Raw genomic sequence first — 42,353 nt, forward strand, 5'->3', positions numbered from 1 at the left:
TTTTCTCCCCGGGTGCGCCCCCCCCGGGGGGGGGCGTGTTGGGGGGGGCCCGGGGGGCGGGGCGTGTGGCCGCGGGGGGCCGCCCGCCCGGGTCCGGGCGCAACCCCCACCACGTGGCTGGCCGACATCGCGGTGTGGGCTCCGCACCTGCGGGTCTACTCCGTCGACCTGATCGGCGAACCCGGTCTGAGCGCGCCGACCCGGCCCGAGTTGGGGTCCGACGAGCACGAGCGGTGGCTGGACGACGTGTTCGACGGCTTGGGCCTGGAGCGGGCCGCGGTGCTGGGTATGTCGCTGGGCGGATGGCTGGCCATCGACTGCGCGACCAGGCGACCCGACCGGGTCGTGAAGCTGGCGTTGCTCGCGCCGGGCGGGATCGGACGGCGGACGTCCGGGTGGATGGTCAAGGCGTTGCCGCTGTTCGCGCTGGGCGCGTGGGGTCGGCGGCGGGTCGTCGGCATCGTGACCGGTGCCGACCTCGGGCCTATGCGGGACGCCATCGCCGCGACCTTCCGGCACTTCCGGCCGCGGGTCGAGATCCCGGTGTTCGACGACGCCACCCTGACGCGGTTGACGATGCCGACGCTGGTCGTGGTGGGCGATCGGGACGTGATGATCTCCTCCGCGGAGACGGTGCGGCGCTTGGCGTCGACCGTGCCGCACGCCGACGTCCGGGTGCTGCCCGGTGTCGGGCACCTGGTCCAGGGTCAGGCGCGCGCGGTGCTGGAGTTCCTGCGATGAGCGGGGTGCTGGTGCTGCCCGCCGACGGGCCGCGGTTGCGCACGGAGCAGGACGCCGTGGACGTGATCGGCGAGGCCTGGTCGACCGACGCGCAGACCGTCGTGGTGCCCGTGCGGCGGCTCGACGAGGCGTTCTGGACGTTGGGCACGCGGGTGGCGGGCGGGATCCTCGGCAAGTTCACCCAGTACCGGATGAGGCTGGTCGTGGTGGGCGACATCGCCGAGCGCCTCGCCGGGAGCGAGACGCTGCGGGCGTTCGTGCACGAGGCCAACCGCGGCGGCGAGGTGTCGTTCGTCGAGGAGTTCACGGGATGAGGCTCAGCGCCGCGAGCCGGGCCGGGTCGGCCAGGATCGCGATGGCGGTGATCCGCCCGTCGGCGACCGTGAACGACGCGAGCGAGATCGGTGTCCCGTCCGCGCGCCAGGCCAGGTAGCCGGGACGCCCGTCGACGAGCACCGCCTGGTAGCGGGCGACGGTCGCGCCGCCGAACGACCGCGCCCCGGTGGCGACGGCGGTCGCCCCGAGCGTGACGACGACCCCTCCCGGTGTGTCGACGGTCAGCTCCACGTCGGGGTGCAGCACCCGCAGCAGCGCCTCGAAGTCGCCGTCGACCACCGCCGCGCGGAAGGCGTGGACCACCTCCCGGTGTCCTCGCACGGCGGTGGGCCGGTCGGTGGCCCGCACCTTCCGGCGAGCGCGGCTGGCGATCATCTTGGTGGCGTCGGCCGACTTGCCGAGGATCCGGCCGATCTCGGCGAACGGCACCGCGAACAGGTCGTGCAGGACGAACGCCAGCCGCTCGTCCGGTCCGAGCGAGTCCAGGACGACGAGCAGCGCGAGCCCGACCGAGTCGGCCAGTTCGACCTGCTCGTCCGGTGGGGCGGTGTCGTCGACGGTCACCACGAACTCCGACAGCCCGTCCGGCGTCTCGGGGTGCGCGCGGCGGGAGCGCAGGACGTCCAGGCTGATCCGGCCGACCACGGTGGTCAGCCAGCCCGCCAGGTTCCCGATGGTCGTCGAGTTCTGGCGGGCGAGCCGCAGCCACGCCTCCTGCACCGCGTCCTCGGCGTCCGCGTGCGATCCGAGGACGCGGTAGGCGACCGCGCGCAGCCGGTCCCGCTGCGCCTCGAACGCCTCTGCCACCGGGTCGGACATCCTCCTCACCCTCCTCGGGTCAGCGCCGCTGGCGCAGCGACAGCCGGTTGCCGTCCGGGTCCACCGCCTCGACCCGGACGCCGAACGGGTAGTCCACCGGTTCGTCCTGGTCGAACACCACACCGCGGTCGCGCAGGACCTCGAAGTCCTTCCTCAGGTCGTCGAACTCGAGGAACAGCGGTCCGGGCGTGGCCCCCGGCACCACCCGCGCGGGCTGCCCCGCGGCGGGCGCGTGCGGCCACAGGACGATCTCGACCTGCGTGCCGGGCGCGCCCACCGTGAGAAACCGGCCATCGGGGCTCCGGTGATCGATCCGCTTCTCCAGGCCCAGGCGCTCGGTGTAGAACTCCAGGGCCCGGTCCTGGTCGGTGACGTAGACCGTCACGTACATGATGTTCGTCAGCACTCTCGTTCTCCCGTTCAGCGACGTGGTCGTCGTCGGTATGACGGGAGTCGGAGCGGGAAGGTAACGCGCTCAGTCCGCGCGCGGCCGCCAGAACTGACGGGGCGAGAAGCCTTCCCGACGCAGCCAGTGCTCGGTGTAGACGACACGGTCCGCCGCGATCACCAGCAACGGCCCGGACGGCGGCTCGTCCAGCGGCAACGAGCGCTCCACGTGGTCGGACTGCCAGCGGAACGCCGTCCAGTGGTGCTCGTAGTCCTCGTCATCGGGGGTGAGGACCCGCGCCCGGCCGAAGACCTGCGCACCGCGACTGCTGGCCTGGCCGACCAGCGGCGCGAAGATCCCGACGGACACGCGGGGGTCGGCGGCGATGTTGCGCATCTTGGGCGAGCGGGGCGCGACGGTGATCATGAGGGTGAAGTCGAGGTGGTGGTAGCGCACAGGCGTCGCGAGCGGGCCGTTCGGGCCGGTGGTGGCCAGGACGCACATGTTCTGCGACGACAGCAGGTTGAGGATTCGTTCGGAGAGGCGGTCGTGGTCGAGGCGCTGGTCGGGTGCCTGGGCCTGCCAGCCAGGGGTTCGTCACGGGCATGGGTGATCTTATGGGGGTGCCGTGGAGCGCGGCGAGAACGAGTGGGCCGCAATGATGGCCGTCGTGGAAAAGGCATTGGAGCACGTGCGATGAGGGTGTTGTTCAGCTTCGTCGGGGGCAACGGGCACTTCCAGCCGATGGTGCCGGTCGCGCGGGCGGTGGCGGACGCGGGGCACGTCGTGGCGTGCACGGGGTCGCCCGCGATGGTGTCGACGATCGAGGCGGCCAGGTTCGAGGCGTTCCCGTCGGGGCCGGAGCCGTGGTCGTCCACGGAGCGGATGCCGCTGCTGCCGTTGGACCGCGAACGCGAGCAGTACGACGTGCGTGAGGGGTTCGCCCGGAAGACCGCGCCGGTGCGGGCGGCGGACCTGCTGGAGTTGATCGCGGCGTGGCGGCCGGACGTCGTGGTGTGCGACGAGATGGACTTCGGGGCGATGGTCGCGGCCGAGCGGGCGGGGGTTCCGCACGTGTCGGTGCTGGTCATCGCGTCCGGGTCGTTCCTGCGCCCGGAGGTGGTGGCCGAGCCGTTGAACGAGCTGCGGGCCGTGCACGGGCTGCCGCCGGACCCGGAACTCACGATGCTGAGCAGGCACTTGGTGCTGGTGCCGTTCCCGCCGTCGTTCCGCGATCCGGCCCACCCGCTGCCGTCGACGGCGTTCTCGTTCCGGGTCCGCGGCGAGCGGCCCGAGCCGATCGCGGTCCCCGACGACGTGCCGACCGTGTACTTCACCCTCGGGACGATCTTCAACACCGAGTCCGGCGACCTGTTCACGCGGGTGCTGGACGGGCTGCGCGACCTGCCCGCGCACCTGGTGGTGACGGTGGGCGGCCGGATCGACCCCGCCGAGTTCGGGCCGCAACCGCCGCACGTGCGGATCGAGCGGTACCTCCCGCAGGACACGGTGCTCCCCCGCTGCGCCGTCGTCGTCTCGCACGGCGGGTCCGGCACGGTCCTGGGGTCGCTGGCGCACGGCGTGCCGTCGGTGCTGATCCCGATGGGGGCCGACCAGCCGCACAACGCCGACCGCTGCGTGGCGCTGGGGGTCGGGGTGGCGCTGGACGCCGAGCACGCGACCCCGGCGGAGATCCGGGACGCGGTCGCGGGCGTGCTCGCGGACCCGGCCTACCGGGTGGCGGCCGAGCGGCTGCGCGACGAGATCGCCGCGCAGCCGGACCAGGCGCACGCGGTGGCGCTGCTGGAGGGACTGGTCAGCGGGGCGTGAACTCCAGCGCCGTCCGGCCGTCCGACACCGGGGTGGAGCCGCGGTGGTCCAGCCCGCAGGAGTCGGCGAGGTCGACCAGGTCGTCGACCGAGCGTTCCCGGCCGCCGAAGCACATGAGCAGGAACAGGTCCATGGCGGTGTCGGTGCCCTGTCCGCGCACCGCCTCGATCACGACCACCGTGCCGCCGGGCGCGGCGGCGTCGCGGCAGCCGGTGAGGATTCGGCGGGCGTGGTCGTCGTCCCAGTCGTGCACGATGTCGGACAGCAGGTAGGCGTCGGCCCCGGTGGGCAGGGGGTCGAAGAAGCTGCCCGGCACGGCCTCGGCCCGGTCGGCGAGCCCGGCCGCGGCGAACCGGTCGGCCGCGGCGGCGGCCGAGGGCGGCAGGTCCACGACCCGGCCGCGCACGGCGGGGTGGGCGCGCAGGATCTCGGTGAGGACGTTCCCGTCGCCGCCGCCGACGTCGACGATCTCGGGGAACCGGCTCCAGTCGAAGCGGTCGACGATCTGCGGGATGTGCGTGCGGTACCGCCACTCCATCTGGGCGTCGAACGAGCGCCGCAGGGCGGGTTCGGCGTCCACGTCGGCCCAGAAGTCGCGGCCGTACCGGTGCGGGTAGGCGGGGGCGCCGGTGGTGATCGTGCCGAGCAGGTCGACGAACGCGAGGTCGGCGCGTCCGCCCGCGCGGGTGATGTCCAGCACCGGTTTGGCGCTGTCCGGGGCGTCGTCGGCCATCTGCGCGCCAAGGTCGGTGGGCCGGTAGCGGTGGTCCTCGTCGCGGGTGAAGACGCCGACCGCCACGAGGTGGTCGAGCATGCAGCGCAGGGCGGGCGCTCCGGCGCCGGTCTCGGTCGCGAGGTGCTCCGCGGTCGCCCCGGTGTCGCCCGCGCGTTCCACCAGGCTGAGCGTGGCGGCCACCCGGATGGCCATCGGGGTCGCGAGGTCGGCCATGGCTCGGATCGATTTCTCCATCGCCCGAACGTAGCGACGACGGCATGATCGGCTCAGCGGATTTCCGGGGTAGGACAGGATCAGGGCATGACTCTCGCGATCGAGCCGGTGGAGCTGTCCTACGGCGGTCTCCTGCTGCGGCCGCCCGACGAGCGCGACGCCGTGGACTCGCTGGCGATGGTGCGCGACCCGGACACGGCGCTCTGGAACCCCGCGCCCGCGGTCGTCGACGTGGCGACCGCGCGGGACTGGTGCAAGCGGCTCGGCGACTGGTCCGACGGCGACCACGCGACGTTCTCGGTCCTCGACGCGGACACCGGCCGGGTGCTGGGCAACGTGTCGCTGCACAAGATCGACCTGGACCAGTCGATCGCGGAGATGGGCTACCGGGTCGGGCCGTGGGCGCGGGGACGCGGGGTCGCGACCGGGGCGGTGCGGGTGGTGACCGACTGGGCGTTCGCGCGGCTCGGCCTGCACCGCGTGCAGCTCTACCACGCCGTCGCCAACGAGGCGTCCTGCCGCGTGGCCCTCAAGTGCGGCTACCTCAACGAGGGCACGCTGCGGTCGGCGGCGAAGTACGGCGACGGGCTGCGCTACGACGAACACCTGCACGGCCGACTCGCGGAGGACGCGAGGTGAAGATCACGAAGTTCACCCACGCCTGCGTCCGCCTGGAGCACGAGGGGCAGCTCGACGACCGCGGGCTGGACGCCGTGGACAGCTGGTTCGACGAGATGACCGACCACGGCTACCGGCGGCCGCGGCCGTTCGAGCAGGCGTGAGTTCCACGGTCTGGAAAAACCCGACGTCGGACCGGGTGCTCGGACCATAATCGAGGTCATGGGCAAGATCTACGACCGGATCGACGGCAGGCTGCGGGAGTTCATCGACGCGCAGCCGGTCTTCTTCACCGGCACGGCGCCGCTGACCGGTGACGGTTTCGTCAACATCTCCCCCAAGGGCCGGTCGGGGTCGCTGCGGGTGCTCGACGAGCAGACCGTGGCCTACCTCGACTTCGGCGGCAGCCACGCCGAGACCATCGCCCACCTGCGGGAGAACGGTCGCATCACGCTCATGTGGTGCGCGTTCACCGGGCCGCCGAACATCGTGCGCGTGCACGGCACGGGGGTGCCGGTGTTCCGCGACGACCCGCGCTTCGAGGAGCTGATCGGCGGGTTCGGCGACGCGGACGCGCCGGGCGTGCGGGCGATCATCGTGGTGACCGCGCGGCAGATCAGCGACACCTGCGGGTTCGCCGTGCCGTTCATGGACTACCGCGAGGAGCGGACGCTGCACGCGGACTACTTCGGCCGCAAGTCCGACGAGGAGTTCCGCGCGTACTGCGAGGGCAAGGACTTCAACGGGGTCAGCATGGACGGGCTGCCGGGGCTGCCGCTGCCGGTGCCGCCGAGGACGTCGAGATGATCCGCGACCTGGACGACGCCAGGCGCGCCGAGCACCGCGGTGTGCCGATGGAGTTCGTGTTCTTCTGGGGCGCGGAGTCCAGGGGCGGCGTGGGCGCGGAGTGCCTGAGCCAGTGGTACCCGTCGCCGTTCACCGTGGAGGGCACGACCTACGCGACCGCCGAGCACTTCATGATGGCGGGCAAGGCGCGACTGTTCGGCGACGAGAAGGCCGCCGAGCGCGTGGTGGCCGCCGGCACGCCCGCCGAGGCGAAGAACCTCGGCAGGCAGGTGCGCGGGTTCGACAGCGCCGTGTGGGACGCCCACCGGGTCGGGATCGTGGTGGCGGGCAACGTGGCGAAGTTCGCCGCCGACCCGGCGCTGCTGGCGTACCTGCTGGGCACCGGCGACCGCGTGCTGGTGGAGGCGAGCCCGCTGGACCGGATCTGGGGCATCGGCCTGCGCCGCGACGACGAGCGCGCCCGGACCCCGTCGACGTGGCGTGGCCTGAACCTGCTGGGGTTCGCGTTGATGACGGCCCGCGACGAACTCGGGTCCGCGCGCGCGTAAGCAGGTCGTGTTTCCCCCGAACGGGTGACCGGTGGTTCCGGCGCCCGCAGGTCGTCGATCACCCGCGTGCCCGCGTCTCAGCAGGGGCGAAAACCGGAAATCTCCGGCCCGCAGGACTGGTGGACCGCCGCCGCCCAGTGGATCATCACGTTCGGGCCCCACGGTGACCAGGCGGTATCTACGCTTGTGGGACAGCCTGTGGTAGCGGACACACCGGCGGAAGGGGACCCGATGACGACCGTGGTCACCGCGCCGACCTCCCATCGGGTGACCGGACTGGTCAAGAGCACACCGGGTCGGCTGAGCCTGATCGCGCTGCTGCTCGTCGCGGTGAGCCTGCTGGTCGGGGCGTTGACCGGGTTGAGCGTGCAGACCCGCTCGGCGGCGTTGGAGGAGCTGGCGACCCGCAGCGAGCCGTTGAGCTTCGCCGCGCAGGAGGTGTACCGGTCCATGGCGGACGCGGACGCCACCGCGGCGGCCGCGTTCCTCTCCGGCGGGGTCGAGTCGCCGCAGCTGCGGTCCCGCTACGAGGCCGACATCGCGAAGGCCGCCGCGGCGCTGTCGACCGCGACCGGCGAGATCACCCGCTCCCCCGAGGTCGGCTCCGCGCTGACGACGCTGTCCGGGCAGCTCCCCGTCTACACCGGCCTGGTCGAGACCGCCCGCACGCACAACCGGCAGGGCAACCCCGTCGGCGCCGCGTACCTGCGCGAGGCGTCCGGCCTGATGCGCGCCCAGCTGCTGCCCGCCGCCCAGGACCTCTACCGCGCCGAGACCGCGAACGTGGTGCGCGACCAGGACAGCGCGGGCGGCGGACCGTGGTCGGAGCTGCTGCTCGGCCTGGTCGCGCTCGGCACCCTCGGCCTGGCGCAGCTCTACGTCACCCGCCGCACGAACCGGGTGTTCAACATCGGCCTCGTCGTGGCGACCGGCCTCACGCTCGTGTCGCTGCTGTGGGTGAGCATCGCGAGCATCGTGGTCGCGAGCACCGTGTCCGACAGCCGCGTGAACGGCTCCAGCCAGGTCGACGTCCTGGCGCGCGCCCGCATCGACACGCTCACCGCCCGCGGCGACGAGACGTTGACGCTGGTGGCGCGCGGCAGCGGCGCGGCCTACGAGAAGCGCTACGGCGACGTCGTGAAGGAGCTGGGCGACCTGATCGCCCGCGGCAAGTCCCTCGCGACCGAACCGGCCGTCCGCGACGCCGTGACCTCGGCGGAGCGCAACTTCCAGGCGTGGCAGGACGCGCACAAACGGATCCGCGCGGCCGACGACAGCGGCGACTACACCACGGCCCTCGCCCTGGCGATCAGCAACGACCAGGGCGGGGCGGCCGCGGCGTTCGACAACCTCGACCGCGACCTGGTCACCGCCATCACCCAGGCCCGCACGGCGTTCACCGGCTCGGTCGCGACCGCCCGCGGCGCGCTGACGGGCACGGTCGCCGTGGTGGCGCTGCTCGCGCTCGGCGCGGCGGTGGCGTCGGTGATGGGGCTGTGGCAGCGACTCAAGGAGTACCGATGAGACGCCTGCTGGTCCTGCTGCTGCTGGTGTTCACGGCCGCGTGCGCGCCGGTCCCGACCTCGGCCCCGGACTTCACCGTCGGCTCGGCCGGAGCGCCCAAGCCCGCGGACGCCGGGGAGGTGACCGCGCCGCCCAGCAGCGCTGCGGCGGCTCCGGCGTGCGACGCGACCGCGAGCCTGCGCCCGGAGAGCCCGCAGCCGCAGCCGGGCGCGATGCCGTCCGGGACGACGATGGCGACGATCGCGGCGCGCGGGCGGCTGATCGCGGGCGTGGACCAGAACACGTACCTGATGGGGTTCCGCAACCCCGAGTCCGGGGCGATCGAGGGGTTCGACGTCGACATGGCCCGCGAGGTCGCGAAGGCGATCTTCGGCGACCCCAACCGGATCCAGTTCAAGGTGCTGACCTCCGACGAGCGCATCCCGGCGTTGGAGAAGGGCGACGTCGACATCGTCGTGCGGACGATGACGATCAACTGCGAGCGGGCCCAGAAGGTCGCGTTCTCCACCGTCTACTACCAGGCCGGGCAGCGGGTGCTGGCCTCGCGCGGGTCCGGCGTCACCGGGCCGGACTCCCTCGGCGGCCGCAAGGTGTGCGCGACGAAGGGCTCCAGCTCGTTGGCCAACGTCGCGAACCTCGCCGCCAAACCGGTCGTGGTGTCGGTGGCGAACTGGACGGACTGCCTGGTCATGCTGCAACAGGGCCAGGTGGACGCGGTGTCGACCGACGACACGATCCTCGCCGGGCTGGCCGCGCAGGACCCGTACACCGAGATGGTCGGCCCGCAGTTCACCCAGGAGCCGTACGGGATGGCGATGCCGAAGGCGAACGAGGACTTCGTCCGGTTCGTCAACGGCGTCCTGGAGCGGCTGCGGACCGACGGCACGTGGACCGCGATCCACCAGCGGTGGCTGGGCGGGCTCGACCGCGACGCCACCCCACCCGTCGCGAAGTACCGGGACTGACCCCGTGGACCGCGACGAGGTGGACGAGGAGCTGGCGCGGCGGGCCGCGGAGAGCGACCGGATCGCGCAGTCGCTGCTGGCCATGGACGACCACCCCGGCCACCCGCTGCTCGACGCCGCCGACCGCGAGGCCGTGGCGGCGCTGTGGGCGCGGTTCGAGGCGTACCGGCGGCTGCTGGAGGACGCCCGCGAGGTGCGGGCCCGCCACGACAAGCCCACGGCCGCGGACCTCGCGGAGGTGACCGAGCTGCTGACCGGCCCGGTCGTGGAGCTGGACAGCCACTCCGTGCCCCTGTCCCGACGAGGCCTGACCGGACCGGCGGTCATCGCCGAACGGGTCGCGCTCGACGAGCTGGTCACGCGGATGCGGGCCGGGTACGCGCACGTCGTGGAGGTGCTGGCCGACGCCGTGGCCCGGCACACCGCGGCCGAGGCCCACCGGCGTGACCTGGCCGAAGCCCAGGCCGAGGCGCACCGGCTGCGGGCGCTGGTGGCGGAGAAGATCGCGGTCGGCGACCTGCCCGCCGTGCCGGACGGGCTGGCGGAGTGCCGGGCGCTGGTGGCGAACCTGGCCGGGCTGCTGGACCGGCGCACCGAGCTGCGCGGCCGGTTGGAGGCGTACCGGGCGAAGGCGACCCGGCTCGGGCACGCCGAGCACCCGACCCTGTCGGCGTTGCACCGCGCGGCCCGCGACGTCCTGTTCACCGCACCGTGCGACCTGCCGGAGGCGACCCGCGCGGTCGGCCGCTACCAGCAGGCCGTGCTCGACCTGGCGGAGGCCCGATGAGCGCGTGTCCACGGTCGGGCTGCGACGGGACGATCGACCCGGACGGGTTCTGCGACCACTGCGGCCTGGAGGCCCCCTCCGCGCCCCTGACCACGGTCAGCGGCGCGTTCACCACGACCCAGCCAGCCAAGGTCGACTCCGGCACGCAAGGAACGCGGGGCACGCAGGGGTCCGAGGGCACCGGCGCGTTCAGCGGGCCGTCGACCGGGCCGGGCACGGCGCCGTGGACGAGCACCGTGAGCCCGTCGGGTCGCAGCCGCCGCGCGTCCACCCGCTCCTCGGGGCGCGGCAGGCTCGGCGCGGGCCTGGTCGAGGTGCCGCGCGTGCCCTACCGCGACCCGAAGTCCGCGGTGCTCGCCAACCCCGAGGTGCCCGAGGCGAAGCGGTTCTGCAGCGCGTGCGGCAAGGAGGTCGGCCGCAGCCGCGAGGGCAGGCCGGGCCGGGTGGAGGGGTTCTGCCCGCAGTGCGGCCACCACTACTCCTACACGCCGAAGCTGGAGCCGGGCGAGGTGCTGCACGGCCAGTACGAGGTGCTCGGCTGCCTCGCGCACGGCGGCCTCGGCTGGATCTACCTGGCACTGGACCACGCCGTGAGCGACCGGTGGGTGGTGCTCAAGGGCCTGCTGGACTCCGGTGACGCGGACGCGATGGCCGCGGCGATGGCGGAGCGCCGGTTCCTCGCGGAGGTCGAGCACCCGAACATCGTCAAGATCCACAACTTCGTGCAGCACGCCGACCGCAAGACCGGCGACCTCGTGGACTACATCGTCATGGAGTACGTCGGCGGCCAGTCGGTCAAGGACATGATCAAGGACCTGCGCGGCCACGGCGGCGGCACCGAGTCGCTGCCCGTGGAGCAGGCCATCGCCTACGCGCTGGAGATCCTGCCCGCGCTGGGCTACCTGCACGGCGTGGGCCTGCTGTACTGCGACTTCAAGCCGGACAACGTGATCCAGACCGAGGAGCAGCTCAAGCTGATCGACCTGGGCGCGGTGCGGCGCATCGGCGACAACCGCAGCGCCATCTACGGCACGATCGGCTACCAGGCCCCGGAGATCGGCACGATCGGCCCGTCGGTGGCCTCCGACCTCTACACCGTGGGCCGCGCGCTGGCGGTCATGAGCTTCTCGTTCGACTTCCGCCGCAAGTTCAAGGGCAGCCTGCCGAGCCCGACCGTCGAGCCGCTGCTGGCCCGGTTCGAGTCCTACAAGCGGTTCCTGCACCGCGCGACCGACCCCAACCCGGAGCTGCGGTTCACCTCCGCGGAGGAGATGGCCGAGCAGCTCACCGGCGTGCTGCGGGAGGTGCTGGCGGCCGAGGACGGCAACCCCCGTCCGGGCCTGTCGCGGCAGTTCACGCCGGAACGGCGGTGCTTCGGCGCGGAGCGCGACCCGGACCTGCCGACCGCCGCGGCGGCGCTGCCCGTGCCGCAGGTCGACGCCACCGACCCCGCCGCCGGGTTCCTCGCGACCGCCACGACCGGCGAGGCCGCCGAACGCGTCGCCGCGCTGCGGGCCGCGCCCGTGACCACCGCGGAGGTCCGGTTGCAGCTCGTGCGAGCGCTGATCGACGCCGGACAGGCCGAGGAGGCGACCCGCGAGCTGTACGGGCTGACCGCGACCTCGATGTTCGACCCGGACGACCCGTCGCTGGTGGACTCCGACGACTGGCGGCCGGTCTGGTACCGGGGCCTCGCGGCGCTGGTCGAGGGCAGTCCGATCGACGCGCGGGCGGCGTTCGAGAGCGTGTACGACGTGCTGCCGGGCGAGGCCGCGCCGAAGCTGGCCATCGCGCTGTGCGCCGAGGCGACGGGCGACCTGGACGAGGCGGCGCACTACTACGAGCTGGTGTGGCGCACCGACCGCTCGTACGTCTCCGCCGCGTTCGGCCTGGCGCGCGTGCTGCTCAAGGCCGGTACCCGCGACCGGGCGGTGGCGGTGCTGCACACCGTGCCGGAGACCTCCAGCCACCACGTGGCCGCGCAGGTCTCGGCGATCAGGGCGCAGACGGACAAGGCCCACCACGGCGCTGGTGGGGAGCCCGCGATCACGTCGATCTCGGGCGCGGCGGACCGGTTGGCCGCACTGGAACTCGACGTGGCCCGCCGCGCGCGGCTCAGCGTCGAGGTGCTCCAGGCGGCGTTCGACTGGCTGGCGAGCGGTGGCGGGACGTCGGCCAACGGGCACGGGGAGTTGCTGGGGTGCGAACTGACGGACCGGGGCCTGAGGCTGGGCCTGGAGCGCCACTACCGGACCCTCGCGCGGCTCGCCGACTCGCCAGAGGAACGCTTCGCCCTCGTCGACCGAGCCAACGCCGTCCGCCCCCGGACCCTGGTGTGACCATGACGAACTGCCCCGAGTGCGACGCGCCCGTCGGCGCCCAGGACCGGTTCTGCGAGGAGTGCGGCCGCAACCTGCTGGTGCGCACGACCCCCGTCGGCGGTCCCGACGGCACGGCCGCCGCGCAGTGCGTGTGCGGGAGCACGGACATCGACGCGGACGGGTTCTGCGAGTCGTGCGGCCGGTCCCAGCCGACCGGGCGGGACCGGATGGAGTTCGTGCTGCCCGGCATCGCGGGGATCAGCGACCGCGGCCGCCGCCGTCCGCGCAACGAGGACTCCATGGCGCTCGGCCACGTCCACGCCCGCGGTGTCGCGGCGATCGTGTGCGACGGGGTCGCGTCCTCCGAGCGGGCGGACGAGGCGTCGCAGCTGGCCGTGGACGCGGCGAACGCCGTGCTGGTCGACGCGCTGGTGGAGGGCGGCGACCCGGAACGGGCGACGGTGCTGGCGGTGGCGGCGGCGAACCGGGCCGCGGGCGCGCTGGCCCGGCCGGAGGCGCCGGACGTGGCGCCGTCGTGCACGTACGTGTCGGCGATGCGCACCGGCGAGGGCGCGGTGATCGGCTGGGTGGGCGACAGCCGCGCGTACTGGCTGGCCGACGACGGCGCGAAGACCCCGTCGCGGCGGCTCACCAAGGACGACACGTGGGCCGCTCAGCTGGTCGCCGAGGGGGTGCTGACCGAGGCCGAGGCCGTGAACGACCGCCGCTCGCACGTGCTGTCGCGGTGGCTGGGCGGCGACTCCGGGCAGGTCAGCCCACACGTCGTGGCGTTGAACCCGGAGGAGAGCGGGATCGTGCTGCTGTGCAGCGACGGGCTGTGGAACTACTTCCCCGAGGTCGAGGACCTCGACGACGTCCGCCCCCGCGGCGTGAGCCCGCTGCGGGTCGCGCGGGAGCTGACCGAGGCCGCCCTGCGCGCGGGCGGGCACGACAACATCACCGTGGTCGTCATCGAAGTGGGGGGTTGACGTGACCGCAGAGTTCGCCGTCGAGGTCTTCCAGAACGAGTACCTGCCGGAGGGGGCGCGGGAGGTCGACGCGATCGTCACGGTGTCCGCGAGCGGGGTGGCGTCCGCGCCGGTGTCGTCTGCCGACATCGCCCAGGTGATCATCGTCGACTGCTCGGGCTCGATGCGCTACCCGCCCGCGAAGCTCAACGCGGCCAAGCACGCGACCGTCACGGCGATCGAGGCGTTGCGCGACGGGGTGTCGTTCGCGGTCATCGAGGGCACCGACACCGCCCGCATGGTCTACCCGTCCCACCAGGGCCTCGCCGTCGCCAGCAACCGCACGAAGCTGGAGGCCAAGCGGGTGGTGCGCGGGCTGACCGCCGACGGCGGCACCGCCATGGGCCGGTGGCTCACGCTCGCCGACCGGATCCTCACCGACCACCGGGGTGGGCTCAAGCACGCGATCCTGTTGACCGACGGCCAGAACCAGCACGAGACGCCCGCGCAGCTGTCCCGCACGCTCGCGTCGGTGAACGGCCGTTTCACCTGCGACTGCCGGGGTGTGGGCACGGACTGGCAGGTCGAGGAGCTGCGCAAGATCGCCGAGTCGATGCTCGGCACGGTGGACATCATCGCCGACCCGCAGGGCCTGGCCGACGACTTCCGGGCGATGACCGCGACCGCGATGGGCAAGGCTGTGGGCGGGGTGTCGCTGCGGTTGTGGACGCCGGAGGGGGCGACGGTGAAGTTCGTGAAGCAGGTGTCGCCCACGGTGCTGGACCTGACGGATCGGCGGGTCGAGTCCGGGGCCCGCACCGGCGACTACCCGACGGGCGCGTGGGGCGCGGAGAGCCGCGACTACCACGTGTGCGTGCTGGTCAAGCCCGCAGGAGTGGGCGACAAGATGCTCGCCGGCCGGGTCAGCCTGCTCACCCCCGGCGGTGACGTCCTGGGCCAGGGCCGGGTGCTGGCGGTGTGGACCGACGACGGCGCGCTGTCGACCCGGATCAACCGCGAGGTCGCCCACTACACCGGGCAGGCGGAGCTGGCGGAGGTCATCCAGGACGGCCTGGAGGCCCGCAAGGCCGGGGACGTGGAGACCGCGACCGCGAAACTCGGCCGTGCCGTGGCGCTGGCGACCTCGTCGGGCAACACCGACACGGCGAAACTGCTGGCCAAGGTCGTGGACGTGGTCGACCCCGTCACGGGAACGGTGAAGCTGCGGCCGAAGGTCGAGGACGCCGACGAGATGACCCTCGACACCCGGTCGACGGTCACCAAGCGGGTCGGGAAGGGCTAGAGCCGTGCCGACCTGTCCCGCGGGCCACGACACCACCACGGACGACTACTGCGACGTCTGCGGCGCTCCCCTCACGACGGATGAGCCGCCACCCGCCGCACCCCCGACGACGCTGTGCGCCTCGTGCGGCACCCCGCAGGTCGGCCGGTTCTGCGAGGAGTGCGGCCACGACTCCCTCGACACGGCCACCAGCGCTCCACCACCCGCGTCTCCGGCGACGTGGCACGCCGTCGTCACCGCCGACCGCGCCTACTTCGACCGCGTGGTCGCGGCGGGCGGCCCGGACGCCGACGCCATGGAGTTCCCGCTGTACTGCCCGGAACGCCGCTTCGTCCTGCACGACGACAGGATCACCATCGGCCGCCGCAGCCGCTCCCGCGGCATCTTCCCCGACATCGACCTCACCGGCCCCCCGGAAGACCCCGGCGTCTCCGCCAGCCACGCCCTCCTCCTACGCACCGCGGGCAGGTGGTCGGTGGTGGACCTGAACTCGACCAACGGCACCACCACGAACGACACGACCACCCCCGTCCCCCCGAACACCCCTCACCCGCTGTCCGACGGCGACCGCGTCCACCTCGGCGCGTGGACCACCCTGACCATCCGTCTAGCCTGACCACCGTGATCGAACCGCACCCGTCCGCACTCGCGGTCCTGTCCACCGTGCCACTGACCTGCCGAAACCTCTTCGCCGCCCTGCCAGAGGGCCCGGCGGCCGACCTGGCCGCGGAACTCGACCCCACCGACGTCCCGATCGACCGGGACGCGCTGCTCGACGCGGCACGCGAGGAGGCCGAGCGGCACGGTCACGCGTACGTGCTCCGGGAAGACGTCGTGCTGGGCTGGGTCCGCCTCACCGGTAGTCGCGTGGAGCATGCCCGTATCCGCCTCCAAGCTCTGATCGCCGACCGCGCGCACGCCTCCTACCTGGCACTTCGCCCCACGGACCCGCACGCTCACCCGACAGCGGTGCTGGTGGCCGGGATCCCCGGCTGCGGCAAGTCCACCCTGGCCGAGTCGCTCGCCCGCCACCTGCGGGCACCGGTGTTCTCCATGGACTGGCTGCTCGGCGCGCTGGTGCCGTTCCGCGTGCTCACCCAGGACAACGCCACACCCATCGCCGACGTGCAGGTGACCGCGGCCACCGCGCGGCAGTTGCAGTTGGGGCTGTCGGTGGTGCTCGACGCCACCGGCCACACCCGCGAGGCCCGTGACCGGCTGCGGACGCTCACCGAGGCCCTCGGCGGCCGGTTCGTCGGCGTGGAGTGCGTGTGCACGGACGACCAGGTGCTGCGGGAACGGGTGGAGGGCCGGGCCAGGGGCATTCCCGGCTGGCACGACACCGTGGAGTGGGAGCACGTGCTGCGGATGCGGGACCTGTGGGAGCCGTGGACCGAGCCGCACCTGGTGATCGACTCGGCCACCACCTCGCCCGAGGAGGCGTTGCGGCAGGCGCTCAGCCGGTGTGCAGGACCCTGAACCGGTCGGGGGCGGTCGGGTCACGGTCGACGACCTGGACCGGTGCGCCTTCCCACTGCCACACGCCGGGGGTGCGGGAGAACCGGATCCGGCCGCGTGTGCCCTCGACGTCGACCTCCGACCACGAACCGCCCGACCGCAGCGCCTCGGCGAGGACCGCGATCGAGTCGTAGCCCTCGAACGCCACGAACGAGGGCGCTTCGCCCAGCCGTTCGCGCAGTTCCGCTTCGACGCGCGTGCCGAGCGGCCCCAAGGTGGAGAGGTACCGCAGGAACGGGATCCCCGGCAGAGTCGGCCAGAACTCCGGTTGACCCGCCGGAGCACCGATCAGCAACCCCGCGAGGCGCTCGTCGCGGCGGAGGGACTCCACGATCGACACCGCGGGCTCCGGGTGCCCCACCAGCAGCAGGAGCGCAGTCGCGCCACTGGCGACCACCTCGTCCGCAGAGCCGTCCAGTTCGACGACCGCGTCCAGGTGTTCCCGCAGCACCCGCACCCCGGACGCCCAGTACACACTCGGCTGCGTCACCACGGCGACCCGGCGATGCCCCGCCCCGCGGAGGAACTCCGCGTAGACCCGCCACCCACGCGACTGCGGCGGCGGAAGTCGGGCGACCCACTCCGTCGGCCCGTCGGTGAGCGCGTCCAGGACCGCCGACGAGCACAGGAACGGCAGCCGCAGCGCGTCGGCCCGCGCGGCGGCTGCCTGGGCGACGACGCTGTGGTACTCCCCCACCACCGCGGCCACGCCCAGCGCGGCGAACTCCTCCACCGCCGCCTCGGCCCGGCGCGGGTCGGCGGCGGTGTCCCGGACCACCAGCTCCCACGACCGCTCCCGCGCCCCCAGCTCAAGCCCGGCCAGCAGGTGCCGACCGGCCTCCACCCAACCGGGACGACTCAACGGGACGAGCGCCCCGATCCGGACCACGGCTAGGCCACCACCACGGCGTCCAGCGCCTTGTAGATCCGCTTGTCCGACACCGAGTACCGGGTGCCGATGGTCTGCGCGAAGTAGCTCAGCCTCAGCTCCTCGATCATCCACCGCACCTCGTCGAGCGCCTCGTTCGGCTCGTCCACGGGCACCTTCGCCCGCAACTCCCGATACTCCTGGTGCACCTGGTGGACGCGGTCCATCCACTCCTGGTCGCGCGCCACGTTCTCGACCAGCTTCTCCAGTCGCCGCTCGATGCCCCGCAGGTACCGGGTCACGTCCGCGAGCCGCGCGGCCCCCACCTGCGTCACGAACCCCTTGTGCACCAGCCCCGCGAGTTGCGCCTTCACGTCGGCCACCGCGGGCCCGAACACCGGGGCCTTCACCGACGTCAGCCGCAGCTCCACGTCGTGCGCCGCGACCAGCACCTTCCGCACCTCGCCCACGACGTCGAACACCGCCGCGTTCAGGTTCGTCCGCACGTGCTTGAGCAGCCGCTCGTACCCGGCCTCGGTCCACGCCGGACCGCCCGCCTCCGTCATCAGCCGGTCCACGGCCGCGGAGATGCAGTCCGCCAGCAGCGCCGCCACCCCGCCGTGCGGGTTGCGGGTCAGCGCCAGCTTCGCCGCGTTGTCCAGGGTCCGCTGGAGCACCTTCACCGGGGACGGCACCGCCAGCAGCAACAGCCGCCGCGTGCCCCGCCACATCGCGAGCCGCTGCCGACCGGGGGTGTCCACCACTCGGATGGCCACCGACTCCCCGGCGTCCACCAGCGTCGGGTAGGCCGTCACGACCACCCCGGACTGGCTCTTCTCGATGGACTTCGGCAGCTTGCCGAAGCTCCACGTCGTGAGCCCGGACTTCTCCACGTCCGCCGCGGCCGCGGTCAGGGTGGCCCGCACCTCCTTGACCAGCTGCTTCTTCAACACTCCCAGGTCTTTGCCCAGGGCCAGCTCGCGGTTGTTCTCGTCCACGACCCGGTAGGTCAGCTTCAGGTGGTCCGGCACCTGGTCGAGCTGCCACGCGTCCCGCGGCACCACGACCCCGGTCAACGCCCGCAGCTCCCGCTCCAACGCCCCCAGCAGCGAGTCCTCGGTGGAGATCCGCGCCAGCACCGCCTTCGCCACGTCCGGCACCGGCACGAAGTTGCGCCGCAGCGGCTTGGGCAGCGACCGGATCAACGCGATCACCAGGTCCAGCCGCAGTCCGGGGATCTGCCACGAGAACGCCTCGTCGCCCAACGTCGTCAACGCGGGCAGCGGCAACTGCACCGTCACGCCGTCCGTGCCCGCGCCCGGCTCGAAGTGGTAGGACAGCGGCAGCGACAACCCGCCCTGCTGCCACGAGTCCGGGTAGGCCTGCTCGCTGACCTCCGCGCGCTCGTTGATCAGCATCGACTTGGTGAACGTCAGCAGGTCCGGCTGGGTCTGCCGGGTCTTCTTCCACCACGTGTCGAAGTGCCGCACCGACACGACCTCGGCCCCGACGCGCTGCTCGTAGAACTCGTACAGCGTCTCGTCGTCCACCACGATGTCCCGGCGGCGGGCCCGGTTCTCCAGCTCCTCCACCTCCGCCAGCAGCGCGCGGTTGGCCTGGAAGAACTTGTGGTGCGTCGTCCACTCGCCCTGCACCAAGGCGTGGCGGATGAACAGCTCCCGCGACAGCTCCGGGTCGATCCGCCCGTAGTTGACCTTCCGGGCCGCCACCACCGGCACCCCGTACAGCGTCACCTTCTCCAACGCCACCACCGACCCGCGCCGGGTCTCCCAGTGCGGCTCGCTGTAGTTGCGCTTCACCAGGTGCGGCGCCAGCTGCTCGGCCCACTCCGGCTCGATCCGCGCCACGATCCGACCCCACAGCCGCGAGGTCTCCACCAGCTCGGCGACCATCACCCACTGCGGCGGCTTCTTGAACAGCGCCGAACCGGGGAACACCGCGAACCGCGCGCCACGGGCGCCCACGTACTCCGTCGACGCCCGCTTGCCGGGATCCTTCTTCGGCACGTCCTTCACACCGATGTGCGACAGCAGCCCCGACAGCAGCGAGACGTGCACCCGCTGCGGCTCAGCGACGTCCTCGCCGACCGTCAGCCCCAGCGTCTTCGACACCTGCCGCAGCTGCGAGTAGATGTCCTGCCACTCCCGCACCCGCAGGTAGTTCAGGAACTCGGAGCGGCACATCCGGCGGAACTGGTTGGACGACAGCTCCTTCTGCTTGTCCTTCAGGTACGTCCACAGGTTCACGAACGACAGGAAGTCCGAGTTCGGGTCGGCGAACCGCGCGTGGTGCTCGGTCGCCACCTGCTGCTTGTCCTGCGGCCGTTCCCTCGGGTCCTGGATGGACAGCGCCGCCGCGATGATCATCACCTCGCGGACGCACCCGTTGCGGTCCGCCTCGATCACCATCCGCGCCAACCGCGGGTCCACCGGCAGCTGCGCCAGCTTGCGCCCCAACGGCGTGAGCCGCTTGCGCAGGTCCGTCTCCGCCGGGTCGATCGCCCCCAGCTCGTGCAGCAGCTGCACGCCGTCGGCGATGTTGCGCGAGTCCGGCCCGTCGATGAACGGGAACGCGGCGATGTCGCCCAACCCGATCGACGTCATCTGCAGGATCACCGACGCCAGGTTCGTCCGCAGGATCTCCGGATCGGTGAACTCCGGCCGCGACTCGAAGTCCTCCTCGGTGTACAGCCGGATGCAGATGCCCTCCGACACCCGGCCGCACCGCCCCTTGCGCTGGTTCGCCGACGCCTGCGACACCGGCTCGATCGGCAGCCGCTGCACCTTCAACCGGTGGCTGTACCGCGAGATCCGCGCCGTGCCGGGGTCGATCACGTACTTGATGCCCGGCACCGTCAACGACGTCTCCGCCACGTTCGTCGCCAACACCACCCGACGCCCCGAGTGCGCCTGGAACACCCGGTGCTGCTCGGCGAACGACAACCGCGCGTACAACGGCAGGATCTCCGTGCCCCGCAACTCCAACGCCGTCAACGCCTCGGCGGTGTCCCGGATCTCCCGCTCGCCCGACAGGAACACCAGGATGTCGCCCGGCCCCTCGGCCTGGAGCTCCACCACGGCCTCGGCGATCGCGGAGGTCTGGTCGCGGTCCGGGTCCACGAACTCGTCGTCCGGGTCCACGATCGGGCGATACCGCACCTCCACCGGGTACGTCCGCCCCGACACCTCGATCACCGGCGCGTCGGAGAAGTGCCGCGAGAACCGCTGCGGGTCGATCGTCGCCGACGTGATGATCACCTTGAGGTCGGGCCGACGCGGCAGCAGCTGCTTGAGGTACCCCAGCAGGAAGTCCACGTTGAGGCTGCGCTCGTGCGCCTCGTCGATGATCAGCGTGTCGTACCGGCTCAGGTTGCGGTCCGTCTGGATCTCCGCCAGCAGGATGCCGTCCGTCATCAGCTTGACCAGCGTGTCCTCACCGGACTGGTCGCTGAACCGCACCTTGTAGCCCACCGCCGACCCCAGCGGCGTCTTCATTTCCTCCGCGACCCGCTCGGCCACCGTCCGCGCCGCCAGCCGACGCGGCTGCGTGTGCCCGATCTGCCCGCGCACCCCGCGACCCAGCTCCAGGCAGATCTTGGGCAGCTGGGTCGTCTTGCCCGACCCCGTCTCCCCGGCCACGATCACGACCTGGTGGTCGCGGATCAGCGCGAGGATCTCGTCCTTGTGCTTGCTGACCGGCAGTTCTTCGGGGTAGGAGATCGCGGGGACGCCCTCGCGGCGCAGCGCCAGCCGCAGCTCGGCGTCGTCGAACTCACCGGCGATCTCCGCGGCGATCGCGTGCTTCGACTTCGGGTCCTTCACCCTCCGGGCACCATCGAGACGGCGTTGCAGCCTGCGCTGGTCGCGAAGCATCAACTCGGGCAGGCGTTTGTGCAGGTCAGCCAAGGGCGACCCGGCGAGCGGCGTGTCCATACTGCGACCAGGATAGAACGACCCACCGACACGGACCATCGGGTTATCGGCCGGGTGGCGCCGCCGGTCGCGACCACCGGAATTGTCGTACCCCGCCCCTACCGTCGACCCCATGGACGAAGCGACCTTCTGGACCCTGCTCGAGCTGTCCGGCACCGAACCGCACGAGCGCGTCGACTGGCTCACCACCAAGCTCGCGAGCCTGCCCCCACCGGACATCGCCGACTTCCAGGTCCTGCTGGACCACATCCGCGGCCGCGCCGACACCTGGACCCACTGGGGAGCCGCCCACCTCGTGCTCGACGGCTGCTCCGACGACGGCTTCTTCTACTTCCTGGGCTGGCTCGTGGGCCTGGGCCACGCCCGCTTCACCGCCATCGCCGCCGACCCGGACGCGCTCGCGGACGTGGACCTGGTCGGTCGGCTCGCCACCACCGACGCCGACACCTGGCCCGCGGGCGGCCCGCTGGGCTGGGAGGACCTCGACTACGTGGCCCGCGACGCCTACCGCCTGCGCACCGGCGAGTACCACGGCCTCGACACCGCGCTCGCCGCCCGCGGTCACGAACCCATGGTCAGCCCCGAACCGGACGGCGACCCGTGGGACTTCGACTCCCTCCCGGAACTCCTGCGCCGCCTGCCCCGCCTCAGCACCCTCTTCGCCGACCGCGTCGCCCACGGCTAGGTGGCCACCGGTCCCGACACCTTGGAAGCCTCGGGTTCCGTCTGTGCTGGTCTTTGTTGTAGGAGTGGGTCGTCACCACTCAAATTTATTGACTTTCGGTCCACACTGAAGCAATCAAACTCACTAACGCTGATAGGATCGATCACATGACGGACGACCGCCTCCCCGAGCCCGTGCGCACCGCGCTGGGCCGGGTGAACCACGGCGTCCTGGTCGACTTCGCCGAGCTCGAGGCGGTCCGCAGGAGGTTCGACGAGGACCAGGCCGCCTCCCTCGCCACCTACCTGCACGCCGCCCAGTCGGCCAACACCCTGCGCGCCTACCGCTCCGACTGGGTCGGCTGGTCGGCGTGGTGCGCCGCCGAGGGCCGCACGTCGCTGCCCGCCGACCCCCTCGACGTCGCCGTGTACCTCGCGACCGCGGCGGACACCCTGCGCCCCGACGGCGGCTGGGCGTTCAGCCCGTCGACGCTGGACCGCAAGTCCGCCGCCATCGCCGCCGTGCACGCCGCGAACGGCCTCCCCTCCCCCAGTCGCTCCGACGTCGTCCGGCTGACCCTGCGGGGCATCCGGCGGGCTCGGCGCACCCAGCCCAAGCGCAAGCGCCCGGTCCTGCTGCAAACCCTGGAGGCCCTGCTGGACGAACGTCCCCCCGCTGGCTGGCCGTCCGGTGTCGCTCGCAGGCGGGACGCGCTGCTGCTGCTCGTGGGCTTCGCGGGCGCGTTGCGGCGCAGCGAGCTGGCCGGGTTGACGCTGGAGGACGTGACGGTCGACGTGGACGCCCGCACCGACGAGCCGTTGCTGCTCGTGGGGCTCGGCATCACCAAGACCGACCAGACCGGGCAGCACCAGCAGCGCGTGGTGCTGCCGCGCGGCTCGCGCAGGCCCACGTGCCCGGTGTGCGCGTTCGCGGACTGGGTGGACCTGCTGGAGGCGCACGCCGGGGGCGGGCACGCGGCCGTGGTGGAGATGCTGACCGACGAGCCCGTGGAGCCCTCGGTGCACCGCTGCCACAGCTACCGGCAGCGCGAGCTGCGCGGCCCGCTGTTCCCGTCGGTGAGCAGGCACGGGCGGCTGGGGTCGGCGTCGATGACCGGGCGCGCGGTGGCGGACCTGGTGCAGCGCTACGCCGAGCGCGCGGGGCTGGACCCGACGCTGTTCGGCGGGCACTCGTTGCGCGCCGGTTTCGCCACGCAGGCCGCGCTGGGCGGGGCGAGCGACCGCGAGATCATGCGCCAGGGCCGGTGGACCAACCCCCGCACCGTGCACCGCTACATCCGCACCGCGAACCCGCTCGAGGACAACGCGGTCACCCGCCTCGGGCTGTGAAATCCGCAATCCTGCGTGACCGGGCGACCACGCCCAGTCATTAACTCTAAACACCTCCCAGACCAACGGGCTGGCCCGAACAGCGCAGTCCCATTGGTGCTTCCGCGCGCTTGCCAGCATTTGTTTCGCCGTTGTTTCCGGCCTTCTGAGCTGGTCTTTCATTCGTTTTTCGGATCGCGCGGGCCGCGCTGACCAGCACGATCGCTCAGAATCCGAAGCGTTCCCACATCGTGGGAGACGATTTACCTATGCATGGCCGGCAATACGATCGATTTGCTGGTCAACACGGTGTTGGCCCAGATGTTCCTCGGTGTTCGCCGTTCTTCGGATCGGCGGGCACTCCCTGCACCGGAACAACAGGAGCGTCCATGAATCGTATGACCCTGGGCTACGCGGCCCTGGTGTCCGCCGCACTGGTGACCGTGGGTGGCCTATCCGCCACCGCGGCCCCGCAGTCGGCAGCGGACTCGTCGGCGACGCTTGACCGCGCGGGCACCCTGAGCCTCGCGGCCTCGCAAGCCGGACTCGTGAGCACCGCACTGGGCCTGAGCAGCCAAGAGCAGCTCGTGGTCAAGGACGTCGTCACCGACCCCGACGGCACCAAGCACTTCCGCTACGACCGGACGTTCAACGGCCTGCGGGTCGTCGGCGGCGACCTGGTCGTGCACCAGTCGAAGACCGGCGCGATCGCCTCGGTCGACCGCGCCACCGACGCCGCGCTCGCGGTGTCGACCAAGCCCGCGATCCCCGCCGCCACGGCGGCGTCCTCGGCGCGGGTGGCCAAGACCGCCGAGGCGAACTGGACGAAGGCCGAACCCCAGCTCGTGGTGTTCGCGATCGACCAGGCGCCGACGCTGGCGTGGGAGGTCGTCCTCACCGGGATCAAGGCCGACCAGTCGCCGAGCGAGCTGCACGTCTACACCGACGCCACCACCGGCAAGGTGCTGATGAGCGAAGACCGCGTGATGCACGTCGAGGGCACCGGCGTGAGCCAGTACAGCGGCACGGTGAAGCTGCAGACGACCCAGTCCGGGTCGACGTTCCAGCTCAAGGACCCGCAGCGCGGCAACCAGACGGTGAACAACGCCAACAACACCACGGGCACCGGGACGCTGTTCACCGACGCCGACAACAAGTGGGGCAACGGCGCGATCAGCGACAAGGCCACCGCGGGTGTCGACGCCGCCTACGGCGCGGCGGCGACGTGGGACTACTACAAGAACGTCCACGGCCGCAACGGCATCAAGAACAACGGCGTCGGTGCGATGAGCCGGGTGCACTACGGCAACGCGTACAACAACGCGAACTGGAGCGACAGCTGCTTCTGCATGACCTACGGCGACGGCGTGGGCAACGCGAAGCCGTTGACCGAGCTGGACGTCGCGGGCCACGAGATGTCGCACGGCGTCACCTCGGCCACGGGCAACATGGTGTACTCCGGTGAGCCGGGCGGTCTCAACGAAGCCACCAGCGACATCTTCGGCACGACGGTCGAGTTCAACGCCGCCAACAGCAGCGACGTCGGCGACTACCTGATCGGCGAGAAGATCGACATCCGGGGCACGGGCGCTCCCCTGCGCTACATGGACAAGCCCTCCAAGGACGGCAAGTCCGCGGACTACTGGTCCTCGACGGTGGGCAACCTGGACGTGCACTACTCGTCCGGCATCGCGAACCACTTCTTCTACCTGCTGTCGGAGGGCAGCGGCGCCAAGACGATCAACGGCGTCTCCTACAACAGCCCGACCTTCGACGGCCAGCCCGTCACCGGCATCACCCGCGCCAAGGCCGAGAAGATCTGGTACCGCGCGCTGACCACGAAGTTCACCTCCAGCACCAAGTACGCGGCAGCGCGTACCGGCACGATCGCCGCCGCCACCGAGCTCTACGGCTCGGGCAGCGCCGAGGTCGCCGCGGTGACCAGGGCGTGGGCCGCGGTCAACGTCAAGTAGACCCCGCCAGGAACCGGGGCCCGGACCGCTCTCCCCTGCACGGTCCGGGCCCCGGCACTTCCTCACCCCAGCGGCGTCCACCAGTCCTCGCACCGGATCCAGGTGCCCTTGGGGTACTCGAAGTCGCACTCCCCGGCCAGCTCGAACCCGGCTTTGCGGCACACCGCGATCGACGCCTCGTTCACCACGGGCGGGAACGCGTGCAGCGCCTTCAGGTCGCCGTCCGCGGCGGCGATCCGCGCGACGGCGGCCGCGGCCCGCGACGCCACCCCGCGCCCCTGGAACTCCGGCAGGACCTGCCACCCGGCCTCGTAGACGGTCCGCCCGCCCCACTCCTTCTCCCAGTACCCGACCGACCCCGCGACCACGGAGTCCGGTCCGAGCAGCACCACGTACATGCACCCGTTCCCGGCCGCGGACAGCTCGGTGTAGCGGCGGTGCCGGTCCAGCAGCTCGTCCTCGGGCACCGGCCCACCCAGGTGCCTCTGCATCTCGGCGGTGTTCTGCGCGCGCAACAACCCCAGGTCGCCCTCGGCCCACGGCCTCAGGCAGATCGCGTCGACCTCCGTCATGGCCCCGACCCTAGGACGGGGGTACGACAATTCCGACCGTTGCCCCGTTCGGGTGAGTCACGTCAGGACGTCCACCGCTCCGGCCCGGAGCCGATCGGGTGGGCCGCCTGCACGGCCAGCCGCTCGTCCGCGCCCGCGGCGATCCGGTCGAGCTCGTCGTCCAGCGCCAGGAACACCGCCCAGCCCGGTTCGCCGTTCGCGGCGGCGAACCGGGCCACCAGCAGCTGTTCCAGGTCGTCGACGCGCTTGGCCTTCCACACCTTGTCGGCCACGCTGACCAGCAGGTCCTCGACCTCGATGCCGGGCTCGGTCCACGAGGCGTGGGTGCGGGCGAACCGCGCGAGCCGTTCCTCAACCCCGCGGTCGCGCAGCAGCGCGTGGCCCGCGAGCTCGTGGGCCGAGCCCGGTCCGGACAGCTCCTCGACGTGGACCGTCTTGCCGATGTCGTGGGTGGCCGCGCCGAACAGCACGGCCTCGCGGTCGACCTCGACGGCCGGGTGGTGCCGTGCGGTCCACTCGACCAGCCGGTGCGCCACGTCGTGGACCAGCCGCAGGTGGGCGGCGAGCCGGGGTGGGGCGTCGAGGGCTTCCAGGAGATCCCGAACGGCGTCCGGGAGCGGCCGGACGGCGTGGTGGTCGGTCAGAGCCCGGTGCAGCGCGGCGGAGGCCACCTACGCGGCGCCCGCGCCGCCGCCGACGACGGCGTCGGAGGTCGGCTTGTGCTCGGGCGGGGGGACGACGCCGGAGAGGTCGCCGCCGTTGTCGTTGGAGCGCAGCACGAACGGGCGGGTCTCGGTGTACTGGACGACCGACACCGAGGCGGGGTCGACGACGATGCGCTGGAAGCCGTCCAGGTGCACGCCGAGCGCGTCGGCGAGCACGGACTTGATGACGTCGCCGTGGCTGCACGCGACCCACACGGCGCGGGGGCCGAACTCGGCGGTGACGCGGGCGTCGTGGGCGCGGATCGCGGCGACGGCGCGCGCCTGCACGGCGGCGAGGCCCTCGCCCTCGGGGAACACGGCGGCGGACGGGTGCTGCTGCACGACCGTCCAGAGCGGTTCCTTGAGGAGGTCCTTGATGGCGCGGTTGGTCCACGAGCCGTAGTCGACCTCGGCCAGCGCGGGGTCGGTGAGCGCGGTGAGGCCGCGGTCGGCGAGCAGCGGCGCGAGGGTCTGCCCGCAGCGGTCCATCGGGGAGGTGACGACGGCGTCGATCGGGATGCCCTTGAGCCGGTCGACCAGTCCCAGCGCCTGGGCCTCGCCCTTCTCGCACAGGGACACGCCCGGTGCGCGGCCGGCGAGGACGCCGGAGCCGTTGGCGGTCGAACGGGCATGTCGCAGGAGGATCACGGTGGCCACGAGTCACCACCCTAGATGCCGTGAAGGCCACCACGCGGACGTGGTGGCCTTCACGACGTGCGACAGGACTCAGTTGGCGGGCAGCAGGTTCATGGACAGCAGGCCCATGAGGACGATGCCGAGCATCACCCGGTACCACACGAACGCCGAGTAGCTGTGCTTCGAGACGTACTTGAGCAGCCACGCGATGGTGGCGTAGCCGACCGCGAACGCCAGGATGGTGGCCACGATCATCTGCGGCACCGAGGCGTCGTTCGGCCCGCCGCGCTCGAGCACGTCCGGGATGCTGAAGATGCCCGCGCCGAACACGGCGGGGATCGCCAGCAGGAACGAGTACCGCGCCGCGGCCGCCCGGTCGAGCCCGAGGAACAGGCCCGCGGTGAGCGTGCCGCCGGAGCGGGAGACGCCGGGGATCAGCGCGAGGGCCTGGGCCAGGCCCATGCCGATCGCGTCCTTCATGGTCAGTTCCGCCCGCGAGTGCTTGGCGAACTGGTCGGCGAGGCCGAGCAGCAGGCCGAACACGATGAGCATCGTGGCCGTGATCCAGAGGTTCCTCGCGGACGTGCGGATCTCGTCCTTGAGGATGTAGCCCAGCACGCTGATCGGGATGGACCCGATGATCACGTACCAGGCCAGCCGGTAATCCTTCTCCTTGCGCGCCTCGGCGCTGACCAGGCCGCGGAACCAGGCGGAGATGAACCGCCCGATGTCCTTGGCGAAGTAGATCAGCACCGCCAGCTCGGTACCGAGCTGGATGACCGCCGTGAACGACGCTCCCGCGTCGTTGCCGAAGAACAACGTCGACGTGATCCGCACGTGCGCCGACGAAGACACGGGTAGGAATTCGGTAAGTCCTTGAACCAGTCCGAGGACCAGAGCCTGCAACCAGCTCAACTACCCACTCCTGCCAGATCCAGAGCTTCCACCGCGGTGCGCAGCGCCGCGACTCCCTGCTCGAGATCTTGCAGCATCGGGCTGACGGTCAGCGTGGTGACCCCGGACTGGGCGAGGGCCTGCATCTTCTCGGCGATCCGCTCCTTGGGGCCGAGCAGCGACGTGGCGTCGAGGAATTCGACGGGCAGCGCCGCCATGGCGCCCGCGTAGTCGCGCGCCAGGTACTTGTCCTGCACCTCCTGGGCCTCGGCCTCGAAGCCCATCCTGGTGGCCAGGTCCTTGTAGAAGTTCTGCTTGCGGCTGCCCATGCCGCCGACGTAGAGCGCCGCGTACGGGCGGACCTGGTCGGCCAGGGAGCGCCAGTCGTCGCCGACGAACATCGGCACGGTCGGCACGACGTCGAAGCCCTCCATGGTCTTGCCCGCCTTCTCCCGGCCGGCCTTGACCGCGGCGAGCGACTCGCCGGAGAACTCGGGCGAGAAGAAGATGGCGAGCCAGCCGTCGGAGATCTCCCCGGCGAGTTCGAGGTTCTTCGGACCGACGGCGGCGAGGTAGATCGGGATCTCCTCGCGGACCGGGTGGACGGTCAGCGTGAGCGCCTTGCCGGGGCCGTCGGGCAGGGGCAGCGTGTAGTGCTGCCCCTCGTAGCGCAGCTTCTCGCGGCGCAGTGCCATCTTCACGATGTCCACGTACTCGCGGGTGCGCGCCAGCGGCTTGTCGAAGCGCACGCCGTGCCAGCCCTCGGACACCTGCGGCCCGGACACGCCGAGACCCATCCGGAAGCGGCCGCCGGACAGCGTGTCCAGCGTGGCGGCGGTCATCGCGGCCATGGCGGGCGTCCGCGCGGGAATCTGCAGGATGGCGCTGCCGACGTCGATGCGCTCGGTGTGCGCGGCGATCCACGACAGCACCGTGGGCGCGTCCGAGCCGTAGGCTTCGGCCGCCCACGCCACCGAGAAGCCGAGCCGGTCGGCCTCCTTGGCCAGTTCGAGGTTGTCGGCGTCGTTGCCGGCGCCCCAGTATCCGAGGTTCAGTCCCAATCGCACGGCGATGACCCTACCGACCGGTAACAACATTCGGAGTACTCGCCCGACGTGACGCCGGTCACACTCGGCACGACCTGTCAAGATCCACCGGGATCCCGGCTCCACGAGGTCACAGCCCTTACGCTCGGCCCGTGGAACACCGACAGCTCGGCCGCAGCGGCCTGCGCGTCTCCAGGATGGCGCTCGGCACGATGACCTGGGGCCGCGACACCGACGCCGACGAGGCCGCCACCCAGCTCATGGCCTTCACCGAAGCGGGCGGCACCCTCGTGGACACCGCCGACGTCTACGTCGAGGGCGAGAGCGAACGCATCCTCGGCGGCCTGCTCGGCGAAGTGGTCCCCCGCGACGAACTCGTCATCACGACCAAGGCCGTCGCCCGCCGCAACGACGGCCCGTTCGGCGGTGGAGCCTCCCGCGGCGCACTCCTCGGAGCCCTCGACGGCTCCCTGCGCCGCCTCGGCGTCGACCACATCGACCTCTGGCAACTGCACGCCTGGGACAAGTCGGTTCCCCTCGAGGAAACCCTCGCCACCCTCGACGCCGCCGTCACCAGCGGCAAGGTCCGCTACGTCGGCGTCTCCAACTACGCGGGCTGGCAGCTCGGCACCGCCGCCACCCTCCAACGCGCCCTGCCGGGCCGCAACCCGATCGTCTCCACCCAGGTCGAGTACTCCCTGCTCGAACGCGGCGTCGAACGCGAGGTCGTCCCCGCCGCCGCCCACCACGGCATCGCCCTGCTCCCCTGGGCCCCCCTCGGCCGCGGCGTCCTGACCGGCAAGTACCGCAACGGCACCCCACCGGACTCCAGGGGCGCCTCCGCGCACATGGCGGGCTACGTCGAACAACACCGCACCGACCGCGCCACCCGCATCGTCCAGGCCGTGGTCACCGCGGCCGACGGCCTCGGCACCTCCCCGCTGTGCGTCGCACTCGCCTGGGTCCGCGACCGCCCCGGCGTCGTCGCCCCCGTCGTCGGCGCCCGCGACACCAACCAACTCCTCGGCTCACTCGTCGCGGAAGACCTCACCCTCCCCCCGGCGATCCGCTCGGCCCTCGACGACGTCAGCGCCCTCGACCTCGCCTACCCCGAACGCCCCATGGACTAGCCGCCCACCCCACGGGCCGGCCCCCACCTCGTGGACCAGCCCCCGAACGATCGTCACCACTCCCGACAAACGATCTTCACCGCTGTCGCAAACCCGGAACTGTCATACCCCGCCGGTAGAATCGAATCCGGGGGACCCCCACCCCGCGCGCGAGGGATGGGCCCCCGGATCCGACCGTAACCGAGGGGTACGACAATCCGCCGATCTCGGCGATCCGCGCAGGTCAGGCCTGGACGTCGACCAACCGGAACCACTCCAGCACCCCCGGCACCCGCTCGTCGAGCCACGTCGCCAACTCCGCGGCGACCGCGATCGACTCCGGGGTGCGCAGGTGCTCGGCGAGGTGTTCCACCATCGACTGGATGCGCAGCAGCGCGGGCGGATGACTGCCCGCGAACGGCAGCACCCGACCCGCCGCCTTCGCCAACACCGAGACCACCTCGTGCAGCGCCAGCACCAGCAGCACCGCCCCGACCAGGTACGGCTCCACGATGTCCCGGTCCCACGGGCTCAACACCGCGAGGCTCGCGAGCATGATCCGCGCCGCCATCCGGTCCGCCTCGTACTCCCGCGGCCAGCCGACGGCCTGCATGTCCAACGCGCCGACCGGGGTGTGCGGATCGGTCTGCCGCCACGACCCGAGCAGGTGTCCCGCGTGCACGTGCGCCATCTCGTGCGCCACGACGAACTGCGTGGCCCGCCGAGCCATCAACCGCAGCAGGTCCTGCCGCTGCCCCGCCAACTCCGGCAACGGCCTCGCGGCCGCCGCGCCGTTGCCGAACAGGTGCGCGTTGAACACCTCGGCCAGCGTCGACGCGGCGAACGCGGGCTCCAGCAGCGGCGACTCCCCGAACGACGACCGCGACACGATCATGATCTTGAGCACATCCGGGACCAGGTGCAGCAGGCCGCTGTCCACCAGCACCAACACCCCCGTGCCGGGCATCGGACGGCACAACGCGTTCATCGACCCGGTCGGGAACACCCCCGCGAAGAACGGCGTCCGCACCGCCCACCCCGCCGTCTCGGCCAGCCCGAACAGCTCCTCCGACTGCCCGTCCAACACCTGCTGCGACGCGTGCAACTCGGCCCCGGTGTAGGCGTCCGGCCGCAACCGCAGGGACGTCAACCGGTGCAACCGCGACGGCACCGACTCCGCCGCCACCTGCGACCACGTGTGATAGCGATCAGGGCCGTCTAATCGCCCACGGGCGGGTCCGAGCCCATCGGCCACCCGGTGCTGCCGCAGCAGCTCCACGTGCTTCTTCCGCAACACCCCTACCGTCATCGCGCACCTTCTCTCGGCCCCCACACCGATGGTCGCGCCACAACCGCCCGCGCTACGGCCCGCGGCCGACTATCACCTCCGTGGACCAACGACAACACCCGCCCCCCAGCGTGACCGCGACCGTTTCGTCGTGGATGCTGGAGGGACGTTTCGCGAATGGGGTACCGGGGTCACCCGGCCGCTGGGAGGTTCCACGTTGCGTCGACTGGCCGCTGCACTGCTCACCGGGGCGGTTCTGGTCGGTGGCTGTGCCACGAACGACGAGCCGAGCGACCCCTTGCAGGTCGCGGCCACGCTCGAGTCGGCGACACCCGCACCCTCCCCCGACCAGTCGACCACCCCCGCGGGCACCGTCCTCCCCCTGGCGGGCAAGGCCACCGCGCTGGCCGTCGCCGGAGGCACCCTCGCCGTCGCGGTCGACCAGCCCCCGTCGGTGCAGCTCTACACGCTCCCCGACACCACCCCGCGCACCGTCGCCCTCCCCGCCCCCGCCGCCCGACTCGTGGCCGCCGGTGACCGGATCGACGCGACCGTGCCCACCAGCGGCGTCATCATCAGCATCGCCACCGCCGACGCCACGACCACCAGCAAGACGGTCGACGGCGGCCCCGTCGACACCGCGGTGTCCGGCGACAAGACCCTCATCGCCCAGCGCGACGCCCACTCGGTCCGCGTCGGCGACCGCCAGGTCGGCCCCATCACCAGCCCCGACCAGGTCCTCGTCGTCGGCGACCACGCCGTCGTCCTCGACCGCCTCCGCAGCGCGGTCTTCGACCTCGACCCCGCCACCGACACCCTCGGCGCGGGCCTGCGCGCGGGCGACGGCGCCACCAACGCGGTCACCGACCGCTTCGACCGGGTCCTCGTGACCGACACCCGCGGCGGCGAACTCCTCGCCTTCACCGCGAACCCGCTGATCATGCGCCAGCGGTACCCCGTGCCGGGCGGCCCCTACGGGATCGCCTACGACCCGCGCACCGATCTGGCGTGGGTGACGCTCACCGAGAAGAACGAGGTGGTTGCCTACCACGTCGCCGGTGGCGAACCGGTCGAGAAGTTCCGGTTCCCCACCGTCCGCCAGCCCGATTCGGTGGCGGTCGATCCAGGTAGTGGGCGGGTGTTCATCGCATCCGCGGACGGCCAAGGGATACAGGTGATCTCGCCGTGAACGAAGGACCAGACGGGGATTGGGAGTACCGGCCGCTGCGCCTGCCTCCCGGCGTCTCCCGCCGCACCGCAGCGACCCAACTGGGCACCCTCGCCGAGTTCGCGGGCTGGGAACTCTCCCGCGTGCTCCTCTACGGCGACGGCACCCGCAAGATCTGGCTACGCCGCCGCCGAACCGCCGCAACCGCACCCGGCCTCAGCATCTAGCCACCACGCCCACCACCACGTTCGAGTCCACCCAGACCCGAACGCCACACCCACGCGCCCACCACCCCAGCCCACCTGACAGACCCACCAGCCACGCCCAGCCTCCACGGCTCCACGTGCCCAGCCCTCCCAGCCGCCAACTCCCTCCTTCGGTCACCACGGCCCGTCACCCAGGCACTCGGCGCACCCGGTCCCCAGGCATGACCCAAGCGGCCAGGACAGCCACACCACGAGCCCACATCACCCAGGGGTTCCCTCGCGCAGGACCCAAGGCAACGCCGCCATGTCACCCGGCCCTCCTTCCGAGGCTCACCGGCCCGGCACCCGCGAGCGAACCAGGCCCCGCTAGCCCTTCCGCCCGCGAGCACGTAGCGGAGGTGGCGACCATGAACCCACTCAAAGCGGGTGACCTATCCCATCGATCCAAGATCAACTAGTCCTGGCCCACGCCAATCCGGACCAGCTGGTCCGGCTCCCAGCCGAACTCGCCGCACTTGCCCGGCCAGCATCCCCGCTGTCCGCACGACCACAGCCGCATCTCTCTGCGTCAGTCAGCGCACAAACGCCTCTCCCCCTTCCCTGGTCTTGTCTTCACCGCCGAAGCAACGGCCACTGTGGACTGTCCCAGCGGTACCGGCTGCCCCACTCCGAGTCCGTACCCGAACGCGGCCGTCACCGACGTCGGCCAGCGCCCACCGCCGTCTCTGAACCGGTCTTCCAGGCCCCACCGGGATTGATCAAGTCCCGGCCGGAGGCCTCTCGGAACCGTCCACTTCGGACCACCACAGGCGTGGTACCACAGGTGTGGTGGTTCAGGCCATGAGCTCGGACAACGCGGCCGCCGGATCACGGTCGGGCGGGCCTGCGGGCCACCAATCACCTCCCTCCTCGCGGTAGGGATACCAACGACCGTCCCGGCCGAAGCGGAGCTGCAACCCCTCGGCCTCGACGGTCCACCGGTTGCGCCACACCGTCGCGGTCGGCAGTTCCTCGCCCTCCCACGCCCGGCGCGCTCGCGCCACCTCAGCCTTCGACGGCGTCCACGCGGTGTCGAGCACGGTGAGCGCGGCCGACCCGCCGTACCCCCACGCCCGCACCGCACGAGGCAGTCCGGGACCGACGGCGGCAAGTCTGGCGGTGAGCCGTGGATCGGCGACGGTGAACGCCATCCTGACCCGGTCGTGCCACTCGTCGAGCACCGGCGACTCCCCCGTCGCGAGCACCTCCCTGGCCCGCGCCGCCGCGTCGACCACCAGCCAGCCGAGCGCCTCCACGTCGAGACCCGGCACGGGATCGAACACCGGCAACGGTCCGAACTCGACGATCGGCGGCGGCAAGGGCAGCGGTGGCACAGGCGCGGCGAACACCTCCGTCGCGAGGACCCCCACCGCGGGAGCCTCCCGATCGTCGCTGAGCCGCAACTCGGCCAACACCTCCTCCTGCTCACGGCCCCGGAGCAGCAACAGCACCCACGGGTCCGCGTCCAGCAACCACGACGCCTGGTTGCACAACGCCGCCGCGTGCCTGCACGGCAATTCCCAACCGGGACACGTGCAGTCCGGATCCAGGTCACCGATCCCCGGCAGCAGTTGCACGCCCGCGTCGTCGGCCGCCGCCACCAGGTCGTGCGGCACGTCCCCGTCGATCAAGGCGGCGATGTGCCCTGCCTTCGCCGCGACCTGCGCGAGGAACCTCCCCCACTCGGCGTCCGTCAGGGGCGTCAGCCGCACGGACGTCTGATAGGTGTCCTCCGTGTCGTACACCGTCGCGGCCAACCTGCCAGGACTCACCGTGATCGTCCCGACGATGCCCGCCACCGCGAACTTCCGCCCCAACCGCAACTGCCCCAGGTCGAGCGACGTGTCCTCGACCGCCTGCAACCACGCCCGCCCCCACCACGTGCGAGCCCGCCTCGGCCCCTTGGGGAACGCCGGATACCCCCGAACCCGATCGGTCATCGCCCACTCCTCAGCTCGACCAGATCAGCCAGCTCGGCGTCCGACAGCTCCGTCAACGCGGCCTCGCCACCGGCCAGCACCGCGTCCGCCAACTGCCGCTTGGCCGTCAACATCTCCGCGATCCGGTCCTCCACCGTTCCCTCGGCGATCAGCCGGTGCACCTGCACCGGCCGGGTCTGCCCGATCCGGTACGCGCGGTCGGTCGCCTGGTCCTCCACGGCCGGGTTCCACCACCGGTCGTAGTGCACGACATGATCCGCGCGAGTCAGGTTCAACCCAGTGCCCGCCGCCTTCAACGACAGCAGGAACACCGGCACCTCCCCGTCCTGGAACCGCTGGACCAGTTCCTCCCGCTTCGCGACCGGTGTCCCGCCGTGCAGGAACTGCGTCGCCACTCCCCGATCGGCCAGGTGCCGTTCGATCAACCGAGCCATCGCCACGTACTGGGTGAACACCAGCACCGCGCCGTCCTCGGCCAGGATCGTGTCCAGCAGCTCGTCGAGCAGCTCCAACTTCCCCGACCGCCCGGCCAGCCGCGGACTGCCCTCCTTCAAGTACTGCGCCGGGTGGTTGCAGATCTGCTTCAGCCCGGTCAGCATCTTCACGATCAACCCGCGCCGCGCCATGTCGCTGCCACCCGCGGCGATCTCCGCCATCAACTCCCGCACCGTCGCCTCGTACAGCGCCGCCTGCTCACGGGTCAGCGCCACCGGCTGGTCCGTCTCCGTCTTCGGCGGCAACTCCGGCGCGATACCCGGATCCGACTTGCGCCTGCGCAGCAGGAACGGCTTCACCAACCGCCCCAACCGCCCGGCGACCTCACCGTCCGAGTCCCCCTCGATCGGCTTCGCCCACCGCGACCGGAACGACGCCAACGACCCCAACAGCCCCGGAGTCGTCCAGTCCAGGATCGCCCACAGCTCCGACAGGTTGTTCTCCACCGGAGTACCCGTCAACGCCACCCGCGCCCGCGCCGGGATCCGCCGCAACGCCTTCGCGGTCCCCGACCGAGGGTTCTTCACGTGCTGAGCCTCGTCAGCGACCAGCAGGTCCCACTCGACCTCACCCAGCCGAGCGGTGTCCAACCGCATCGTGCCGTAGGTCGTCAGCACGAACCCGGACTCCACCCCCTCCACCGACCGCGACGCACCGTGGAACCTCCGCACCGGCACACCAGGGGCGAACCTCCTGATCTCCCGCTCCCAGTTCCCCAGCAACGACGCCGGGCACACCACCAACGCGGGCCCACCACCGCGGTGCAGGTGCAGCGCGATCAACGTGATCGTCTTGCCCAACCCCATGTCGTCGGCCAGACACCCGCCCAGCCCCAACGACGTCATCCGCGCCAGCCACCGCAGCCCGCGCAACTGGTAGTCGCGCAACGTCGCCCGCAGCTCCGACGGCTGCTCCACCGCCTCCGCACCCTCGTCCGGCGTCTCGATCCGCTCGCGCAACGCGTCCAACCAACCGCTCGCCGCCACCGGCACCAGCTCGCCGTCGACCTCGGCCGTTCCCGTCAGCACCGCGCCCAACGCGTCGATCGCGGTCAACGGCTTGATCGACCGCTCCCGCGCCCGCCTCGCCAGCTCCGGATCGACCAGCAACCACTGGTCGCGCAACCGCACCACCGGCCGGTGCGCCTCCGCCAGCTGATCCATCTCCGCCTCGGTCAGCGGATCGTCGCCCAACGCCAACTGCCAGTCGAACCCCAGCAGCCGCCCACCCCCGAAGAACGACGGGACATCCGACGGCGGCGCCTGCCCGTCCACCACCGCCCGCGACGTCAGGTCCCGCACCAGGTCCTTCGGCCAGTGCAGGTCAACCCCCACGCCCGCGAGCCTGATCGCGCCCCGGACCAGCAGGTCCGCCACGTCCTCGTCCCCCAACTCGACCTCGGCGGGCACCGACGCGTTCAACAGCTGCTCCAACGGAGCCCACGCCCGCGCCGCCCGCCGCACCGCCACCGCGGCGTCCAACCGAGCCCTTCCCGCAGCCCGATCCGCCCACAACCGGTCCGCGTCCACCACCAACGACGGATCCGCCAGGCTGTGCACCTGCACCACCGCCCGGAACCTGCCCGTCACGAAGTCACCCTCGATCCGCAACGAGATCCGCACACCCCGTTCCGCCCACGACTTCAGGTGCGGCACCTTCTGCGGCGCCACCGCCGCGAACACCGGCGCCCCCACCGCGTGCACGGCCGCCGCACCCCGCGGCATCCCGTCCGCCACCGCGTCGATGAACCCCCGCACCAACGCCTCGGCGTCCGCCAACTCCGCCGGATCGCGGCCCGGCAACGGCACCGCCCTCGCGTGCGGCGGCATCGCGGCCGCCAACGCCCGGACCACCTCGACGTCCATCGTCTCCAGCGGTCCGACCCGCCACGCGTCGAACTCGCCCTCCGTCACCGACGGCATCAGCCGCCCTCGCGCCACCAACTGCATGGCCACCACCACGGCCGAACCCCAGAAGGAAGCCGCCGGATGCGCGCCCTCCATCCGACGGGCCCGGCTCAGCACCGGCACCGCGTCCGCCACCGGGACCCGCACCGTAGGCACCGTCCGCACCCACCCGTCCGCGTCCGCGACCGTCAACTCGCCGTACTCCCCCTCCGGCAGGTCCACCCCGTAGAACGCCACGGTCGACGTCCTCGGCGGATCAGCCGCCTCGAACACCGCCGCGCACCGTTCCAGTCCCACTAGAGCCCCTCCCACGAGAATCGGACGACGCCGACCGTCGGCTCCATCGCGGTCGCCACCATCCCAAACAGCACCGACAGTTCTTCCCGCCGATCAGCCCGAACCCCGCCTCCAGCCCACCTGGAGGCTTGAGCGGATTCACCCTGATCAGCGACACCAAAGCCACATCACCCCAGCTGACTCACCGAATTCGTCCCCGGATCGGGTGAGACGCCGAAAATCGATGTCGAGCCGCCTTCCACGACCACCCGCTTCCCACCGCGGGGGCCACGAGTGTGCCCCACCGGAGCCGGTTACTCAAACTTGAGTAACACCAGACACAAAGAACACCATCAGCGCCACCAGGTATGCCCTACGGATAACGGCCCATCGCGGGGTCGTGCCAACTCCCCGCGGGGCCGGGAGAGTCAGGCTCTCCCATCATCGGGTAGTCACCCGACTCCAGCCGGCCGATCAGACCCAGCGTCCACGACACGTCCCCCGCCGCGGAGTGCTCCCACAACCCGAACAGCTCCTTCACGTGCGGCGGCCGCTCCCACGACTCCCGCAGGCCACGGGCCGAGTCGCGCTTCGCCTCCAGCACGACCAGCCGCTGCTTCAGCAGCCCGATCGCCTCCTCGCGGGTCAGCGAGGGCAACAGGGCCAGCCCGGCACCGAGCATGTCCGGGCGAACGTCGGGCAGCCTCAACGAATCGCGCAGCAGCCTGAGGTACTCGACCTCGCCCTTCTCCGTCAGCGCGTAGTCCGTCCGAGCGGGCGGCACCAGCGACTCCGTCAGACAGCCTTCCTTCGTGAGCTGCTTGAGCGCGTGGTAGATCGAGCCCCACTTGACGTTGGCCCACTCGTCCGCGCCCCACGACACCAGGTCGGTGCCCACGAGGTAGCCGTGCGCACTGCCGTAGCCGCGCACCACACCGAGCACCAACAACCGTGTCGCCGACATCGAAGTCCCACTCGTTCGCACCATGCCTTGTCGCGACCAGCGTAGATCCATCCGGCACGATGTCCTGATGCCCCACTCCCTGCACTTGGCCCCGTTGACCGCCGACGGCATCGAGCGGCTGCTCGCCATCGCCGTCGTGGAGGCGACCGAGGAGAACGTGATGCCGCCCGTCGACGAGCCACCGGGGTGGTCACCTGCCCGCCAGCAGGCGTTCCGCCAGTTCTACCGACTGCACCACGAGGCCATGTACGAGATCGTCGTGGACGACCGGACGGTCGGGATGATCCGCCTGACCCCCACGGTGGACGAAGGTGTCGCCGAGACAGGCATGTGGCTGGGCACGTCGACCAGGGGCAAGGGCATCGGGGCGAACGCCCTGCGCGCCGTGCTCGACCACGCGACCGAACGAGGCTGGCGAACGGTCGTCGCGGACACCACACCGGAGAACACCTCGGCGGTCCGAGCGCTTGTTGCTTGTGGGGCTGTGTTGTCTTACGTCGGTGACAAGGTGATCGCGACGTTCTCGCTCCGAGAGAATTGATTTCAGTCAACACTGAAGCTATAGAGATAATCACGGATGATTGGATGGGCGAGTGACTCCTCCCCGGATCGACGTGCGCCAGCGCCGCGCCCGTGTCGGCGTACGCCACCTCCTCGCGCCCTCGCTGCACGTGGACTCCGTCGAGGCGGTCGCGGACGCGCTCATCGCGGTGCACGCCACCGATCCGGCCACCGTTTTCCTCTCCATCGCGGCCAGGCTGAGGACGCCGGGGCACGAGCAGGTGGAACGCGCCCTGTACGACGAGGTGACGCTGCACCGGCTGCTCGCCATGCGCCGCACCATGTTCGTGGTGCCCGCCGACCTCGCTCCCCTGGTGTTCGGCTCCACCGGCGTCACCATCGCGGCACGCGAGCGCGCGAAGCTCGTCACCTACCTCGGCGACGGCGCTGGCTGGGACGCGCGGCGCATCGCCGACGTGCAGGACCAGGTCCTGGACGCGTTGCGCGCCCGAGGCGAAGCGACCGCCGTCCAACTCGGCCAGGACGTTCCGGCGCTCTGCGAGCAGGTCGTCGTCTCCCCCGGCAAGTCCTACGAGGCCAAGCAGAACGTCTCCAGCCGCGTCATCCGCATGCTCGCCTGCGACGGCCTCATCCGCCGAGCGCGACCGCGCGGGTCGTGGATCAGCAGCCAGTTCCGCTGGACCCCCTCCTCTCCGTGGCCGCTGATGCCGATCGCCGACGCCCAGGCGGAACTCGCCCGTCGCTGGCTCGCCTGTTACGGACCCGCCACGGTGGCCGACCTGAAGTGGTGGACCGGGTGGTCGCTCACGGCGACCCGCAAGGCGCTGACCGGCATGGAGGAGGTCGCGCTGGACGAGGGCACCGGATACGTCGTGCCGGGCGACGCGGCTCCCGTGGCGGAACCCGAGCCGTGGGTGGCGCTGCTGCCCAGCCTCGACTCGACGACCATGGGGTGGCGCGACCGCGACTGGTACCTCTCCCCCGCCCACGTGCCGCGGCTGTTCGACACCATGGGCAACGCCGGACCGACGGTCTGGTGCGACGGTCGCGTGGTCGGAGCGTGGACGCAGCGAGCCGATGGCGAGATCGTCTGGAGCCTCCTGGAGGACGTGGGCTCCGAGGCCGAAGCTCTCATCGCGCGCGAGGCAGCCACCCTGGCTGGCTGGATCGGCGCCGTGCGTGTGCAGCCGCGGTTCCGCTCTCCCCTGGAGCGCGAGCTGTCGCGTTAGGACAGCGCGTCGTCCAACTCCGCGAACAGCGGTTCGGGCACGGCACAACCCAGTTCCAGCCAGAGCGCTCGTCCGACTCGCCACGCCGCCGCAGGCGTTGTCACGTCCAGGCGTGCCACCAGGTCCGGCGGCAGGTCCCACTCCGCGAGCCGGGACGGAGTCAGCCAGTGGTCGGTCGCGCCGACGCTCAGCCGTGCCATCCACAGCAGGTGCCGCCGGACGTGCGCCATCGCGTCGGCCGCGCGAAACGCCTCTCCCCTGGCCGAGACGTGGTGCGCCAGGATCAGCCAGTTCGCGAATCGACCGCACAGCTCACCCGCCTCGGGCAACTCGGGACGTTCGGGAACCGACTCCAACGCGGTGCGCAACGCGCCACGGCGATCGACGACGACCATGTCGTCCACGGCGGCACTGCGGGCGGGCCACTTCGCCACTTCCGCGACGTCCTTGGCGAAGTGGAACTCGCCGCGCACCAACCCGTGGAAGAACACCACATCGGCGCCGAACTCGTTGCGCACGTGATGGGTGATGGGCGCGATCCGCGCACACCACTCGGCCGCGTCGATCTCCACCTCGGAGAAGATCCAGAACTCGATGTCGCTGTGCTCGTCACCGCTCCCCTGCGCGAACGACCCGTACCGCAGCACGGCGTCGAACCTGGTGTCGGCACGGCACAACTCGACGACTCGGGCGGTGAGACGTTCCTGGGGCAGCACTCGATCATTGTCGCCTCCGCTTCGACAGCAGCGGCAACCACAGGCTGGACGGGCCGGCCTTGGCCAGCGTCGGCGCACCGGGTTCACCGGGATTCGGCAGGTCGAGCAACGCCCTCGCGGTGTCGGCCGCACTCCCCTCGTAGCTCCACACCACGGCGCCGCTGAACGGCCGGTGGTCGCTCAGCTCCCGCGCGGCCACCGCCTCGTCCTCACCCCACACGTGGATCCGGTCGTAGTAACCGTGCCAGCCGTATGACCCCACGACGACCTCGACCTCCCCCTGCTCGTCCGGCACCGCCTGGAAGTAGAAGCCGCGCCTCACCAGCTCCGCCAACGAATCCATGCTCACGCGTCTATGACATCCCAGTCCCAGTGGTCACACAAACGCCGTAGGTCCTCCCATCGAGCGATCTACCTGCGAGGACAGGGTTTTTGTCGGTACCTGCCCCTACAGTCCACTCGAGCCACGAGAAGGGGGGCGGAATGTCCGAACAGGAGCCGAGGCGCGAATCCACGACGCGGAGTCGCAGGCTCGGCAGCGATCTCAGGGACAAGCGGATGGCGGCGGGGTGGCCGAGCGGCACGCTCGCGGCGGAGCTCGGCTGGAGCCTGGGGAAGGTGTCCAAGCTGGAGACGGGGGTGCGGGGCGCGACCGACACCGACGTCGCCGCGTACTTGGCGCTGTGCAAGGTGAAAGGCCCGGAGTTCGCGCGACTGGTGCAACTGTGCCGCGACTCGGACAGGGACGCGTGGGTCCAGCCGTTCAACGGTGAAGGGCGCACCGCGACCGCGGAGCACTCCAGAGCTGCGGGGATCACGCACTACCAGTGCGGGGGTGTGCCCGAACTGCTGAGGACACCGGACTACGCGAGAGCGCTGCGGCCGGACGGGCAGTGGTTCGACGGGCGGGATCTGCTGTCGCGGATCAACGCCACGTTCTACGTCGAGGAGGAGGCGCTGCGCAGACCGGTGGGCGGGCAGGCGGTGATGCACGACCAGCTCATGCACCTGCTGCTCAGCCCCGCGGCGGTGCGGATCGTGCCGACCGGGGTGGGGAGCCCCGCCGGGGTGTCGGGGTCGTTCGCCGTGCTCGACGGTCCGGACGGCCGAGCGGTGGTCCACCTGGAGAGCTTGGTCGCCGATGTGTTCCTGGAGAACCCGGAGCACATCGCGACGTACCGGGCGGCCTTGGAGCAGGTCGCCGAGGTGGCGCTCAGCGCGGAGGCGTCGCGCGATCTGCTCGGCCGGGTGGCCAACGGGGTGCCTTGACCGCTGGCCTTGTGAGCCGGGGAGGCTCACGACGTCCACTTCGGACACTTGACGTTGGGAGGCAATGACCTGTTGGTGGGGGTTCATCCGGCGGTCGCCGATGGCGGCGGTCGGGCTCAGCTCCTGGTAGGCGTGGGGTTCAGCCACGATGCCTGGGGAAACCCC

Annotated in this window: 41 protein-coding genes; 24 read left to right on the forward strand and 17 right to left on the reverse strand. The window is 71.6% G+C overall.

Features of this window, described 5'->3' with window-relative positions; genetic code table 11:
- The first annotated feature begins 63 nt into the window (after positions 1-63).
- Together ACFWW9_RS29095 and ACFWW9_RS29100 are read left to right on the forward strand one after the other, a co-directional pair.
- Positions 64-741 carry an alpha/beta fold hydrolase gene (locus tag ACFWW9_RS29095; protein ID WP_390384440.1) on the forward strand — a complete coding sequence of 226 codons (678 nt, stop codon included), beginning with the start codon at positions 64-66 and terminating at the stop codon, positions 739-741.
- Positions 738-1,055, forward strand: coding sequence for a DUF4180 domain-containing protein (locus tag ACFWW9_RS29100; protein WP_390384442.1), 318 nt, complete (start codon positions 738-740; stop codon positions 1,053-1,055). Before ACFWW9_RS29095 ends, ACFWW9_RS29100 begins: the two co-directional genes overlap by 4 nt.
- Here the strand turns inward: ACFWW9_RS29100 and ACFWW9_RS29105 are convergent.
- The 3 genes from ACFWW9_RS29105 to ACFWW9_RS29115 form a co-directional block, all read right to left on the reverse strand.
- Complete coding sequence (locus tag ACFWW9_RS29105; protein WP_390384444.1) at positions 1,045-1,896, reverse strand: sigma-70 family RNA polymerase sigma factor; 852 nt, start codon at positions 1,894-1,896, stop codon at positions 1,045-1,047. The genes ACFWW9_RS29100 and ACFWW9_RS29105 overlap by 11 nt on opposite strands.
- Before the next feature lie 19 nt (positions 1,897-1,915).
- Entirely contained in the window at positions 1,916-2,302 is a 387-nt protein-coding gene (locus ACFWW9_RS29110) for a VOC family protein (protein WP_390384446.1), read from the reverse strand.
- Between the two features lie 69 nt (positions 2,303-2,371).
- A complete protein-coding gene (locus ACFWW9_RS29115; RefSeq protein ID WP_390384521.1) occupies positions 2,372-2,815 on the reverse strand; it encodes a pyridoxamine 5'-phosphate oxidase family protein in 444 nt (147 codons plus the stop codon).
- A gap of 165 nt (positions 2,816-2,980) precedes the next feature.
- Between ACFWW9_RS29115 and ACFWW9_RS29120 the strand changes: the two genes are divergently transcribed.
- Positions 2,981-4,114, forward strand: a complete 1,134-nt coding sequence (locus ACFWW9_RS29120) for a glycosyltransferase (RefSeq protein WP_390384448.1) — start codon at positions 2,981-2,983, stop codon at positions 4,112-4,114.
- On the opposite strand, the gene ACFWW9_RS29125 is transcribed toward ACFWW9_RS29120, so the two are convergent.
- Positions 4,101-5,084 carry a methyltransferase gene (locus ACFWW9_RS29125; protein WP_390384450.1) on the reverse strand — a complete coding sequence of 328 codons (984 nt, stop codon included), beginning with the start codon at positions 5,082-5,084 and terminating at the stop codon, positions 4,101-4,103. The two genes, ACFWW9_RS29120 and ACFWW9_RS29125, sit on opposite strands and share 14 nt — an antisense overlap.
- A 66-nt stretch (positions 5,085-5,150) precedes the next feature.
- On the opposite strand from ACFWW9_RS29125, the gene ACFWW9_RS29130 reads away from it, so the two are divergent.
- From ACFWW9_RS29130 to ACFWW9_RS29185, 12 genes are all read left to right on the forward strand, one after another.
- Entirely contained in the window at positions 5,151-5,702 is a 552-nt protein-coding gene (locus ACFWW9_RS29130; protein WP_390384452.1) for a GNAT family N-acetyltransferase, read from the forward strand.
- On the forward strand, positions 5,699-5,845 hold the full coding sequence (locus ACFWW9_RS29135) for a hypothetical protein (RefSeq protein ID WP_390384454.1): 147 nt from the start codon (positions 5,699-5,701) through the stop codon (positions 5,843-5,845). Before ACFWW9_RS29130 ends, ACFWW9_RS29135 begins: the two co-directional genes overlap by 4 nt.
- 58 nt (positions 5,846-5,903) lie before the next feature.
- Positions 5,904-6,488, forward strand: coding sequence for a pyridoxamine 5'-phosphate oxidase family protein (locus tag ACFWW9_RS29140; protein WP_390384456.1), 585 nt, complete (start codon positions 5,904-5,906; stop codon positions 6,486-6,488).
- On the forward strand, positions 6,485-7,036 hold the full coding sequence (locus ACFWW9_RS29145; RefSeq protein ID WP_390384458.1) for an NADAR family protein: 552 nt from the start codon (positions 6,485-6,487) through the stop codon (positions 7,034-7,036). The genes ACFWW9_RS29140 and ACFWW9_RS29145 overlap by 4 nt, the downstream gene beginning before the upstream one ends.
- Before the next feature lie 231 nt (positions 7,037-7,267).
- The gene (locus ACFWW9_RS29150; RefSeq protein WP_390384460.1) at positions 7,268-8,560 is read left to right on the forward strand and encodes a hypothetical protein; all 1,293 of its coding nucleotides are present in this window, start codon (positions 7,268-7,270) and stop codon (positions 8,558-8,560) included.
- Positions 8,557-9,525, forward strand: a complete 969-nt coding sequence (locus tag ACFWW9_RS29155) for a glutamate ABC transporter substrate-binding protein (RefSeq protein ID WP_390384462.1) — start codon at positions 8,557-8,559, stop codon at positions 9,523-9,525. The genes ACFWW9_RS29150 and ACFWW9_RS29155 overlap by 4 nt, the downstream gene beginning before the upstream one ends.
- A 4-nt stretch (positions 9,526-9,529) precedes the next feature.
- The gene (locus ACFWW9_RS29160; RefSeq protein WP_390384464.1) at positions 9,530-10,312 is read left to right on the forward strand and encodes a hypothetical protein; all 783 of its coding nucleotides are present in this window, start codon (positions 9,530-9,532) and stop codon (positions 10,310-10,312) included.
- On the forward strand, positions 10,309-12,651 hold the full coding sequence (locus ACFWW9_RS29165) for a tetratricopeptide repeat protein (RefSeq protein ID WP_390384466.1): 2,343 nt from the start codon (positions 10,309-10,311) through the stop codon (positions 12,649-12,651). The genes ACFWW9_RS29160 and ACFWW9_RS29165 overlap by 4 nt, the downstream gene beginning before the upstream one ends.
- Positions 12,652-12,653: 2 nt before the next feature.
- Positions 12,654-13,622 carry a protein phosphatase 2C domain-containing protein gene (locus ACFWW9_RS29170; RefSeq protein ID WP_390384468.1) on the forward strand — a complete coding sequence of 323 codons (969 nt, stop codon included), beginning with the start codon at positions 12,654-12,656 and terminating at the stop codon, positions 13,620-13,622.
- Position 13,623: 1 nt separating this feature from the next.
- A complete protein-coding gene (locus tag ACFWW9_RS29175) occupies positions 13,624-14,904 on the forward strand; it encodes a VWA domain-containing protein (RefSeq protein WP_390384470.1) in 1,281 nt (426 codons plus the stop codon).
- A 4-nt stretch (positions 14,905-14,908) separates the two neighbouring features.
- Positions 14,909-15,520 carry an FHA domain-containing protein gene (locus ACFWW9_RS29180; protein ID WP_390384472.1) on the forward strand — a complete coding sequence of 204 codons (612 nt, stop codon included), beginning with the start codon at positions 14,909-14,911 and terminating at the stop codon, positions 15,518-15,520.
- A gap of 5 nt (positions 15,521-15,525) precedes the next feature.
- Positions 15,526-16,383, forward strand: a complete 858-nt coding sequence (locus tag ACFWW9_RS29185; RefSeq protein WP_390384475.1) for an AAA family ATPase — start codon at positions 15,526-15,528, stop codon at positions 16,381-16,383.
- Here the strand turns inward: ACFWW9_RS29185 and ACFWW9_RS29190 are convergent.
- Entirely contained in the window at positions 16,361-17,311 is a 951-nt protein-coding gene (locus tag ACFWW9_RS29190) for an ABC transporter substrate-binding protein (protein ID WP_390384477.1), read from the reverse strand. The genes ACFWW9_RS29185 and ACFWW9_RS29190 overlap by 23 nt on opposite strands.
- 2 nt (positions 17,312-17,313) lie before the next feature.
- A complete protein-coding gene (hrpA, locus tag ACFWW9_RS29195; protein ID WP_390384480.1) occupies positions 17,314-21,243 on the reverse strand; it encodes an ATP-dependent RNA helicase HrpA in 3,930 nt (1,309 codons plus the stop codon).
- 112 nt (positions 21,244-21,355) lie between these two features.
- Here hrpA and ACFWW9_RS29200 point away from each other — a divergent pair, with 112 nt between their 5' ends.
- From ACFWW9_RS29200 to ACFWW9_RS29210, 3 genes are all read left to right on the forward strand, one after another.
- A complete protein-coding gene (locus tag ACFWW9_RS29200) occupies positions 21,356-21,928 on the forward strand; it encodes a DUF4240 domain-containing protein (RefSeq protein ID WP_390384482.1) in 573 nt (190 codons plus the stop codon).
- Positions 21,929-22,074: 146 nt separating this feature from the next.
- The gene (locus tag ACFWW9_RS29205; protein WP_390384484.1) at positions 22,075-23,256 is read left to right on the forward strand and encodes a site-specific integrase; all 1,182 of its coding nucleotides are present in this window, start codon (positions 22,075-22,077) and stop codon (positions 23,254-23,256) included.
- Positions 23,257-23,624: 368 nt separating this feature from the next.
- A complete protein-coding gene (locus tag ACFWW9_RS29210; RefSeq protein WP_390384486.1) occupies positions 23,625-25,208 on the forward strand; it encodes a M4 family metallopeptidase in 1,584 nt (527 codons plus the stop codon).
- Positions 25,209-25,270: 62 nt separating this feature from the next.
- Here the strand turns inward: ACFWW9_RS29210 and ACFWW9_RS29215 are convergent, their stop codons facing one another.
- The 5 genes from ACFWW9_RS29215 to ACFWW9_RS29235 form a co-directional block, all read right to left on the reverse strand.
- The gene (locus ACFWW9_RS29215; RefSeq protein WP_390384488.1) at positions 25,271-25,780 is read right to left on the reverse strand and encodes a GNAT family N-acetyltransferase; all 510 of its coding nucleotides are present in this window, start codon (positions 25,778-25,780) and stop codon (positions 25,271-25,273) included.
- A gap of 62 nt (positions 25,781-25,842) precedes the next feature.
- Positions 25,843-26,451 carry an HD domain-containing protein gene (locus ACFWW9_RS29220; RefSeq protein ID WP_390384490.1) on the reverse strand — a complete coding sequence of 203 codons (609 nt, stop codon included), beginning with the start codon at positions 26,449-26,451 and terminating at the stop codon, positions 25,843-25,845.
- Positions 26,452-27,141, reverse strand: a complete 690-nt coding sequence (locus tag ACFWW9_RS29225) for a histidine phosphatase family protein (protein ID WP_390384492.1) — start codon at positions 27,139-27,141, stop codon at positions 26,452-26,454.
- Between the two features lie 69 nt (positions 27,142-27,210).
- Entirely contained in the window at positions 27,211-28,035 is an 825-nt protein-coding gene (locus tag ACFWW9_RS29230; RefSeq protein ID WP_390384494.1) for an undecaprenyl-diphosphate phosphatase, read from the reverse strand.
- Complete coding sequence (locus tag ACFWW9_RS29235; protein ID WP_390384496.1) at positions 28,032-29,081, reverse strand: LLM class F420-dependent oxidoreductase; 1,050 nt, start codon at positions 29,079-29,081, stop codon at positions 28,032-28,034. Before ACFWW9_RS29235 ends, ACFWW9_RS29230 begins: the two co-directional genes overlap by 4 nt.
- Positions 29,082-29,212: 131 nt before the next feature.
- Between ACFWW9_RS29235 and ACFWW9_RS29240 the strand changes: the two genes are divergently transcribed.
- Positions 29,213-30,190, forward strand: coding sequence for an aldo/keto reductase (locus tag ACFWW9_RS29240; RefSeq protein ID WP_390384498.1), 978 nt, complete (start codon positions 29,213-29,215; stop codon positions 30,188-30,190).
- 223 nt (positions 30,191-30,413) lie between these two features.
- Here the strand turns inward: ACFWW9_RS29240 and ACFWW9_RS29245 are convergent, their stop codons facing one another.
- A complete protein-coding gene (locus ACFWW9_RS29245; protein WP_390384501.1) occupies positions 30,414-31,478 on the reverse strand; it encodes a hypothetical protein in 1,065 nt (354 codons plus the stop codon).
- A gap of 196 nt (positions 31,479-31,674) precedes the next feature.
- Here ACFWW9_RS29245 and ACFWW9_RS29250 point away from each other — a divergent pair, with 196 nt between their 5' ends.
- Together ACFWW9_RS29250 and ACFWW9_RS29255 are read left to right on the forward strand one after the other, a co-directional pair.
- Positions 31,675-32,646: a YncE family protein gene (locus ACFWW9_RS29250; RefSeq protein ID WP_390384503.1), complete on the forward strand. Its 972-nt coding sequence runs from the start codon at positions 31,675-31,677 to the stop codon at positions 32,644-32,646.
- On the forward strand, positions 32,643-32,852 hold the full coding sequence (locus ACFWW9_RS29255; RefSeq protein WP_390384505.1) for a DUF5703 family protein: 210 nt from the start codon (positions 32,643-32,645) through the stop codon (positions 32,850-32,852). The genes ACFWW9_RS29250 and ACFWW9_RS29255 overlap by 4 nt, the downstream gene beginning before the upstream one ends.
- 812 nt (positions 32,853-33,664) lie before the next feature.
- On the opposite strand, the gene ACFWW9_RS29260 is transcribed toward ACFWW9_RS29255, so the two are convergent.
- The 3 genes from ACFWW9_RS29260 to ACFWW9_RS29270 form a co-directional block, all read right to left on the reverse strand.
- On the reverse strand, positions 33,665-34,810 hold the full coding sequence (locus ACFWW9_RS29260; RefSeq protein WP_390384507.1) for an SWIM zinc finger family protein: 1,146 nt from the start codon (positions 34,808-34,810) through the stop codon (positions 33,665-33,667).
- Complete coding sequence (locus ACFWW9_RS29265; RefSeq protein WP_390384523.1) at positions 34,807-37,308, reverse strand: DEAD/DEAH box helicase; 2,502 nt, start codon at positions 37,306-37,308, stop codon at positions 34,807-34,809. Before ACFWW9_RS29265 ends, ACFWW9_RS29260 begins: the two co-directional genes overlap by 4 nt.
- A 553-nt stretch (positions 37,309-37,861) precedes the next feature.
- A complete protein-coding gene (locus tag ACFWW9_RS29270) occupies positions 37,862-38,452 on the reverse strand; it encodes a PadR family transcriptional regulator (RefSeq protein WP_390384509.1) in 591 nt (196 codons plus the stop codon).
- A 67-nt stretch (positions 38,453-38,519) separates the two neighbouring features.
- Between ACFWW9_RS29270 and ACFWW9_RS29275 the strand changes: the two genes are divergently transcribed.
- Positions 38,520-38,993 carry a GNAT family N-acetyltransferase gene (locus tag ACFWW9_RS29275; RefSeq protein ID WP_390384511.1) on the forward strand — a complete coding sequence of 158 codons (474 nt, stop codon included), beginning with the start codon at positions 38,520-38,522 and terminating at the stop codon, positions 38,991-38,993.
- Between the two features lie 52 nt (positions 38,994-39,045).
- Positions 39,046-40,203, forward strand: a complete 1,158-nt coding sequence (locus ACFWW9_RS29280) for a winged helix DNA-binding domain-containing protein (protein WP_390384513.1) — start codon at positions 39,046-39,048, stop codon at positions 40,201-40,203.
- Here the strand turns inward: ACFWW9_RS29280 and ACFWW9_RS29285 are convergent.
- Both ACFWW9_RS29285 and ACFWW9_RS29290 read right to left on the reverse strand, forming a co-directional pair.
- Positions 40,200-40,919 (reverse strand): hypothetical protein, encoded by a 720-nt coding sequence (locus ACFWW9_RS29285; RefSeq protein ID WP_390384515.1) that lies wholly within the window; start codon positions 40,917-40,919, stop codon positions 40,200-40,202. The genes ACFWW9_RS29280 and ACFWW9_RS29285 overlap by 4 nt on opposite strands.
- A 4-nt stretch (positions 40,920-40,923) precedes the next feature.
- Positions 40,924-41,268 carry a hypothetical protein gene (locus ACFWW9_RS29290; protein ID WP_390384517.1) on the reverse strand — a complete coding sequence of 115 codons (345 nt, stop codon included), beginning with the start codon at positions 41,266-41,268 and terminating at the stop codon, positions 40,924-40,926.
- Positions 41,269-41,402: 134 nt separating this feature from the next.
- On the opposite strand from ACFWW9_RS29290, the gene ACFWW9_RS29295 reads away from it, so the two are divergent.
- Complete coding sequence (locus ACFWW9_RS29295; protein ID WP_390384519.1) at positions 41,403-42,188, forward strand: helix-turn-helix domain-containing protein; 786 nt, start codon at positions 41,403-41,405, stop codon at positions 42,186-42,188.
- Positions 42,189-42,353 lie beyond the last annotated feature (165 nt).

The organism is Umezawaea sp. NPDC059074 (genome assembly GCF_042738955.1).
In the GTDB taxonomy this organism is placed as follows: domain Bacteria; phylum Actinomycetota; class Actinomycetes; order Mycobacteriales; family Pseudonocardiaceae; genus Umezawaea.

Excerpts from the sequence above, each read along its gene's own strand:
- ACFWW9_RS29295 (WP_390384519.1), top strand. The coding sequence starts at position 41,403 with ATGTCCGAACAGGAGCCGAGGCGCGAATCCACGACGCGGAGTCGCAGG.
- ACFWW9_RS29260 (WP_390384507.1), bottom strand. The coding sequence starts at position 34,810 with ATGACCGATCGGGTTCGGGGGTATCCGGCGTTCCCCAAGGGGCCGAGG.
- ACFWW9_RS29105 (WP_390384444.1), bottom strand. The coding sequence starts at position 1,896 with ATGTCCGACCCGGTGGCAGAGGCGTTCGAGGCGCAGCGGGACCGGCTG.
- ACFWW9_RS29210 (WP_390384486.1), top strand. The coding sequence starts at position 23,625 with ATGAATCGTATGACCCTGGGCTACGCGGCCCTGGTGTCCGCCGCACTG.
- ACFWW9_RS29165 (WP_390384466.1), top strand. The coding sequence starts at position 10,309 with ATGAGCGCGTGTCCACGGTCGGGCTGCGACGGGACGATCGACCCGGAC.
- ACFWW9_RS29125 (WP_390384450.1), bottom strand. The coding sequence starts at position 5,084 with ATGGAGAAATCGATCCGAGCCATGGCCGACCTCGCGACCCCGATGGCC.
- ACFWW9_RS29215 (WP_390384488.1), bottom strand. The coding sequence starts at position 25,780 with ATGACGGAGGTCGACGCGATCTGCCTGAGGCCGTGGGCCGAGGGCGAC.
- ACFWW9_RS29200 (WP_390384482.1), top strand. The coding sequence starts at position 21,356 with ATGGACGAAGCGACCTTCTGGACCCTGCTCGAGCTGTCCGGCACCGAA.
- ACFWW9_RS29145 (WP_390384458.1), top strand. The coding sequence starts at position 6,485 with ATGATCCGCGACCTGGACGACGCCAGGCGCGCCGAGCACCGCGGTGTG.
- ACFWW9_RS29245 (WP_390384501.1), bottom strand. The coding sequence starts at position 31,478 with ATGACGGTAGGGGTGTTGCGGAAGAAGCACGTGGAGCTGCTGCGGCAG.
- ACFWW9_RS29130 (WP_390384452.1), top strand. The coding sequence starts at position 5,151 with ATGACTCTCGCGATCGAGCCGGTGGAGCTGTCCTACGGCGGTCTCCTG.
- ACFWW9_RS29120 (WP_390384448.1), top strand. The coding sequence starts at position 2,981 with ATGAGGGTGTTGTTCAGCTTCGTCGGGGGCAACGGGCACTTCCAGCCG.
- ACFWW9_RS29140 (WP_390384456.1), top strand. The coding sequence starts at position 5,904 with ATGGGCAAGATCTACGACCGGATCGACGGCAGGCTGCGGGAGTTCATC.
- ACFWW9_RS29155 (WP_390384462.1), top strand. The coding sequence starts at position 8,557 with ATGAGACGCCTGCTGGTCCTGCTGCTGCTGGTGTTCACGGCCGCGTGC.
- ACFWW9_RS29270 (WP_390384509.1), bottom strand. The coding sequence starts at position 38,452 with ATGTCGGCGACACGGTTGTTGGTGCTCGGTGTGGTGCGCGGCTACGGC.
- hrpA (WP_390384480.1), bottom strand. The coding sequence starts at position 21,243 with ATGGACACGCCGCTCGCCGGGTCGCCCTTGGCTGACCTGCACAAACGC.
- ACFWW9_RS29170 (WP_390384468.1), top strand. The coding sequence starts at position 12,654 with ATGACGAACTGCCCCGAGTGCGACGCGCCCGTCGGCGCCCAGGACCGG.
- ACFWW9_RS29205 (WP_390384484.1), top strand. The coding sequence starts at position 22,075 with ATGACGGACGACCGCCTCCCCGAGCCCGTGCGCACCGCGCTGGGCCGG.
- ACFWW9_RS29275 (WP_390384511.1), top strand. The coding sequence starts at position 38,520 with ATGCCCCACTCCCTGCACTTGGCCCCGTTGACCGCCGACGGCATCGAG.
- ACFWW9_RS29100 (WP_390384442.1), top strand. The coding sequence starts at position 738 with ATGAGCGGGGTGCTGGTGCTGCCCGCCGACGGGCCGCGGTTGCGCACG.
- ACFWW9_RS29265 (WP_390384523.1), bottom strand. The coding sequence starts at position 37,308 with ATGGAGGGCGCGCATCCGGCGGCTTCCTTCTGGGGTTCGGCCGTGGTG.
- ACFWW9_RS29150 (WP_390384460.1), top strand. The coding sequence starts at position 7,268 with ATGACGACCGTGGTCACCGCGCCGACCTCCCATCGGGTGACCGGACTG.